The organism is Alphaproteobacteria bacterium, from assembly GCA_025800285.1.
Classification (GTDB): Bacteria; Pseudomonadota; Alphaproteobacteria; order JAOXRX01; family JAOXRX01; genus JAOXRX01.
In genome coordinates, this window is record JAOXRX010000063.1 from 1 (window position 1) to 53968 (window position 53968).

Consider the following 53968-nt stretch of genomic DNA (forward strand, 5'->3'; position numbering starts at 1 on the left):
ACGTCGTTTTCTTAACAGGTTTTGCCCTCTCAGGGTTCGAGTCCCTTGCTTCATTAAACAAAAAAGCACCCACAAGGGGTGCTTTTTTATTTAATGGCGCGAGAGACGGGACTCGAACCCGCGACCTCCTGCGTGACAGGGCGATTTTAGGTTATCAACCACAATCAATAATAAGTAATTACAATTATAAATTCAATGACTTAGCAAAAAAGCTATATTTGTCAATAATTGCGATTTATTGTCATTTTTCAATCTCACTGCACCATATTTGCACCATGAGATTTTATTAGTTTTTGTTTGCTTTATATAAAGAACCAACATTATTATTAGTATAATAATCTTTAAGTTCTTTTTTTGTATATTCATACTTTATTTTAGAGAGATATCTCCCCAAAACTTTTAGAATAAAATTAAACCTTTTGTCCATATCCCTTAATTGTCTTTTAGTATCTTTTACAAAATCATCACTTCTATCTTCTTCTTTTTGCCTAACTATCATAAATACTTTTTCTAAAACAGATTCTTCTATATATAACATTGATATATGATAAGATATAGGAGACCCTAAATACAACGCTATATCATCACTATTATATTCTTTTCTCATTGTCAATAAAATATCTTTATACTCTTCAAAACTACTCACTTCTAAAGCAAACTTCATTAAAGAGTCTCCTTTTTTATTTAAAGCTTTCCTTATATTTAAATAATTATAATATAACTTTTTAATATCAGGCTCTAATTCAAATGCTAATTCCATCTGTTTTTTACCTATATGCTCCTTTTTCCATGTATCTAATGCTTTATAAGCTATATATAAAAGAGCAACAGTAGCTACAGATATTATACCATTAAAAAACAAATCAAAAAATATATTAAAATCTATTCCAAATAACTTCATATTATATTAACTCTCCTTATTTATTGCTAAAAGTTTTAAATAATTTCATCTTACAAACCATTAGCTTTTTTAATGCCTTTGATTATTGCAGAAAAATCTTTTTTTAGATTTAAATGTTTTTCAAGATTTTTTACATTATAACTCTTCATTTTTATTATTTTTTTAGCAAAGTCTGTTTTGTTAAAGGTTTTAACCTTTTTCTGCTTTTTATATATCTCTTCAAATCTTTCATATTGACCTAATTTAACTTTGTCACTATTGAAAAATTCTTGAATTACAACATCTGGTATATAGTTCTCTACCTCTCTACCTCTAGTTATAAAATGATGTATTTTTTTATCTTGCAGATTATCTAATTCAGATTTTATTCTTCGAACATTTGTTTTTAATCTTTTCCTTGAAGAGTCTTTATCACTATCCATAAAAACACAGAAATTTTTATTTATCTTTAATATATCAATAAAATTATCTAAAGTATTCTTATCTAAATCGTTTATACCTAATGATGACAAACAAGATCCTGCTGTATACAAAAATTGATAATGTATATTCTCTCTCAGTTTTTTATCTTCTTCTTTTCTCGAATTAAATAACTCTATCCACTTGTTGATATAGATTCTATCTGAAGGTCCTTCACACCATATAATATAATTAGACTGCAATATATCACTAGCTTTAACACCCATATCGTCAAGCAAATTTACTCTTTTGTCCCAAGTATCAACTTTTTTAACTGTTGAAAACCCATTTTTATTTTCTACATTTAAAATTTGACTATCTTCATCATCTTTAAAAATATCTATTGGATAATGAGAGTGTGTAGTCAAAAACACATGACAACCATTTTCTTTAACGAAGTTTTTTATATGATTTAATAATCTTTTTTCTATTGCTGGATGTAAATTATTCTCTAATTCCTCAAAACAATAAATATATTGCCATACTGGTTGATTTTCTAACATAGGTATTAAATGCAAATTTGCCAATACTAAAAATATAGTTTTGAGACCAGAGCCACTATCAGATAAAGATATAGGTTTATCTTTACCATCTTCTTGTAGAAAAATTTGCACTCCTCCATTTTTCTTACCATCGGGTAAAAGGTGCTGTCCTTCTTTAATTTTTATTTTATTAAACTTTATATCTGGACCGACTATGTCATTAAGAGTATTCAAAAAATCATTTTCTAAAAACCTTTCTTTATCCGTATGACCTGTATTTCTCAATAAAGAATCTATAAGAGTCGTAAAATCTTTTCCATTAGATTGGAAATTAACCTTTGTTGAATTTGCTCCACTATTTTCAACGCCAATATCTCTTTCAGCTGTAACCTCCCTTATATGGTATTTGCTGAGTAAGTAAGGGTTTTTAATCTTAGATACAGCATATTGTTGAACTTTTTCTATTTTCAAATCATTAGAAACATGAATGGGAATACTTAAATTATTAGGTCTATCAATTAAGTTTTTTGATACAAGAAACCATTTACCTAATATGTATTGCCATAATAAATTATAATCACTCTGTTGACTAGTAGCACCTCTAATACCTTTAGATTGAGCGATTCTATTACTATTTTTAGTATTAGATAATATGTGTGAGGCACTAAGGACGAAGCCTATTTGAAAATCGAATTCAAATTTATCAAAAGTTATATCAGGTTTTAATTTTCTGTATTCTTTAATAATCTCAATTAACCTAGATTTTCCACTGTTGTTTTTCCCGATAATAATGTTTATGGGTTTAATGTTTTCAAACCCCTGATAATCTTGCTCCTTTACAAAGCACTTATACCCCTTAACTTTTAAATAACTTAATGGGAATTCAGGGATAGCTTCTTTTTTCTCTTCACTCATAATTTAACCTCTTATTATAATTTATCTTTCCAATTTCCAGATCTCATCCATAGGAAGAGATTCTGCTTCTGACCACTTAGTATTTTCAGGCAAATCAGAAGGTATTTTTGAAAACACAACATCATTAAGAGAGTAAACCTTTTTTATATTTATCTCTTTCTTCTTTATCTCTCCATTCACAACTTCCTTTTTATATTCAGTCAAAATAGTTATAACATCATCCTTATTACTATTTCTTAGTGGAGCATTACCTGTTAAAAATTTATTTTTAAAGTCATCATCTTTTAATAAAGCTTTAATCCCCTCTTTTGTAACAATATCTTCCAACTCCCAAACAAGATCTTTATTTACATCAACAGGCTTTATAATCACAGCTTTTCTTATTATATATTCAGGATCCAAGCCTTTAATCTGATCTTCAGATATATGTTTTACAAAATCATCTCTAGATATTTTCTTATTTGTTTTTGTTTCATATTCTATAGAATCTAGGTTAGAATTTTTAAGCTCATTTAAGTAAAAATTAGATTTTAATTTGATAATTTTATCCATAACACCTACATTATTATCTATTCTTAACAAATCCCCATTCTCTTTTGTAAACACGCTAAACCAGAGATCGTTTAATAACTCTCCTATTTTCTCTCCTGCAATATAGCTGCTTAGTTCAATTCCTGTTAAACCTTTTACAAATCCTTTAGAAAAATCTACTATTTCTCCTTGCAAGACCCCCAATACAAAGGCAGAACCCACCAACATCTTTATTTTATGGCAGCCCACCTCAGTTGGACAAACTAACAACTCATATTCTAACTTGTTTTTAAAAATTCTTTTATTTATTTCATTTAAAATTAAATTTGATGCCTTTATAGCACTTACATGATCTAAAGCATTTAAATCATTACTATCATCTTTCAAATTAAAATGTATATATATGTATTGTAAATCCTCTAAATTACCATTTGTCATTCATGTTTCCCCTCTTTAATGAAACCTCATAAGTATTTATATAATATAAAAAAAATATATTCAAGAAATAACTTGAAATAATATCAATAATGTGGAATAATCTTTTTGAGCTTTAAAAGGTGTTTAGAGCTTGGTGTTTTTGCGGATACCTCTACAACCAATTAGTTATAATCCCTATTATAGCTATTTGTAATGATTTACTAGGGACTGGAATGTAATGAACATGTCCAGTCTATTTATAGATAAAAACATTACGGCTGTGTTGTAGCAGTGTCGCAAAATTCCAGTCCACCTTTTAAAAAGGTGGCTGATTTTTTATAAACACTGGTAATAAAATGAATGATGAAAAAATAATAAAAGAGCAATTAAGGCAAGATTTTGATATAACTCTTAAAAAGTTAAAAGAGTGCGATATAAGTAATGAAGAACAATTATATTTAGAAGAGTGTATATCTAAATTTATAGAGAAATTCATTGATAACTTAAAAGATTCTAAGAAAAGAAAAAGAATATATAAAAACTATAAGGTTAGTTCTAGGAAATATATAATACACAATCCAAAGGCTTATCAGCAAATATGCTTTGGATTTAATGTCGCCTACTATCACATAAACAAATTTTTAAATAAAAATCATGAAGATGAGTGTATAGAAAATCCAAATTTAAAAAGAAGTGAGGATATTATGGAAAATGTTAATTTTATAGAAACAGTTAGAGAAAGAGATATGGACTTGTTAATTATGGAGGAGATATTCTCTTCCGAAGAGTTTAGGACATTTCTCTTATCAAAATTTGATTTATCATCTGACAATGTAAATTTCTGGGGTTGCTGGCACTCTGTTATGGATAATGAACTTGGGGAAACTGATGTTTTAGTCGGATTTAAGACTTTAGAGAGCAAAAGAATAGTTATAATGCTAGAAAACAAGATAGATGTATCATTCCAACCAATGCAACCAGAGAGATATGTATTCAGAGGAGAAAAAGGCATTAAAGATGGTTTATGGGATGAATTTCATTTATGTATAACTGCTCCAGATTTATATATTCAAAATGTAGATAGAACAAAATTTCCAATATCTTTATCTTATGAAGAAATTATAGATACTCTAAAAGGATATTCAGCGAATGATGATAGAATTTCATTCAAAATCAATATGCTTGAAACTGCTATTGATAAGAAGAAGAGAGGATACTCATTTATAACAAATACTACAGTAAGCGAATTTTGGCAAAGATACTATGATTTGATTGAAGAAGAATATCCAAAACTAGCAAATAAAAGACCTGCAAATAAGCCGACTCAATCTGATTGGTATTATTTCAGAAAGCCAATTATGGAGCTTCCTTTTGCTATTGTTCATAAATGGGAGTTCGGGTTCATAGATTTGCAAATCAGAGGATATGCTGATAAATTTAAAGCCGTTGAAGAGATTGTAACTTTACCTAATGATGCAATGCTAGTTAAAACGGGTAAGTCTTTAAACATTCGAAAGAGATGCTCTAGCATTAACAAGCTAGAATCTTTTGATGAACAGAAAGATTTAGTTAAAGAAGCATTAGATAAGGTTGAAGAGCTAGTTCTAATATACAAAGAATATAGAGATTGCATATTAGCGGTATAGACCCAATAACTTAAAAGCTCCCATTTAATTTGGGAGCTATTTTAAAGAACAGCCGCCATAAAAGAAGAAACAGGATCATCTTTAAGTTTTTTCTCTTGCAATTTGTATGCCACCTTATAAACATCCATCAACTCAGAAGCTTCTTCAATAGAAAGTTCTCCTCTTTTTACAGCCTTTAAAATTTCACCAATCTCTGTTATTACATTACTTCTTTCTACAATCTCTCCGTTAAAATAAATCTGAGATTCTGCATTTCTTTTTTCAATATCAAGTAACATCTTAAATCCTTTTATATCTTTTTTAGCCTCTAACTCCTCAAAGAATATATCAGCAATATCATCAACAACCCTAACTTCTTTACCGTTTTCTCCAATATAAGTTTTAGACAATCTCTGCAAAATAACATCCTCCAAACCATCTTTAAGTTTTTTCTTAACCCATCCCTTCTTCTTACTATCTGAAGAGGGTTGATTTTCTGATGAAAACCTAGTGTTTTTCCCTCTCTCTGCTATTGTTTTTTCCTCACCGTTTTCAACCGTTTTTGTCATTTTTAAATTCCCTTCTTTTTTCTAAAATAATTTTTTTATAAAAATTTCTCTTTGTTCTTTCTTTGTTAATTTTCTTTTTAGCTAAATAAATCACTAAAAGTCATTATATTTTCTGATCTAATTTTTTCACCATAAATACCAAGTTCTTTCATACAATACTCTATTGCACCTTCTTTATTATAAACCTTAGAAACAACTATATCTTTATTGTAATTACGATTATCAAATCTTGCTTTAAATTGACCATATTTTTTAGTCCCTATATCGCATTTAATATATCTAGAGACACCTCGAAAGACTGTAACAATTTGTTGATAAGAATAATCCACAGCATTAAACAATATATGAAAGTGCAAAGCCCCAGTTTTACCTTGCTCAATGACACCAAAGATATCTACTTCTTTTCTTGCAAATCTTTTCTGCCAGTGCCTGCCCATCAAACTTCTAAAAAACCTTTTCAATATATTATCAGCTTCTTTTGCCATAGAGATTCTATCCTTTGTCACATAGTGAGGTTTGATAGTTATAAACATAATCTCTCCATTACTATTAAGCTTATCACTTAACCAATTAAATACAACTGCAAAATCTTTATTAGAACTTGCCGTTAACCTATTGTATTTATTGGATTTATTTAAAGATTTAGCCATTTGGTTGCACCATCTTTCTGTTTAAAATTTTAATCTTACTGTAGAGAATCCAACCACTGAAAAAAGCAATTTTCTTCAATGTATACTCTTTTGCCTAATTTCTTAATTACACCCATTTTTTGCATGCCATTTTCTTCGGCATAGAAAACCTTGTTTCTAAGTGCACTTTCAGATATAAAAGTGTGTTTCTTAGAGAAATCCTTAATAGTCATAAGGACGGGTGTCTGATTTACTGTTTGTTGTTCCATTAACCAACCTCCTTGTTTTTGTTATTTATGATTCTACAAACACAAGCCTCTTTTTGACCTGTTGAGGTTAGTTATATGATATATTTAAGAAAGAGTATGTATAGATTATAATGTTTTTATATACAGATAAATCTATACTTTATTTTTAATGTAATCCTGAAGAGCCGATTTAATAGTTCCATCGGAATATATAGCCACATCCTCATCTTCGGGAAAGTATAAGCTCAAAAAGGAATTAGTTATTTCTGCTATATCTTTATAATGAGGCTTATTAAGGCTATCAATAAAGAAATCATACATTATTTTAGATATAAACAAAGGTATTGCATTATCAGAACTTATCTTTTGACTGTATTTACTATCTACAAAAGCTTTTTCATTAGCTACTTGCTCAATATATGACAATACTTCTTCTAAATCTGATATACCATCATTTATTTTTTCTAATGATGAATTTTGTAAATTAAATACTTCTCTATCTATATCTCTGCTTTGTGTTAAAGATATAGTCCTTTTGGATATATCCCTAAATTTTGTTTTAAAATTCACAGCCATTTTTTTCAACTTCTTATAGCCCTCTTTATATTCTAGCTTAGACTGAGAATTATAATAACTACTTCCAATGCTTTCATAAGCACTTAATAGTTTTTTTATTAACACCTCTTTTTTAATCTGATCTATATCTTGATTTTTAAAAATAGAGTTATACAACTCTTCATTCTTATTAAAAACCTGAAGAACAAAATATAAATGTTTGAGGTTTTCCAAAGCCCCTTTTTTAAACTCTTTGTGATCGATAAAATTATAAGAAGCCTTAATTTGCCTTTTTACCTCGCTAACTACATATTCTTTTATATATTTTGGGAATATAGATGTTGTTTTAAACGCAGATAACTTCCTATCTAAAGCTTTAAACTCTGGAGAGATTCTTAAAAGATGTGACTTTTCTGTATTAACCATACCTAATCTCCTCTAAATATCTTTTTATTCATATTTTCAACTTCAAGTTTTCTTTTCTGATCACACAAGTGAGCATATCTCTTTACCATCTGCAAAGTCTTATGCCCTAAAATTTCTGCTAACTGCCCTAAAGTAACACCATTATTAAGTAAATAGCTTGCTGCAGTGTGCCTTAAATCGTGAAAACGGAAATTAGTTATCCCAGATTCTTTGATAGCTTTTCTCCAACTTCTAGTTATATCAAATGGCTTAGAATCATCTTGACTCGGGAAAATCCACTTATCACTTGTTCTGTTCTCATATAATTCTCTCATTACTTCTTCTGACTTATAAACAATAGGAATACTCCTCACTTCTCCGTTCTTGGTATTATACAAAATAGCTCTATTATTACCTAAATCTAAATCATCCCATTTAAGAGAAAGTATTTCCATCTTCCTCGCCCCAGTTGATAAAGCCACAACAACAGCAGGATATAAATATGGGTTTTTAGCTTTTTTACAAGCATCTAAAAGACTTTTTCTTTCATTATCATCAAGAAATCTTATTCTTGGAGGAGCCTCTTTCATTTTTTTCACCCTCAACATAGGGTTGACCTCTAGCCATTCCCATTCATTAACAGCATAGCCATAAGCAGAGCTAAGAGCCGTTAAAAACTTATTTACTGTAGAACCTGATCTTAAAGTTCCTTTTCTTGTTTTAACCTTAGCTATTTTATCTCTCATTTCAACCAATACAGAAAGAGTAGCTTCATGTAAAGTATACATACCGATAAGACCTTTAATTTCATTGAGATAAAAAGTCCAATCATATTGAACTTTAGGCTTGTTAGGCAATACATTTTCAATATACCTGTCTATCATTTCTGCAACAGTATGTTCTTTAGCTTTAATCTGAGAAAGATACTTACCATCCCTAATTTCATTTTCTACCTTAGAAGCCCATGTTTTAGCCTTTGTAAGCGAAGATAATGTAGCAGATTGCGTAGGGAAGTTTTTTACCCTTACAAGCACTCTATAGGAGACCTTACCTGATTTTGATGTTCTTTTAGTTATGTTTGGCATATTTATTTCTTTACTGGCGCAACTGGTTGTTTTTTGGGTGCTGGCGTTGATTTTGGAGAAGGTTTGATTGCAGTCTTTGGCGCAACTGGTTGTTTTTTTGGCTCGTGATTTTTTATAGATGTTGTATAATGTTTTACTTCTTTATTCATTTTTCTTTCCTTTTTTATTGTTATTTATTTCTTATAAAATAGTTGTTTTTTATCTGAGAGATATAAACTTCTCCCTGCTGTCTAGGCATTTTTTTATTTAATGGATTATTTAAACACACAAATATAATAAATAAGATTATAGATAATATAGTAGATATTATTGTAATATAATTAAAAATAACCCTTACTATTTTTAAACTCTTTGGTTCTTCTATATCAAAAGGATTCCTTGTCTCTTTATACTTTCGATCCATTGCTTCCACTAAATGCTTATGCGTATATTCCGATAGTAGATAAGACAACATTAAGAACAATATAGATAAAACAAAACCAGACCAAGATAGATACATCCAAATAGGCTCATTATATTCAACTGGAATCAACTTTATAAAGGCTATCGATAGAGTCAGCCCCCCTAAAGACAATGTCGATATTAATTTATTAAAACTCTCTCTAGATCTAACCCTTCCTTCATCCCAATCATCTCTCATTTTTAGATATTCATCTCTATAATCTTCATTCTTAGACATTATTAACCTCCCATTTATTCATATTTTATATCCCAGTTCTTTTCTTAAGTTATCTATCTCTATGTCTATCTCTTTATGAACAGCTTCATAATACAAAGTAACTCTATCATAAGAAGCAATCATAATTTGAGTATTAGTTATAGCCATGTTATAAAACGTTCTATTAAGTTCTTCCTCTGACATATTAGGGTTCAGTTGTTTAACCACAAGCATTTCAGAATTATTACCATAAGCTACATAGGCATCTAATAGAGCCTTTGCTGAATTATATAAAAGAAATATATTCTGCAAAAAATTATCTTTATTTTGTAAATTTACTAAAGACTTATTATTACTATCGTAAAATATAAAGTAATTATTATGTGGTTTAGCCATAGACAACCTAAAAGCATCTTGTTCTCCTCTTCTAATTTTTTCCACCTCTGGCAAAAATTGTTCTTCAAAATTTTTATATAAAGCTGATATTTCTATTTTAATACCCACTAAGGTATTTAAAAGCTCTTCTCTTTTATTTCTTTCACTTCTTCTAGTGTTTATATCCAAAACATATAAAGCTACAACGACAGCCAACAAAGTTCCTATACTAGAAATAGCAGACCAAAGTGTAGTCCACTCCCAACAAAAACAACACCTAAGCCCGATACCCAACAAAAACAGCACAACAAAACTGCTTAAAGATAACTTAATCCACTTATTCATAATACACCTTCTTTCTGTTATTCTCACATAATAAAAACACTATACAATAGATAAAAAGAAATGTCAACAAGCTATTTAAGCAGGAATACACAATACAAATAAACCAACATAATCAACAGCTTAAGCTTATGGCAAAACACCCATGGTGCAATTATGGAGCACTTATGGTGCAAAATGGTTCAAAAAAGCCTTATTTTAACAAGGTTTAAAAAATTACTTCTTAATTGTTATTGTTTCTGAATAATTGCTGTTTTTTATTCTGAATGCACCATAACTGCACCATTTGAGCTACTGCACCACCGAATTTCAGATATAAAAAAATCCCTGAAAGCTAAGCTGACTGGGATTTTTATAATGGCGCGAGAGACGGGACTCGAACCCGCGACCTCCTGCGTGACAGGCAGGCATTCTAAACCAACTGAACTACTCCCGCGCGGAGTAAACGATTAAAATGGTGGGCAATGAGAGACTCGAACTCCCGACCCTCTCGGTGTAAACGAGATGCTCTAGCCAACTGAGCTAATTGCCCTCGAACCACTAATCGGTTTAGGATTGAAGTTATAACCCGATTTTTTAAAATTGTCAACACCTTTTTTATATTTTTTTAATTTTTTTTATAAATTTAAAAAATAATCAAAAATTTCATCACTTTTTTCCGTTATTCCGGATGCCTCTGGGTGCCACTGAACACCAATACAAAAAATTTTTGTTTTATCTTCAATAGCTTCTACAAAACCATCTTTAGATAAAGCGACCGCATCCAAGCCAGTTCCTATTATATCTACAGCTTGAGTATGAGATGTATTAACATTAATATTTGAGGATTTTACAATATCATATAATAGGCTATCTTTTTTTATATTTATAACATGAGAGCAGTCATAAACATTTTCTTTATGATTTTTCACATCGCTTTTTATAGAGCCTCCATAAACTAGATTTATTAACTGCTCTCCGAAACATATGCCAAGCACAGGCAAATCCACTTCAAGAGCTTTTTTTATCAATTTATATTCAAAATAAGTTCTGTACTCCACAACATCATTAGAATCTTTATATCTTTCTATATCTTTTATACTAGATTCTTTGATAATACCTCCACCAGATATAATTAATCCATCTATCAATTCTATATACTCATCTATTCTATCTGGAGCATTTGGTATAATGATAGGGATAGCCCCTCTTTTTAAAATAGCATCAGTATAGCGACATCTTAATTCATGCCTAAAACTCTTATCTTGTGTTAAATCAATATCTGCTGTAATTCCAATTAATTTCATATTTATCCTTATTTTTTATTTATATAAAATGTTTATTTTTGTATCTGAAGTAATATATGGCAATATTCTCAACATATCGTTTTTATCTATTGCGACACAACCTTCTGTAGATTTAATACTACCATTATTATTATATTTTGCAACATGAAAAAAGATAGCACTTCCCTTATCAGGTATTGATGGAAAAGAGTTATGCGAAGTTATAATGACTAAATCATAAGCATCATCATCTCGCCATAATTTTTCAAAAGAGCCACCAAAAGGTAATTTAACATATTTATTATAGCTCATATTAGAATCATCGCTCCAACCACATTTTTTTGTAATAATTCTTTTAGGTAAACCACAAACAACTTCCCCAACTTTATCTTTACGATAATACAATTCAAGCAAATTATAGCTACCTATAGGGGTTGACATATCCCCCTCTCTCTTATTGCTTTCAGAAACCAAACCATTCTCTCCTATAGCACAAACAAACTCCTCTTCAAAACCATCGTTAAAAATGACTTTCAGCTTACTATTAAGAACTTTTATTTCCACAATTCGGACAACTTCCATATTATTATTTCCCACAAACACCAATAATTAAAAACATTACTTGCTACTTTCAACTAGACTTTTATCAAAAAACATGATATTATCTGGTCAAAGAAACAAAGGATTTTTTATGATAACAAATTTATCGCAACATGACAAACAATTAATGATAGAAAAAGAATATTGGACAGAAAACCATCCTTTAAAATTAACAAGGTTCAAAAAAATTCAAGTGCCATATTGGGATTTTAAAAATAGATCTCATCAAAATGGTCAAATAATCATGCTAGATGTAGTAAGCGAAAGTGTTGAAAGAGCATTTAATGAGTTATATCATCATAAGTTTCCTATAAAACAAATAAAACCTCATCATGAATTTAATATTTCTGATACAACAGGAAAATTAAATAGCACTAATGGATTACAAAGATTTAGAAAAGTTGTAAGTGATGACCCTTCAAAAAACATAGTATCTCTACATTCTTTTGGATTAGCTTTAGATATAAATTATTTTCAAAACCCATTTATAGGGAAATCAAGCAACCCTAAAAATATAAGTGCTCAAACTACAGAAAGTATAGTTTGGCCCAAGGAATCTATAAAATATCTAAACCCTGATAGAATAGCTTATATAGAAGATAACAACAGTAAATTTAGTAAATGCCATTTGTTTTGGCCTAAAAGCAAAGCAGAAAATCTTCAAATATATAAAAAAAATATAATGGGACAAGTAACACCTTTAGTTAGAAACATTCTGTATAACAATGGCTTTATAATAAATGGGGCATATGATTGGCATTTCCCTATTGATTTACATCACTTTCAAGCTGGAAGCAGACCTTTTTGTGAAAAGCTAGCATCTGTTGATAAACAAACTGGACAAGAAATGTGGGCAAATCATTTAAGAAGTATACGAAAAGAAAGATCTCAAGTTTTAACTATTTAATCTCAACAGTAGTTAGATTTCTGTATTTACCAAACTCATATTTTATATTTGGGTTATTTGCTTCAAACTCTCTATATGAGTGATAATTATTATCTGTATATGTATCAATATCAGAGACACTTATATCAGTCACCTCTGATTTTTTTAATTCATTTACACAAAAAGATTTTAAATCAAATAAATATTTTATTTCATTTTTTCTTTCAAAAAAAACTGAGTTTTTCTTATCAGCTTCTAAAAAAGAATTCATCATATCTTTTTCACACTCAAAAGATTCTTTTCCCAAACAAGGACCTATATAAGCTTTAATAGAGCTAGAATCTGCTCCTAACCTTACCATTTCTTTTATAGTTTTAGTGATTATACCTTTGCAAGCACTCTTCCAACCAGCGTGAACCGCTGATATTATATTATTATCCCTATCTACCAGAATAATAGGAGCACAATCTGCTGTTGATATACAAAGGATAACCCCCCTTTCTTTTGTAATAGTAGCATCAACTTCAACACTATAAGCATCTATATTTTTTGCTTCTTCTAAAGAATTAATTATTAATATTTTTGATCCGTGAACTTGTTTAGGAAACACATAATTATCTGAAAGTTTTCTATAATCTAGTACAAATGACTTATCTCCAAAATTATATTTTATCATAAAATTAAACCTCCTTAGAAATATTCAAAAATTCATCTAAACTAAGATTTTCTGCTCGTTTTGTTACATCTATACCTAATTTTTCTAAAATAGGTAAAAAACTCTTACAAGACTGTCTTAACATTTTTCTTCTTTGGTTAAATGCTTGCTTTACAACATTTTCTAAAACAGAAAACCTTACATCTTCCCTATCAGCTTTAGGCTTAAAGTGAACCACAGCTGAAGAAACTTTTGGAGGTGGAGTAAATGCTTGCGGAGGTAAATTAACTACAATTTTAGTGTTACATAACCAATTAGAGATAACAGCTAGCCTACCATAAGCTTTATCTCCAACACTAGCCACAATACGATTAGCAACTTCTTTCTGAAACATTAGAGTCAGACTGTCAAACTTATCTATTTGCTTTAACCAACCTATAAGAAGAGGAGTTGCAATGTTATATGGAAGATTTGCTATAATTGCTTTTTTACCAGGAGCAATTTCATTGTAATCTATTTTCATAGCATCACCTTGGATGATTTTAAGTCTATCACCAACTACAGGTAAAACTAAATCCTGTAATGCATGAACACATCTTTCATCTTTTTCAATAACCACCACTGGATTATTTGGATAAACTTCTAAAATAGCTCTTGTAAGCCCCGCAGGACCACAACCAATCTCTATAATAGTTGTTCCTTCTTCTATCTGCCCTAATCTTGCTATTTTTCTCGTTAAATTTAAATCTAACAAGAAATTTTGCCCTAAAGATTTTTTAGCCGATAATTGATACTTCTTTATAACTTCTTTTAATGGTGGTAAATCTTCTAATCTCATGTTTATTATAATTGCACCTCTATAAAAGCACTATCCCTCAAGTCTCTTATTTTTCTTTCTTGTAACAAGTTTATTTTTTTCATAAATAAAATTTGTTTTATTTTATCCTTATTTAACTCATCAGCTTCTTCTGAATTTTTACTTATATAATCTTCAATCTCTTTATCTAAAACATTAACCCTAGGAGCTATAGTTTTACTCACATATTTATTCCATAAAACATCAGATTTAAGCTTTTCAATAAAACTATCTTTCATATTGTTATTTTGAAACACTTTTGACTTAAAGTCTTCTTCTGACATATTGTTGCTCTTAGCTATACTCAATATAGCATTATCAACTTCTTCTTCTGATATTGACAGATTAGAATTAAAAGCTGCTTGTTTCTTCAATGTCTCTAGTATTAGCTCATTAATAACAACAGGAGATAGTTTCTTTATATTTTCTTCATTATTCTCTAAAGAGTAGTTAACTAAAGACAAGCTAATTCTATTTGAGAAATCATAAGAGCTAATTATATCATCGTTAACAAAAGCAATTACTCTCATAGAGTTTGCATATGAGCTGCAAACCACTGAAATTAGAAAAAATATAGCAAGTAAAGTTTTTTTCATTTAATATTATCCTCTTGTTATTTTCGCAAATACTAACAGTTATTTGAGAATAATGCAAACAAAATCAAAAGATATTACACAAAAACTGGCAATACATAAGCCGTAAATAATCCTACAAACCATAAGAATATTGATATGAACAGCATCATTTTATTTACTTTATTAGCGGCACTACAATACTTACCCAACTCTTTATCTATTGGGCAAGATCTCCCTGGTCTAAAAACAGACCACAAAGCTAGAGCTAATACTAGACCAGATACTATAAATATCCATAATTTATGCATAGTAAGCCAAACAAGCCAAGGAGCATTAGATGCAACTGCAGCCATAGCAGCTCCCATACCTAAACTAACTAGTAATATTGGTAAAGCACAACACAATAGAGTTGAAGTAGTCGTAAAAAGCACTAACCACCCCAACTTATTGTACTTAATTTTATTTACCATAAAACTATATTTCCCTTGCTATAGTTTTACCATCTACATTTTTATAAATCATATATGGGGAAAACCCATGAGATTTAATCGCTTTAACAACTAAGTTTTCATCAAAAGCAAAACCTTCTTTGATTGCGATAGTTACAGTTTGTTTTTCTATATTAACCATAACATCTTCTACAAATGGTAATTCACTTAAGGCTTTTCTTGTCTTTTTACCACAAAGTTCACAAACGAAACCATTTACTTGCAAAACAACATATCCCTCTTCTACAACAACACTGGAGTCCATAGATAATGCCTCAGCTTCATGACTGTGCATATATCCAACATTTGAAGAGTAATCTTTGCTAAGTTTTGTTTGATCTTTGCTGACATTAGAAACAGCTACTGATATAACAGCCGCTATAACTAGCAACAAGAAGAACCATTTAAAAAAGTTCTTTTTCATAAAAACATCCTCCTTCCTATTAATAGTCTAGGAGCATTTTTCTACTATGTCAATATTTTTATCCATCTTCTTTTTTTAATAAAATCAATATACCAATAAATAGAGAGATAAGAGATGGAATACTAGCCGCTAAGTATGGAGATATCTTACCTCCAACACCTAAAGCCACAACAACTTCGTTTAAAAAGAAGACAGAAAAAGATATAAATATACCTATACCTATAATTTTTGCCACTCCGCCTTTTCTAGGTATGGTTAAGGAAAAACTAACTCCCAACAAAACCAATGCTAAGAACATAACTGGTTGCAATAGCAAAGAGAAGAAATTAGTTTGAATTTTATTTGAATCAAGGCCTGAATTCTTAACAATCCTTATATAATGAGGCATATTCCAAACAGATATTTGAGGATCATCAATCATAATCTCTTCTATATCTTTTGCTTTTATTTTAGATGGTATCACCTTTCTATATGAGAATTCTTTATCAAATCCTTGTTCATTAACCCATACACTTAGGAGTTCTAACCTCTTAGCTCCCAATATCGCTTTTTCAGCATCCAGCCTTTTAACAAAGTTGTAATTCTTGTCAAAATACATAACTTTTACATTATTTAAAGAATTATTCTCTATACTTTCAGCATTTACAATCCAATCATAATGATCATCCCCATCTTTAAACCAAAGCCCTGCTGAAGATATATTTATCTTCCCTTTTGATTTACCTAAATATTCAGTCTGCAATTGATTGTATCTCTTTAACATTGTAGATCCATAATGCTGGACAACACCTACTCTAAGCAAACCTACAATTAATGTAACCATTATAGCTGGTGATAATATTTGCCATATAGACATACCAAAAGATCTAGCTACTATAAGCTCATAGTTTCTGGTAAACCTCCAAAAAGTTACCATCGCTGCAAAGAGCATTGCAAATGAGAATAAAGTTTGTCCTACATCTGGCAATTTATATAAAGACATTTTAAAAATAATGCTCATAGGAACATCTGTTTCAATTTTACTAGCTTTTCTAATTAACTCTATAGTATCAAACATGTAAATTATTGCTAAAAGAGTAGCAAAAACAACTAAAAAATTAAGTAAGAATTTTTTAGCTATATATAATGACAAAGTTTGACTTTTTTTAAGCATTATCTAGCCTTCTTTCTGCAAATAAAATAAACACCTATTAAACCTGGAATAATAGCCCATAAATACATCAATGAGCAAGCCCATACATTAGTTCTTGAAAAATTGGACAAACCAATAGCTCCAGACTGTAAAACTAAAACTATCAAAAAGCAAGCTCCCATTCTTTTAGAGTAACCAGTTCTTCTAAAAACTCCACCGAGTATAAATGCTAATGCTATCAAGATGAAACTAATTGTTAAAAATGGAGCTGATAACTTATAGTGTAAAATACCTATAATACCTGTTCTCAAATCATCATCTTTTTCAACATTAACAGACTTAATAAGCTCTATAAGATTCCTTTCATCAGCATCTTTTTTTATAAATTTAAATATTTTATTTTTATTTGGCTTTTTATCTTTCAAATCTACAGTATATTGCTTAAACTCAAGCTTATCCAAGCCACCATCGCTCTCATTAAATATTTGAGTCATACCATCAACTAAAGTAAGAGAAATTGTTTTATCGTCATTTATAATTGCTCCCGATTTAGCAGTTACAAACATTTCATTACCTTTTTCTCTCGCATCTTTAATAAATACATTTGTTAAATTACCATTGTCTTGCTTTGCTTCGACATAAACACTCAAACCATTACCTAAGTCGTTAAATATTTTATCCTGCAATAAAACAGCTGTTTGATTTTCAACTATATCTACTTTTATCATATCAATCTTTTCTTTTGATGCAGGAGCAACCCAACCATCTAAAGCAAACACCAAAAGAGCAGTTATAACAGATAGAAAAACAGCAGCTCTAGATAAGTTAAAATTACTTACACCAGAAGACTTCATAATTACTATTTCATTATCTCCCATCATTTTAGAATATATAAACATTGTTACTATAAGCAATGATATCGGAAGTATAACAATAAAGAATTTAGGCAGGCTAAAAAAGATTAATTGAAGAAATGTTCCGAAAGAAGCTCCTTCATTAACCGTCATATCTATAAATTGTAAAGATTGAGATAGTAATATAGCTCCACAAAAAACAAGAGCCATCAACAATAAACTTAATAATAGCTGTTTAAAAATATACTTATCTATTGTTTTTATCATATAAATATTCCAATTTTGTTAATACCTTTATATTCCTTAACTTTAAAGCCTAGATATTTCTAATTTAATTCTTTTTTCGATTGTAAAAAAGATTATTAAGTGTTATACAATAAAAAATTAAAAATGTAAAATTTTAAATATAAAAAAATAAATAAAAGAATAAAACCATGAAGATATACGATGTAATTGTCCCTTTAGCTCTTAACTCCTCTTTTTCATACAAGAGTGAAGAAAGCTTGTTAGCGGGAGATCTTATAAATGTATCATTTGGCAGACAAAAAGTAACGGCTTTAGTTATTGGAGAAAGCACCTCAACTTATAATAAATTGAAGAATATATCTGTAAAACACAATTTAAACATTGGTGAATATAACTTAAAGTTCATAAAGTGGATATCAAACTATACCTTGTCGCCGATAGGATTGATATTTAAAAGCTTTATAAGCTCTGCGAGTTTGAATAAATCCAACAAAACAATTAACAAATACAGCTTATCTGATAATTGGAAAGAAGAATTTAAATCTATAACAAAAACACAATCTAGAGTAAAAACTATAGAGCTAATAAAAAGCAAAGAAAGATTAACTGCGAAAGAAATAATGGAGGAACTTTCAGTTGGAGACTCTGTTATAAAAGGGCTATTAAAAGCTAATGTATTAAAAGAAGAAAAACAAATTAGAGAATTAAATTTCCCTAAACCTGATTTAACAATATCGGGTAAAGACTTATCAGAGGATCAAAAAAAAGCAACAAGTAAACTACTAGATAACATAGGTGATAATTTCTCTGTTTCTTTGATTGATGGAATTACAGGATCTGGTAAAACGGAGGTTTATTTTGAGGCTATTTCTGAAGTCTTAGCAAAAGGCAAACAAGTATTAATCATGTTACCTGAGATTTCTCTATCAGGAGGTTTTATTGAAAGATTTGAGCACCGTTTTGGTATAAAACCTTATGTTTGGCATTCATCTATATCACCTGCTCAAAAAGGGAAAACCTGGAAAGGTATTATATCAGGGAAAGCTAAAGTTATTGTTGGAGCTCGCTCATCATTGTTACTTCCATATAAAAACTTAGGACTTATTGTTGTAGATGAAGAGCATGACAATTCATATAAGCAAGAAGATGTATTTATGTATAATGCTCGTGATATGGCCGTAGTTAGGGCTAACATAGGCAAGTTCCCTTGTGTATTGGTATCTGCAACTCCATCACTAGAGAGTGTTTATAACTGCGAACAAGAAAAATATTTTCACATAGAGTTAAAATCCAGATATGGAGAAGCTAAGCTTCCAGATATAAAACTTATAGATATGAAAGATGAAAAGACTGCTACTCAAGAATTTTTATCAGACACACTAAGAACCGCAATCAAAAACAATTTTGATCAACAAGAGCAGACATTATTATTTTTAAACCGTCGTGGTTATTCACCTTTAGTAATATGTAAAAAATGCGGAGAAAGATTATCCTGTCCTTATTGTACAAGTTGGTTAACATCTCATAAGAAGTTTAACAAACTTATGTGTCATCAATGTGGTTTTGAAAAAAAACTTCCTGAATCCTGCCCTTCTTGTAATGAGAAAGACTCTTTTGTAATGTGTGGCCCAGGAGTCGAAAAAATTTCTGAAGAAGTAAAATCCCTTATACCAGCCGCACGATTAATAACAGTTTCGAGTGATTTAACAAACAACAATTTGCAAAGTGTAATTAAGGAAATAGAACAACATAAATACGACATAATTGTAGGAACTCAAATGATATCAAAAGGACATAACTTCCCCAAACTTACTCTTGTTGGTATAGTTGATGGAGATATTGCCTCAGCAGATTTAAGAGCTGGAGAAAAAAACTTTCAATTAATTCAACAAGTATCTGGTCGTGCTGGTCGTCATGATCTCCCAGGTAGAGTCTTAATTCAAACTTATGAAGCAGATATAGTGCTTATGCAAGCTTTAGAAAACAACGACAAAGAAGCTTTTTTTGAAGAAGAAAAGGCTTTAAGAGCTGATAGAAACCTACCTCCTTATGGTAAACTTGCTTCTTTAATAGTATCTTGCAACGACGAAAATTTATTAAACCAAGCTTGCAGAGAACTATCCTCTCATATCCCAAAAACTGAAGGAATAATAATATTGGGTCCTGCTGAAGCTCCTATATATAGATTAAGAGGCAAGTATAGAAAAAGATATTTAATAAAAATAGATAAAAATAAAAATGCTCAAAAGACCATACAGTTTTGGATCAATTCATCAAACATAGATAAAAAAGTAAGAGTTCAAATTGATATAGACCCTTACTCTTTCTATTAAATACTTGCAATTAATTAATAACATCTCTATATTAAAATTATGTACATGGAAAGATTTATAGCAGGTCGATATTTAAAGGCCAAAAAAGATGGGTTTATATCTTTAATATCCACTTTTTCATTAATTGGAATAGCTTTAGGTGTTGCAACTTTAATAGTTGTGATGTCTGTAATGAATGGCTTTAGAGAACAACTATTTTCAAGAATCTTAGGAATAAACGGACATATATCTATTTACTCTAGTTACTCTGTAAATATAGATAATTATGAAAAAATAGTTAAAAAAGCTTTAGAGGCAAACAGTGTAAGAGATGTATTCCCTATAATTGACGGTCAAGCTTTAGTTACTCAACAAGATGGATCTGCTAAAGGAATAATGATTAGAGGAATGAAAAACTCTGATATTATGCGAAAAAAGACTCTAAGTAAAAGCATATCTTCTGAAGAGCTAGCTCGATTTAAAGATGATGGTGTGTTTATAGGTAAGAACCTTGCTGATAATTTAAACTTAGGTACTGGCGATAAACTACCTTTAATATCTCCTAAAGGAGCAAAAACTCCTTTCGGCATAATGCCTAGAATGAAAACATTCGAAATTGCGGGAATTTTTGATATAGGCATGTATGAATATGATGCAAACTTTGTATTTATACCTTTAGAGACTGCTCAAAGTTTTTTCAACATGAAAGACCATCAAGCTAAATATATAGAAGTAATGGTGGAAGATTATGAAAATCTTAGACCAACTATGATAGACCTAAGCTTAAAAATTGGGAACCATACTAGAATACTTTCTTGGAAAGATATCAATTCTAGTTATTTTAATGCTCTTAATGTAGAAAAAAATGTTATGTTCTTAATATTAACAATGATTATATTAATAGCAGCATTTAATGTTATATCCAGCATGATAATGCTAGTGAAAGATAAAAACAAAGGTATTGCTATCATGAAATCAATGGGAGCTACAAAATACTCAATCATGAAGATATTCTTTTTGACAGGATCCGCTATTGGAGTTTCAGGAACACTTATAGGGTTAGCTTTAGGCTTATTCATAACTGATAACATATCTAATATACAACAATTCCTAAACAAAATATCTGGTAAGGATTTATTCTCTGCAGAGGTGTATTATCTATCTCAATTACCAGCAAAGGTTAATTACAATGAAGTAATAGCCGTAGTTATAATAGCTCTGACATTATCTCTACTATCTACTTTATACCCAGCATGGAAAGCATCAAAAATAGATCCTGTGGAGGCATTGAGATATGAGTAAAATTATAGAAATTAGAAACATATTCCAAAGCTTTGGTAAAGGTAGAGCAAAAATTGATGTCTTAAACAATGTTAACTTTGAGATTAACAGTGGTGAAACAGTTGCACTAATGGCTCAAAGTGGAGCAGGTAAATCGACTCTACTGCACATAATAGGACTACTTGAAAAACAAAAATCTGGTGAGGTATTAATCGCTAACAAGAAAACATTCAAAAAAAGTGATGGCTATAAAACTAAAATCCGCAGAGAAAACATTGGTTTTGTTTATCAATTCCATCACTTACAAGGTGAGTTTACCGCTCTTGAAAATGTTATGATACCAATGATAATATCTAAAATGACTAAAAAAGAAGCAAAAGAAAAATCTTTAAAGCTTTTAAGCTCTGTAGGTTTAGCGGATAGAGTAAATCATAAACCAGCAGAATTATCTGGAGGAGAACAGCAAAGAGTTGCTATAGCTAGAGCTTTAGCAAATAAACCAAAAATTTTATTAGCTGATGAGCCTACAGGTAATCTAGATAAGAAGACTGCAAAAGAAATCTTTGATTTGTTATTAACTTTATGTAAAGAACAAAAAATGGCTTGCTTATTTGCTACTCACAATCAAGCCTTAGCTAAAAAAGCAGATAGAATATTAAAGCTTGATAAAGTACAAGAGTAATATATCATATTAATAGTATTATCTCAATGATTTTATTATAAAAAAATAAAACAATTAAACCTAGACAAAACAATGCTTATGTTATACAATATGCAATAACTAAAATAAGGAATAAGAATAGAAGAATCATGAAACAAGCAAGATCAAGAAACCAATTAAAACAAAAAGTTAAAACTGCCAGAGGTAGAAAAATATCATCTAAGCTTTGGTTAGAGAGACAACTTAATGACCCTTATGTAAAAAAAGCAAGAGAAATGGGAGTTCGTGGAAGAGCCTATTTTAAAATTGAAGAAATAGATAAAAAATTCAAAGTAATTAAAAAAGGCGGAACAGTTATTGATTTAGGTTGTGCCCCAGGGGGATGGTGTCAATATGCTGGAAAAAGGCATGCAAAGTTCGTTCTTGGAGTAGATATTTTGGAAACAAAGCCTATTGAAGGAGCTGTTTTAATACAACAAGATTTCATGAAGCCTGAAGCTATTGATTTAATTCTATCAAAAATGCCTAGAGGTCAAAAAGTTGACTGTGTTATAAGTGATATGGCCGCTAACACAACTGGGCACAAACAAACAGATCATTTAAAGACAACAGCTTTAGTAGAAAAAGCATATTTTTTTGCTAGACAAGTTCTAAATAAAGACGGAGCATTTGTCGCTAAATTATTTAGAGGTGGAGCAGAAAAAGAGCTTCTTGATCAATTAAAACATGATTTTGAAGTTATAAAACACTTTAAACCTGACTCAAGCAGAAAAGACTCTGTTGAGATATATATAGTTGCAACTGGCTTTAAAGGTGAATAAATGAGAGAATCTGCAAGAGCAAAAACAACATCTGATATTTTAAAAGATGCAAGAGTTAAACCTGCTGATAAAGTTATATCTGAATATTTTCGTGCAAACAAATACATAGGATCTAAAGATAAAAAAGCTATACTAAACAGGTTTTATAGAATTTTAAGAAATTGGTTTAAGATATTATGGCTTATGGAAAGATATTCTATACAGCCTAGCACATTTTATTTTGTATTATTTGATTCAGCATTACAACAAGAAGACTACAAAGAAATATTTGATGGTGGGCCATATTCTTTTTCTAGGTTAAATCCAGAAACAGAAAAGTTATATAAAAATTTAAAAAAACAATCTTTAACCTCAAAAGAGATACCTTTACAAGCAAAACTAGAGTGCTCTAATGAATATTGGGAATTATTTAAAGAAACATTCTCAAATGAAGAAGATTTAAATAATGAGCTTATGGCAATGCAAAAAGAAGCTCCTTTTGATTTAAGAGTCAATCTTATTAAAACAGATAGAAAAGATATATTAAACAAAATAAAAGAAGCATCACCTACTCCTCTATCTCCTGTAGGTATAAGAATGAAGAAAAGAATCAATATTAATGAGCTTTCTGAATTTAAAAATGGAGAAATTGAAGTTCAAGATGAAGGATCTCAATTGATAGCTCTGATTGTAGATGCAAAACCAGGGGAAAAGATTGTTGATTTCTGTGCTGGAGCTGGAGGCAAAACTTTAGCAATGGCTGCAACTATGAAAAACAAAGGGCGAATAACTGCTTGTGATATTTTTGAAGGAAAATTAAAAAGAGCAAAACAAAGGTTTAAAAGATCTGATGTTCAAAATACTTCTACAAAGCTATTAGATAAAACCTCTAAAAAATGGATACATAGGAACACAGAAAAAATGGACAAGGTCTTAGTAGATGCTCCTTGCTCTGGATCAGGAACTTGGAGAAGAAATCCTGATATGAAAATCAAACCAATAGATATAAAATCTATAACTAGCACTCAATTGGAAATACTAGAAAGAGCCTCTAAATTAGTAAAGAAAAATGGTTTCTTATACTATGCTACATGTTCATTATTCCAAGAAGAAAACCAAAATGTGGTCAATTTATTTTTAGAAAAACATTCAGATTTTGAATTAAGTGAAATTAAAAATGAATTTGTCGGAGAAAATCAAGGAACATTTCAAAGCTCTCCATATAGAACAAATACAGATGGTTTTTTTGTAGCAAAAATAAAGAAAAATTAGTTTTTTTTATTAACTATTTTGTGATACAATGCAATAATGAAAAATTTAATTAAAAAGAAAAAAATAAATCTAGCATTAGCAGCCTCGCTTTTAACAGGTTGCTCTTCTGTTTATAAGTATAGCAATGACGATATACTTATAGTTAGTACAAACAAAGGTCTTAATATTATGGAGGATATTAATGGCTTTATGGGAACTACTTCTGTCAATTAAAAATAAAAAAGAGGATAGTTATAAAAACATCCTCTTTTTTAATTAATTACTATCTAAAAAAATATTAAAGATTGTTTGCGACTATATGAGATTTACCCGCTCCCATAACAACAACAGTTGAAGCATTATCTTCTATTTGTTTAGAAACAATTTTTGCCACCTCTTCAGGTTCTTCATTTACAAAAAATGCATTGTCATGATTTATCATATCTAAAAACTTTTGCATATCTGGCAGAGCTTTTCCAGCTTCCCTACCTACAAAAACAGGAGTTACATAAATTTTATCTGCAATCTTTAATGCATCTGCATACTCTTGCATGTGATTATTTAACCTAGATATTTGATGAGCTTCAAAGACTGCAACCAGCTTTCTTTCATCACTCATTTCTCTTGCAGCTTTTAGAGCATTCTTAACTTGAGTATGATGATGAGCATAATCATTAATAATCACTGTACCATTATCATAATTCTTAATAACTTGCATTCTTCTATTAGCTGTTTCAAAATTTTCTATACCTTCAATTACTTTTGAAATATCAGCACCAATAACATCTGATGCCGCCAAAACAGCAACAGCATTGCTCACATTATAATCTCCAACCACATTCATATTAATTAGATTACCTTCTAGTTCAAAAGTTCTCTTACCTGAGTTATTAGCAATAATCAAACCATCATATACCTTTTCACAAGCATATTTACTTTCCCCAGTTATAGTAAAACCTCTAACTTCAATCTTGTTTTCTACTATATAATCCTGAACAGATTCTATTAACTTTAAACAACCAGAATCATCTAAATTAACTATAATTGTTCCGTTTTCTTTAACTGTTCTTAGAAAGTTTTCAAAGATAGCCATATATTCTTCTTCGCTATCAAAAATTTCAGGATGCTCCATCTCTGCATTGTTTAATATAACTACATCTGGAGCATATTTTATAAAGTTGCTATCATACTCATCTGCTTCAATAACAAAAATATCTGACTGCCCTACTCTAATAGTTTTATCCCATTTAGGGACAACCCCTCCAACAAAAACTGAAGGATCAACTCCTGCATTTTCTAAAGAAGTTCCTAACATTGAAGTTGTAGATGTCTTACCATGAGTTCCGCAAATAGCGATAACTTTTTTATCTTTCATTACAAAATCACCTAAGAAATGTTGCCACTTCATAAGTTTTCCATCTTTAAAAGCATAATCAACTTCTTCTATACCTTTTCCTAAAACAGCTGGCGAACAAGCAACTATATCTGCATCTTTAACATGAGATAAATCATGCCCTTCAAATAATTCAATTTCACCAGTATCTTTAACTTGATCTAAATATGAAGAGTTTAAATCTATACCACAACCAGAAACCTCATAGCCAGCATTAAGAGCCATCATTGCACACCCAGCACAACCTGACCCACCTACACCTATAAAATGAACTTTTTTCATAAAAAATTATTCTCCTATTTTTATATTTATATTATCTTAACTAAATCATGTCAAGTAAATAAAAAATCCCAGATAATCTGGGATTCTTATTTAGTATAAACGAAAAAATTATTATTTTTCTTCTTTCTTAGCAGCTGCTTTTTTAGCTGGAGCTTTTTTAGCAACACCTAAAGATTTAACTCTTTTTGATAATCTTGAGATTTTTCTTGAAGCTGTTTTCTTATGCATAACACCTTTTGTAGCACCTCTAGAGATTTCAACTTGAGCAACTTTTAAAGCTTCACTTGCTTGAGCTTTATCTTTAGCTTCTACAGCAGCAAGAACTTTCTTGATAGCTGTTTTGATTTTAGAATTTCTATCTTTATTGATAACTCTTCTTTTTTCGTTTCTTTTAATTCTTGTTTTAGCTGACTTATGATGAGCCATATTATTTGTTTCCTTTTTCTTTAATTACTTACCAATTTTATAAGCGCTAAAAAATTAGTAAATCTATTACTTAAACTCTTTGAGACACGAGCTTGGAGAAATTTATATCAATAAAACAAAAAAAAGTCAAGTTTTTTTTAATCAAAAAAAGCTAGACATTAACTTTCTAATTTGCTAAATATTATAATGAAACAAAATAAAAATATATAGGTAAGATAACATGACAAAATTCAAAAACATGAAACAGTCTCATAAGATAGCTGTTATAGTTGCAGTAATAACAACACTATGGATGCTCAGCGGAGCATTATCCAACAAAGAAAGCATTGATTCAAGATCAATAGCTCAAAAGGAAGCTGAAAGCGGAGACAAACTCCAAACAGTTAGAGTTATGGACATCACTTCTGAACAAATGATTCAAAATGTATCTATTGCAGGGAAAACAAAATCTCATAGAACTGTAACAATAAAATCTGAGACATCTGGTAGAGTCGAATCAATAGACTTCAACAAAGGAGCTTTTGCTAAAGAAGGCACATCTTTAATTAGTTTAGCTGTTGATGAAAGAAAAAGCACTTATGAAAAAGCTATGTCAAACTTACAAGCTAAAAAAATAAATTATAAAGCTCGCTTAAAATTACAAGAAAAAAAGCTAACCTCAAACTCTGCTGTAGCTTTAGCAAAAAGTGAATTAGAACAAGCTACTGCTGATGTTGAAAGTGCTAAATTAGATTTGGAACACACAAAGATCAAAAGTCCTTTTAATGGCATCATAGAGGATAGATTTGTTGAAGTGGGCGACTATGTTGGAGTTGGCACAGATTTAGCTAAAATAGTAGATTTAAACCCTATTAAAGCTGTAGGATACCTTTCAGAAAACATTAGAGAAAATGTAAAAGTTGGAAGCAATGCAACTGTAATACTATCTAATAAAACTGTTCAAGGTAAAATAACTTACATTGCATCCTCTGCAGACGAAGCTACTAGAACATATAAATTTGAAGTTGCTATACCTAACGAAGATAATAAAATTACTGAAGGGCTTACCTGTACAATTAGAGTAGATGTTGTAACTTTAAATGCTCATAGCATTTCTCCTGCTCTTATCGTTTTAAATGATGTTGGAGAAATCGGAGTAATGACTGTAACAGAAGATAATATTGTTAAATTTATCCCTGCAAACTTCCTAACAGATGAAAATGAAAGATTATGGTTAAACGGACTACCTGACAACTTCACAATAATCACCGTTGGTCATGAGTATGTAAAAGATGGAACAAAAGTTATAACAACTTATGAAAACAAAGGGAATAAATAAAAATGCACGGCTTTATCCAAAATGCAATAAATAGATCAAGAACAGTACTGTTAATGCTAGTACTAATATTAACTATAGGGTCTTACTCTTACTCAACTATATCTAAAGAATCTTTTCCTGATATAAATATTCCATATGTAACAGTGAGTATGCACCATGAGGGAATCTCCCCTGAAGATGCTGAAAGAATTCTTCTTAGAAACATGGAAAAAGAGTTAAAAACTATTGAAGGAGTAAAAGAAATAACATCTAAAGCATATCAGGGTGGAGCAAGCATTACTCTAGAGTTTATTGCAGGATTTGATGCCGATGAAGCTAAAGATGAAGTACAAACAGTTGTAGATGAGAACAAATCCGATTTACCAGAAGAAACAGATGAACCTATAGTTCAAGAAAGAACTTTTGAAGACTTCCCCGTTATTGTTGCTACATTATCTGGCTCTGTTCCTGAAAGGATACTAACAAAAAAAGCTAGAATCTTAAGGGATGAAATTGAAAAGAACCTTTCTGTACTTGAAGTTAATATAACTGGTGATAGAGAAGAAATAGTTGAAGTAATACTAGACCCAGAAAGACTAGAGAACTACAATTTAGACACTGCAGAAGTTCTTCAAATTATAGCAAATTCCAACCAACTTGTTGCTGCTGGTAATCTTGATACTGGCTCAGGGAGTTTTGCAATAAAAGTACCAGGATTATTTGAAACGATTAAAGACATATTATTAATGCCTATAAAAACAAATGGCGATGCTGTAGTTAGAGTCATGGATATAGCAAAAGTAAGAAGACACTTTAAAGACCCTCAATCTTTTGCAAGAATGAATGGTAATAATGCTATAGCACTTGAGATAACAAAAAGAAGTGGCGAGAATCTAATCGAAACAGTAGAAAGTGCAAAGAAAGCAATTGAAAAAATTCAAAACTCAAAAGATTGGCCTAAAGCTATAAAAATAACATATACTTCCGATCAGTCAATTGGTATTAGAGATATGCTTACAGAACTGCAAAACAATGTTCTTAGTGCTATTATATTAGTTATGATAGTTTGTGTTGCTGCTCTAGGATGGAGAAGTGGACTTCTTGTAGGAATCTCTGTTCCAGGAAGCTTTCTCGCAGGTATTATGATAATACATTTATCAGGATTAACTGTTAATATGGTTGTTCTATTTGGACTTATATTGTCAGTAGGTATCTTAGTTGATGGAGCAATAGTTGTAACAGAGTATGCTGATAGAAAAATGTCAGAAGGAATAGACAAAAAAGTAGCTTATGCCGAGGCCTCTAAAAGAATGGCTTGGCCAATTATCAGTTCAACAGCAACAACATTAGCCGCATTTTTCCCTCTATTATTCTGGCCAGGCATGACAGGAGAATTTATGAAATATCTCCCTATTACTGTTTTAGCTGTTTTAATTTCATCTTTATTTATGGCATTAATTTTCGTACCAACTCTTGGAGGAATATGGGGAGCACCAGGTGCAACATCTGAAGAAGAGCATGAAGCTCTTGTTTTGGCTGAAAATGGAGATCTTAATAAAATTAAAGGATTCACAGGTAAGTATATCAAGTTTTTAGAAAAAGCTTTATCTCATTATAAAAGAGTTTTATGGATGGCTGTAGGATCTTTATTTTTAGCTGTGTTCTTATATGGAGCATTTGGTAAAGGTATTGAGTTCTTTCCATCATCAGAACCAGATGAAGCACAAGTGATTGTTCATGCTAGAGGTAACATGTCTATTTATGAAAAAGATAGACTTGTAAGAGAGGTTGAAGAAATTGTTTTGCAAGAACATGGTATGGATAGTGTTTATACTAGTGTTCTTCATTCAAATGGAGGCTCTCAAAATGCAGAAGATATAATTGGGACAATATCTCTAGATTTAATGGATTGGGATACAAGAGATACTGCTGACGAAATATTAGCAAGAATTAAAAGCAAAGCAGATAAACTTGGTGGAATTGTTATAGAAACAAAGAAAAATGAAGGTGGTCCTGGTGGAGATAAACCTATTGAACTTGAAATATCTGGGACATCATTTAATGACTTAGCATCTGCAATTAAAACCATTGAGAAAGCAATGGAAGAGCTTGGTGGTTTCAGAAATATTGAAACAACTGCTCCACTTCCAGGAATACAATGGGAAGTAGATGTAGATCGAGCTCAAGCTGCTAAGTTTGGCTTAAGCCTATCTAGTGTTGGTAGTAATGTTAGATTAATAACAAACGGGATGAAAATTGGCTCATATAGACCTGATAATAGTGATGATGAAGTCGATATTTATTTAAGATACCCTAGAAACAATAGAACTATATTCCAAATAAAAGATTTAAGAATCAAAACTCCTAATGGTTGGGTTCCTATATCCAACTTTATAGAATTAGAGCCAAAACAAAAAACAAGCACTATCAACAAAACAGATACAGTTATTGTTATGTCTATTAAATCAGATATAACTTTAGGATCTCTAGCAAATGATAAGATGCTTGAAATATCTAATTGGATTACAGAAAACCCTGACAAATTTCCAAAAGGAATAAAAATAAAAGAGAGAGGTGAAAATGAAGATCAGGCTGAAGCAGCTGAGTTCTTGAAAAAAGCCTTTTCTATTGCTCTTTTTATTATGTTAATAATTCTAGTTACTCAATTTAACTGTTTCTTCAGCGCAGGACTAATCCTTTCAGCCGTTGTGCTATCAACCATTGGTGTTTTAGTTGGATTAATCATTACAGGCTCACCTTTTGGAATAGTTATGAGCGGTATTGGTGTAATTGCTCTAGCAGGTATTGTTGTTAACAATAATATCGTGTTAGTTGATACCTTTTCTGGTTTAGAAAACAGGTATTCAGATGGCAAAGAAGTAATATTAAGAACCTGTGCTCAAAGATTGAGACCTGTGTTATTAACAACTATAACAACTGCTTTAGGATTATTACCTATGGCGACAACATTTACAGTTGATTTTATCGCAAGAGAAGTTTCTTATGGTGCTCCATCAACATCAATGTGGCAAAGCTTAGCAATTACAATTGTTTTCGGATTAATGTTTGCTACAGCTTTAACTTTAGTTGTTACTCCATGTGCTCTTATGCTTAAGGTTAAAATGGCCAAAGGAAAGAAAAAAGATATTACAGAAGATAAAACACTTCTTGCATAATATCAAACTTGCTGTTAAATAATATAAAAAAGAATAGGATAAAATATGATAGCTAGATTAACAGGAACTGTTTATAAAAATGATTTAAACTCTATTATAATAAATGTAAATGGAGTTGGTTATTTAGTAAATTGCTCAAATAAAACCATGGAAAAAGTTAGTGACGGAGAGAGTATCTCTATGGATATTGAAACCATAGTGAGAGAAGACTCTATAAAACTTTTTGGCTTTTCTTCAACAAAAGAAAAGTACTGGTTTAACACTCTAGCAACTGTTCAAGGAGTTGGTTTTAAAGTTTGCATATCTATACTTAATGTATTATCTCCTGATGATTTAACTGCAGCTATAATGTCTGGAGATAAAGCTCTTATAACTAGAGCCGATGGTGTTGGACCTAAATTAGCAGGCAGAATAATATTAGAACTCAAAGACAAAGTTTCAGATTTATCAATTTCTCCAACTATTGCAAATAGCATAGTTACAGAATCGGAGACAAATAAATCAGCAGATGTAAATGATGCTATATCAGCTCTAATTAATCTAGGTTATAATAGAGCAAAAGCATTTATGGCTGTTAAAGCTATAAAAGAATACAGTGATCTAAACGATTTAATTAAGAAATCATTAAAAGAATTGACATCTTAGAACTACAAATGAGATAAAATTAAAATTTAATTACTATATTTTTTCTATAAAAAGCAATTTTAGCTTGTTTTAAATCTATTTTTATGATATAATTAATCTAGAAATAAACACAAAAGAGGTATACTTATGAAAGCAAGTACAAAAAACGACTTAAAAAATACAGGTGTAGGGATATTATCTTCATTTATAATATCCGCAGCTATTTTCGGTTATCAAAATGCTGAAACATTAAAAAAGATACATAATTCATTAAATAATGAAGATAAAAAGCCTCAAGTATCTAAAACTGAAAAGAAAAAAGATTCTAAAAGAACTGTTGTGAAAGCAGAAGATGTTAGAGTTGAGACTAAAGTTGAAAAAGAAGCTAAAGCAAAAGCTGCAGAAAAATCTAAAGCAAAAGCTCTAGAAACAAAAAAAATCCAAGAAGAAGTTGCGGTAAAAGTTAAAGAAGAAACAAAGCTTCTTTCAGTAGCTGAAACCAACTACAATGAATTAAAGAAACTTGAAGCACAATCTTTAGGGAATTATAAAAAAGCAAAAGAAAATTATAATAAAATCTCTAATATGTTAGAACAAGCAAAAAATCACCTTGCAAAAGCTGATGACAATGAGGATGCTGTAGATAGAAATTGGTTTGAAGTTATAACATTTCAAGATAAATCTCCTGAAGAAATATCTATTGAAGGAGATAAGAAAATAATCAGTAAAGGTATAAAAAAACTATCAGAAGCACAAAACACAGCCGAAGATAGAATGGATACTGCTGAAGAAATTTACGAAGATTATAGAGAAAAAACAGCTGAAGCTAAAACAAAAGTCGCAGAGACTAAAGCTAATCTTAAAGTAGCTAGTCAAAAAGCAATTAAGTTTATAAAAGCAAAATATGCCTCTGCAGGTTATGCTAAAGCATCAGCAGATCTAGCAGAAAGCGGTATCAAGATTAATAACAAAAACAATCAAGATATGCAAGAACAAGCAAAAAAAACTGCAAAGACTTTTACTCCTTAAATTAACGTAAAACACAGTTGACAAACCACTTTTGATTATATATACTCAAAAGTGGTTTTAATTTTTAAAGTGTTGAAAAAACATTAAGTTAGAGAGGAAAATATTATGACTTGTGAACACGTAACAAAAGATAACTTCAAAGATTTAACAGCAAAAGGTCTTGTAATTGTAGATTTTTGGGCTGAATGGTGTGGACCTTGCCGTATGCTAGGGCCTGTTTTAGACGAACTAAATAGTGAGCTAGATAATGTAACAATTGTTAAAGCAAATGTTGAAGAAGCAGAAGAGCTTGCAGTTGAATACGGAATACAAAACCTACCTACTCTGATCGCTTTCAAAGATGGTGAAAAAGTAGATATGAAAGTTGGTTCTGACAGTAAACTAAATCTAATTGAATGGTTTGAAAAACTTAGTTAAAAGTATTAACCATTAAACTAATAACAAGCCCTCTTTATAGTGGGCTTGTTTTTTTTATTTTATAACTTGTTTTTTATTTTATAACATGATACAATATATTACTATAACAATAAGTAAGGGGAATTATATTATGTTTTTGAAAAAAATTATATTAAGCACATCAACATTAGGTCTTCTAGCATTTGGTGTTAACAAACTACCAGAACTAGTAGAAACAAACAAAATCACTGAAATTAACGGTATAAAAAAGCAGACTAAAGCTGAACAAACACCTTTTAGTGAATATGAACATGATAGTTATGCAAAGAATAGCAATAAAATTTTTTCTAAGGCTAGTTTATTATTAGATGAAAAAGAAAAAACTAAAAAATTAACAGAGTTAGAAAAAGAAAAATTGCTAAAGAAAAAGCTTGCTAGATTACAAAAACAGTATGACAGCACAACCTCTAGAGTTGTAACACCTGAAACCGCTCCCAACATTGCTGATGAAGCAAAACAATTTGGTGAAGATACTAAAAACATTGCCGTAGAAATAGTTAATGAGGCATATAAGAATTCAAAAGGTAAAACCGAAGGGGAAAAATCAATAGATATCTTAAAAAGTATCTTAAATAATTACGGTGGGAATTCTTATCGAAATAAAGATAACAAACCCCAAAACCCAACTCCTTAAAAAGTTTTAAAAAACAGTTAAAAAGCATTGTTTATTCTTGTAAAATCACGCATTTTATGATATAATATTTTATACAAAACAAAATAGAAAGATTATAAAAAATATGTCAATTGCTACTCATTACAGAAATTCAATATCTCCAGATTTTTGGGGATTATATTTAGGAGATATGAAGAACCATACAACTGATAGTTACACAATAGCAAAAATACATGGTAGAAATATCGGTTCAAATTTAGATATAACTAACGAATCTTTAGTTATGGTTAGTAATATTATGCATGAAGAAGATGTTATCAATAAATTAACTAAACTTTATGAAAAACATAAGCATAATCAACCATCTCTTGTAGCGATAGCATCTCCTTTTACAGAAGATACTATGCCAAACCCTATACCTTTAACTACAGCAATGATGATGAGTGCATTCTTAAAAGGTAAAGCAAGAAAAGAAGGAATTTTAAAACCAGAAGGGTTTTCTTATAAAAGAATAATCCAATATAACAAAAAATACAAAAAAACGGGAGAAGATTTCTGTAAAAGAGCTATAGCATACTCTTATTTTAGAGAGTGTAGCGAAAGTGATTTAAATAGAGACCAAGAAGCAATTATAGTTGATGACCACATATCTGTTGGAGGAACAATAGCTGATGCCTATTGCTTCTTAGAGAACAATGGTATAAAGCCTATTGGCTGTATTTCAACAACAGGAAGCAAAGAGGGAGTTGAAATTGCAATAACTGACGAAACCTTTAAACAAACATGTGAAGCTTTTAATGTTAAAAGAAGATCTTTAATTAGAAACAATGTTCGTGAAAGTGAAAGACAAAAATTAAACAAAGATGCTTTAGATAGTGTAATTAGAAAAATCTTTAATATTAGAGATTATAACTCTGGCACTCATGCCTTAAAACTATTAACAAATAAAGAGGCCGCTGGAATAACAAATATGTTTAATGAATATCGTCAAAAAGAAGGAATTAAAAAAAATCAAGCTTCAGAAAATGATATAAAAACATTTGGAGAAGATGTTAAAACAAAAATAGAAAAAGCGAGAAGAACAGCTTTACGAGTCAAAGAAATATCTAAAAAACAAGTAAAAAACAGCCTTTCTCAAATAAGAATTCAAGACACCATATAGAAGAAAAAGGTAGTAATATGAAAGAAGATTTAATAATAGAAAAAATTAAAGAAGAAAGCAAAGTAATTACGGAAGAATCTTTAAAAGAATTTGAAGAAAAAACTCTGAAAATTGAAGAAAAAATTAAAAACTTCATAAAAGAAAATTCTCAATAAAAAAATATTAAGAAAAAACTAAAAAAACAAGCTTTTTTGCTTGTTTTTTTTTATTCAAAATGCTAAAAATTATATATTATACAATAAGAAAAAGGATGCAATATTTATGAGTGATGAAATGGAAAAAGAAATAATCTCAGAAAACAAAGAATTATCAGACATATCAAAGATTTCTATTGAAGATGAAATGAAGCAATCTTACTTAGATTATGCTATGTCAGTTATTGTTTCTCGTGCATTACCAGATGTAAGAGATGGATTTAAACCTGTTCACAGAAGAATCTTATTTGCAATGCATGAAGGTGGATATACTAGCTCTAAACCGTTCAAGAAGTCTGCTCGTATTGTCGGTGATGTTATGGGTAGTTATCACCCTCACGGTGATAGTGCTATTTATGAATCTATGGTTCGTATGGCTCAAGACTTCTCATTAAGAGTTCCTCTGGTTCAAGGGCAAGGTAACTTTGGATCTATGGATGGAGACAAAGCTGCTGCTATGAGATATACAGAAGCAAGATTAGCGAAGGTTTCAGAAAGCCTTCTTACAGATATAGAGAAAAACACTGTAGATTTTAATCCTAACTACGATGGATCAATATTTGAACCATCTGTTTTACCTGCTAGATTCCCTAACCTATTAGTTAACGGAACAGGTGGTATTGCTGTTGGTATGGCAACAAACATCCCTCCTCATAATTTAGGAGAAATATTATATGGAACTCTTGCTTTAGTCGATAATAGAGATTTATCTGCTGAAGAGCTTATGGAATATGTTCCAGCTCCTGATTTCCCAACTGGTGGAATAATTTTAGGAAGAAAAGGAAGTCATTCAGCTCTAACTACAGGTAGAGGCTCTGTTGTAATGAGAGCTAAGTGTGAAATAGAAGAAATTCGTAAAGATAGATGGGCTATAATTGTTACAGAAATACCTTATCAAGTAAATAAAGCTAGACTTATTGAAAAAATAGCTGAAATAGTAAATAGCAAACAAGTTGAAGGAATCTCAGACATTCGTGATGAATCTGATAGATCTGGTGTTCGTGTTGTTATTGAACTTAAAAGAGATGCTGTTGGAGAAGTTGTTTTAAATCAACTTTATCAATATACTCAATTACAAACTTCTTTTGGTGCTAACATGCTAGCAATCAATAAAGGAATACCTCAGCAAATGAATTTAAGAGAAATCCTAACTGCATTTATTGAATTTAGAGAAGAAGTAATTACAAGAAGAACGATATTTGATCTAAACAAATCTAGAAATAAAGCTCATACATTAGTTGGTCTAGCTGTTGCTGTAGCAAATATCGATGATGTAATAGCTCTAATTCGTGGGGCAAAAGATCCTGCAACTGCTAGAGCATTATTATTAGAAAAAGATTGGCCTGCACTAGATGTAGCTCCTCTGATTGAGCTAATAGCAGAGCCAGGTAGAGAAGTTGTTAACGGTTGCTATAAAATGTCAGAAGCTCAAGTTAAAGCTATATTAGCTCTACAATTACATAGATTAACAGGTCTAGAAAGAGATAAAATAGACGGAGAATTAAAAGGTGTTTGTGATTTAATAAAGAATTATTTAGAAATATTATCAAATCAAGATAAATTAATTCAAATCCTTAAAAATGAGCTTATTGAAGTAAAAGAAAAATATGCTACTCCAAGAAAAACTGAAATATCAGACATAGAGTTTTCTACAGATATTGAAAGCCTAATCCAAAGAGAGGATATGGTTATTACTGTTTCTCACCAAGGATATATCAAAAGAGTTCCTTTAGATACTTACAAAGCTCAAAACCGTGGTGGTAAAGGAAGAACTGGTATGAATACTAAAGACGAAGACTTTGTGAAAGAGTTATTTGTTGCTAACACTCATACTCCTCTAATATTCTTTACAACAAAAGGTATTGCTTACTCTATGAAAGCATATAAACTACCTCTTTGCACTCCTCAATCAAAAGGTAAGGCTATGGTAAACATACTGCCTCTAGAAAATGGAGAGTCTTTATCTGCAATCCTTGCTTTACCAGAAGATAAAGAAGAATGGAAAGATAAATACCTAATGTTCGCTACTGCAAAAGGTGGAGTAAGAAGAAATACTCTTGAATCATTTAGCAAAATCAGATCAAACGGTCTAATTGCTATGAAATTAGAAGAAAAAGATGATGAATTAATTTCTGTAAGAGTTTGTGATGAAAATCAAGATATCTTACTTGCATCAAACAATGGTAGAGCAATCAGATTTAAGGTTACTGATATTCGTTGTTTCAGTTCTAGAAATTCTACAGGTGTTAGAGGATTCAGAATTGGAGAACAAGATAAAGTTATATCTATGTCTGTTCTAAATCATGTAGATGCTACTTCGGAAGAAAGAAGAGATTATATCAAGTTCCAAAATGCAATTAAGAGAGGTGAAAACCCTAATGTTGCAGAATTTGAGCACATCTCAGAAGAAAAAGTTGAATATTTATCAGAAACAGATCAACAATTATTAGTAATCAGCTCTAAAGGTTATGGAATGAAAGCATCTATTCATGATTATCGTTTAACAAACCGTGGCGGTAAAGGTATTGGTAACATGGAAGTTAACGAAAGAAATGGAGACATTGTTGCTTCATTCATAGTAGATGATAATTCTCAAATTATGCTTGTAACAGATGCTGGTCAAATGATTAGAACAAAAGTTGATTCTGTAAGACAAACAAGCAGAAACTCAAAAGGTGTTAAAGTATTTACAGTTAAAGATAAAGAAAATGTTATCTCTGTAGCTCACATACCTTGCAATGAGGAAACTGACGAATGTTGTTCATGCGGATGTATTCCCGAAGAATGCGATTGCGATCCAGAGTGTGACTGTGGATGCAACTCTACAGAAGATAACACCACTTCAACAACTGAAGCATAATCTTCTTAAAAAAGCTCCTGTAAAACAGGAGCTTTTTTTATATTTAATTAAACATATATATTTATTATTTAGTTAATAACGGACCATATTTCTTTGCATTTCTAACAAGCAATTCTGGCTTTAAAATCTCTGGAAAGACAAGTTTATTATTAAATCCTCTGTTTGATTTATTAAATTTCATAGGAACCACAATAGAGTTACCATTATCATCCAAAGTACTCATAAGATAAGATACATTACCATTAGCTAAACAACTCATTACATTAGAGTCATAATGAGTAATTTCATGGAAATATTTGAATGTCTTATTATTTTTATCCCAAAGAGCATAAACCTTATCAGTTTTTGCCTGTTGCTCCATTTTTTCTTTCATAGCTTTATTTTCTGCCATTAATTCAGACAAAGAACTAGTTAATTCTTGATTTTTTTGTCTTTCAATTTTTAACTGTTTCTCTTCTTCACTATCAGAAAAAATAAATTCTGTAATTTTTTCTCCTCCTGCAGTAAGAATACCAGTTAAAACAGCAGTAGTTGAGAAGCCTATAAGACTCCATTTTTTCAACTTACTTGTTTTTTTGCCTTTTTGTTGTTTTGCTTTTTTATTTTTTGTCATAGCAAACCCCTTTCAGTTGTAATATAAAGATTATATCACAAAAAGAAGCATAAATCAAAAAAAATACATAAGTTTTTTATTTAGTTAGTATACTAACCTATTGTTTAAACTATGAAACCGCCACCTAGTAGCCTACCATCTTCCCCATAAAAAACACATGCTTGTCCAGGAGCTACTGCATAATCTGGCTCTTCTAAAAGCACACTACTATCAGAAAAGTCAATACTTGCTTTTCTCAATGGTTGAGCATATCTTAGTTTTACAAAAACCTCTTCTTGCTTTTCTTTTCCAAGCCAATTAATCTCTGATAAATAAACTTTTGTTTTAGCCAATTCATTCCTATTACCAACAGTTACCTGATTCTTATCTGCATCAATCTTAACTACATATTGAGGTTCTTTTAATCCCCCTATATCAAGCCCTTTTCTTTGACCTATTGTATAATGAATAATACTCTTATGTTTTTTAATAAGATCTCCTTTTGTATCTATTAAATCAACCGGAGTTAGCTCTTCACTTCTTTCTTTTATAAACTCTGCATATTTACCATCTTCAACAAAACATATATCTTGACTTTCTCCACCTGAAGGTCTTACACCATGCTTTTCCGCTATTTTTATTATCTCTGGTTTTGTGTATTCTCCTAAAGGAAACTCACAGAAATCTATTTGCTCTTGAGTTATATTAAATAAGAAATATGTTTGATCTTTTCTACCATCTGTGGCTCTATATATAGCTCCATCTTTTTTAATAACATAATGACCTGTAGCCATTTTTTCACAACCTAGCTCTCTAGCTTTATCAGCTAATAGACCAAATTTAATAAATCTATTGCACATAACACAAGGAGTAGGAGTTTTACCCTCTTTATAAGTTTTTACAAAATAATCTATTATTTTTTCTTCAAAAACCTTAGATATATCAATTGCATGATGCTCTATGTTCATTTTCTTAGCTAATTTTTTAGCTTCAACAAAAACTTTTCCATCACCTATCATATCTAGAGTTATTCCAATAACTTCATATCCTTGCTCTTTTAATAGCACCACCGCGACTGTTGAGTCGACTCCTCCTGACATAGCTACTGCAATTTTTTTCATAATTATTATCCTTTATTATAAACACCTAATATTTTTATATTTTTTGTAAAAAATTCTACTTCTTCTAAAGCTAACTTTACATTTTCCTCTTCAATATTGCCTTCAATAGTAATTAAGAAATCTGCATCATTAACATTAGCATAGCTCTCTATACTTAATAAATTAACTCCGTGAGTAGCAAAGCCACCCAATACTTTATATAAAGAAGCTACAATATTTTTTGTAGTCAGTAATAAAGTAGTAACATTTTTTTCACTAACCATTGGAATATCTAACTCTTTTTGCACCACCCAAAATGTAGTTCTATTATTGTTTTTATCTTGTAAATTTTCTTTTAATATTTTTAAACCATATATTTCAGCAGAAAGTTTTGAAGATATAGCTGCTTTAGTTTTATCTCCCAATTCTGCAACATATTTTGAAGCGGATGCTGTATTAGCATATGAGTTTTGTTTTATTCCTAACTCAATACAGTTATCAGAGCATTGCATTAAAGCCTGAGGATGAGAATAAACCTCTTTTAAATCAGATAATTTGCTATTTGGAATACCTAATAGACAGTGATTTACATTATGTACATACTCTTTAACTATATGCAAATCCATTTTAGGTAACAAATTATGAACATTAGCAACTCTATATGCAGAAGAGTTAGCGACAGGAAGCATACCTAAATCAACATCTCCACATTGAACTTTTTTAATAATATCTTCAAAAGAATGACACTCAATAGTTTCACAATTAGGGTAAACATTTTTGCAAGCCTCATATGAATATGATCCAGTTATTCCTAAATAAGCTATTTTTTTCATTAGAAAAAACCTCCTTCATAATTTGGGATTTCATTTTTTGCATAAAAATCTTCTCTTGTTAATTTATAATCATTTCTTAAATCTCCATTATAGTGCTGACTTTCATAAGTTTCACTACATTTAACAAATCCCATTTTTGTTAATACATTAAAAGATTTTTTATTTGTTGGCTTAGTAGTAGCATTTATATAATCATAATCAAAAAATTTAAAAAAACTATCAATCACAGCAAGAGTTGCTTCTCGAGCATAACCAAAACCTCTATGTTTTGGATCTAAAAAATAACCTACATCTCCTAAAGTTCCATCCTCTTCTGGTATAACATAAATATCTGAATAACCTATTATCTCATTTTCTTTTTTAACAGACATTCTGAACCCATTTCTAGGGTTCTCTTTAGTTTGCATTTTTATCGCTTTTCTTACTAATCTTTCAGCAGATTCGGGATTAGAGTCCAAAGCAGCAAATTTAATCTTTCCTTCTTTTTCATCTATATCTTTATCCATAGCTTTCCCTATTTCTTCAAAAACAGGGATGTCATCAATAGAAATTTCTTCTATTGTAATTCTATCTGTTTTTATATTTAAAGATGAGGCTTGTTTCATAGCTTACTTCCTTACTTCTTCATGATAAAGAGTTTTTAATTTTTGTAATACTCCATTCTCTACATCATATTTATAATCATCCCAAACAGTTGCAACTGGAGTAACTTCTGCTGCAGTCCCACAAGTAAACATCGCCACAAAATCTCCTAGTTCGTCTGGAGATATTTTTCTTTCAGAAATAGATATACCTTCTCTTTTAGCAATTTCTATTACTGTTTGTCTTGTGATTCCATTTAGGAAACCTTCAGCTGTAGGAGTATGTAAAGCCCCTTCTTTATCAACAAAGAAAACATTTGAAACAGTACATTCTGCAATATTACCTTCTACATCTAACATAAGCATATCATCATAACCTAATTCTTTAGCTCTGTTATTGTTAATTCCTGCTGCCAAATACATACCAGATGCTTTTGCTTGCACAGGAACAGTCCTTGGATCTGGCTTTCTCCATTCTGTTTTCCCTAAGTTTAAACCTTTGCTTCCATAATAACTTCCCCAAGCCCAAGCAGCAATAATTACATCAACTCCTATATCAGAGCTTTGCACTCCAAGCCCATCGTCATTTTTATATGCTAGAGGTCTAATATAACAATCTGTCAGATTATTCTTTTCCATAATTTCATAAGTAGCTTTTATTAGCTCTTGCACACTATAATCTATATTTACATGAGCTAGTTCACCAGATTTTAAGAATCTTTCATAATGCTCTTCAGCTTTAAAAATTTTACCTTCATAAGCTCTTATACCTTCAAAAACTCCACTACCATAATGCAAACCATGTGTTAAAACATGAGTTTGACTATCTCTCCAGTTTTCAAATTTACCATTTTTCCAAATAACACCATCTTTATTTGATATCTTTTCCATTGTATTCTCCTTATTAATTCGTTCCAGGAGAATAACATAGAGTAAATAATTATTCAAGAGTTATTAAAAATAATCTTGACACTAATTGTATATAAATTATAATAATAAAAAATTAATAAGGAGAAAATATGAATAAGAAAATCAAGTTTTACAAAATGCATGGATTAGGTAATGATTACATTTATTTTGATTGTATATCTGAAAAACTACCTATAGAAAAAATAATTCAATCAACCATACAAGTCTCTAAAAGACATACAGGAATTGGATCTGATGGTATTGTTCTAATATTGCCTAGCGATAAAGCTGATATAAAAATGAGAATGTTCAACAGCATTGATGGTAAAGAAGCAGAAATGTGTGGTAATGCTGTAAGGTGTGTTTCCTATTTAGCTAATAAATTAAATATTACAAAAGAGGCAATGACTGTAGAAACAATACCAGGTATAATAAGTTCTGAAATTATAGAAGAAAATGTTAAAGTTAAAATGTTTTATCCACCAAAAGTACAAGACCAAGAAATGCCTATTTCTTCTTGTGATAAAAATTTTGATTTTAATTATGTTGATGTTGGTAATCCTCATGCAGTTATAAGAGCAGAAAACATAGATAAATTAGAAATAGAAAAATATGGCAAACCAATAGAAAACAATACGAACACTTTTCCTAATAAAACTAATGTAGAATTTTATGAAGAAATATCCAAAGGAATACTAAAAATGCGCGTTTGGGAAAGAGGCTCTGGAGAAACTATGGCTTGTGGAACTGGAGCTTGTGCGACAGCAGGAGCATACAGATTAAAGAACAAAGAATGTAATGAAATAACTGTAAAAATGCTTGGCGGAGATTTACAATTATTGTGGCAAGACAATAATTTTTATATGATTGGACCAGCAAAATTTGTTTTTGCAGGAGAAATTTATTTAGAAAACTTATAAAAAAGGGAAATTAAAATGGAAATAAAATATTCAGACAAAATTAGCGGAGCATCAAAATATGCTTTTGCGGAAATTGACAAAAAAGTTATTCAACTAAAAGAACAAGGAGTAAAAGTAATAGACTTTGGTGTTGGCGACCCGACTACTCCTACTCCGAATTTCATAACATCAAAAATGAAGAAGCTAGTTAAAAAACATAATACATCTGGCTACCCTAGCTATATTGGTAGCAAAGATTATCGTGAAGCTTGTGCTAAATACATGAAAAAAGAATTTTCTATAGAGTTAAATCCAGAAACAGAAATTTGCTCTACAATTGGTTCAAAAGAAGCTGTCTTTCACTTCCCTCTAGGATTTATAAACCCAAGAGATTTAGTAATATGCCCTACTCCTGGATATCCTCCTTATAGAACTGGGACTCAATTTGCAGGAGGCATTGTTTATAACACCCCTCTTTTAGAAGAAAATAATTTCCTAATAGATTATGAAAAAATCCCAGCTGACATAGCAGAAAAAGCTAAAATAATTTGGATAAATTATCCTAACTCTCCAACTGGAGTATCTGCTCCAGATGAATGGACAAAAGGATTAATCGAATGGGCTGCAAAAAATAACATAATAATAGCCTCAGATGAAGGTTGCTATATAGATATATTTTTCAAAGAAAAACAAAACAGTATTTTAAAATTTAAAAAAGAAGGTATCATAACTTTTTATTCTTTATCAAAAAGAAATAATATGACTGGATACAGAGTTGGCTTCGTTGCTGGAGATGAAAAAATCATATCTGGATTTAAAAAAGTTAAAACAAATATAGATTCTGGAACTCCTGATTTTGTTCAAGAGGCAGCAATAATTGCTTTACAAGATAATAAACATGCTGAAATAATGAGAAAAGAATATGAAGAAAAAAGAAATTTAATCATAGAAGCTCTATCTTCAAAAGGTTTAGAAGCTCCTAAAGGAGATGCTACTTTTTATTTATGGCAAAAAGCTCCTAATGGCATGACTGGGATAGAATTAGCTGAAAAACTAATAGAAATTGGCATAGTGGTTACACCAGGTAGCGCTATATCTTCAAAGACAGTTGATGATATAGATCCAGGAGAAAGGTTTGTTCGTTTTGCTTTAGTGCCTAAAATGGAAGAGGTTAAAGAAGCTGTTAGAAGAATTAAATCTAACTTAGAGATATAAAAAAATTGCATTATTTACTAACTCGTGGCATGAAAATTCCACAGGGAATAGATGAGTAAATTTTGCTATAGAGTGAGATTTCAATCATATATTCTCCTTAGAATAGCTAAAAGCAACCAATAACAACTCTTATATATTTTTGTTGCAATAAATAACTATATAGTCTATACATATGGAACATTTTAAAGTAAATAAAGAAAGGATTTTTACATGGATGCTATCGAAATGTTAAAAGAAAGAAGAAGTATTCGTAAATTTACAGACGAAAAAGTAAGTAAAGAAACAATGAAAGAAATCATAGAGATAAGTAGATTCGCCCCATCTTGGGCAAATTTTCAAGTAGCTAGATACACTCTTATTGAAAACGAAGAAACAATCAAACAACTTGCTCATGACGGTGTTAAAGGATTCGTTTATAACATCGGCACACTAGAAAAAGCAAAAGGAGTTGCTGTATTAAGTTATGTAAAAGGTAAAAGTGGCAGTATTGAAAAATACGGCATTAAAAATGACTCTGAAGAAAACCCTTGGGAAATATTTGATGCAGGAATTGCTTGTCAAACATTTTGTTTAGCGGCTCATGCTAAAGGAGTTGGGACTGTAGTTTTAGGAGTTATTGATGACAAAAAAATTGCAGACATAGTAAAACTACCTGAGAATGAAAATGTAGCGGCTCTTATTGTTTATGGATATCCTAAAGGAGATCATCCAAAAGCGACTCCAAGAAAAGCAGCTGAAGAAATAATGAGATATTTGGATTAATCTAATTAAAAACATAGGGAGCAGAAATCGCTCCCTTTTTTTACAAAAGTTTAAGTTAAAAATAAATCTTGCTTTTTTTGCAAAACTAAAGTATATTGCTTGAAACAAGGCACCCATAGCTCAACTGGATAGAGCGTCTGACTACGGATCAGAAGGTTGAGGGTTCGAATCCTTCTGGGTGTGCCATATAAAAAGATGTCCCTTTTGGGACATCTTTTTGTATAATATATCTAGAAGATTTGAACCTGACAAAGAGATTTAATAATAAATAAATTTGATTATTTCTATTACACTCAAATATATTTATATATAATTTTGTCATTACATTTCACAAATCTTTTTTTCATCATGCCAAATCCAATTATATTTTTGACAGTTTTCTTGATTTATAGTAATTAAACCGTATTCTGTATTTAATTCTAACCCTTCTTTACAATATCCAGAGTCAAGACAAGAATCTATATTTAACCAATTCCAAATTAAAAAAGATAATATAACTATTATTAAAGGGATAAAAATTTCTTTTCTATTATTTATTAAGATATTCACAAATCTGTTTTTCTTCATTCCAAATACCATTCCTATCTATACAAGAGTAATTATCATCAAATAAAGCTTCACTAACAGCCCAATTTATAAAAAATAAAATAGTACCAACAAAACCTATAATTATAAAAATATATTGAATGGTTCTTATCATAATTTAGCTTCCTGATAATGTATATGTTATTAAAGATATTATTATCATAGAATAAAAAACTCCTAAAATAAAAAATAGCCATTTAAATATAAATTTAATCATAATGGTATGATATGGATAAATAAAAGCTTTGTCAATTATTTATTTCCATAAAACTTCTCTTCTTCCTTTTGTATTAGCTTTAAAATCTTCCTTTGCATCTTTATAAACTTCTTTTATTGATTTTCCTTTATTTATGACTTGATCTAACCCTTCTGATACTTCTCTGTATAAACTTAATATATGAGACATAACATATCCATCAAAACCTCTTTCAGTTGCTTGATGATTAGCTCTTGTATGATAAAATTTATCATTCTGTCTTTTCTCTTTTAACTCTAACATATTTCTCATAAAATCCCCCATAGCATTATCCCATGTTGCGATTTCTTTGTTAAAATCTTCCATAAGCTGATTAAAAATAATCCTAAAATCTTTTTTAATTCCATCTTCATATATTTTTATCATATCTATACCTCCAAGTTCTCTAATTCTTTTTTCAATTGCTCTATCTTGTTTTTCATATCCATTACAGCAGCACCTAAATCTTCTAAAGTTGCAATATCATGTTCACAGTTTTCGCATATTTCATGGTCAACTGGTTCAAGCCAACAATCACAATTAGGATGTATAGGTAAATCAGGAGCTTCTTTTAAAGTTTTAAATTCTTTCCCATTATGAGCCATGCATTTATCACAGATGTTATCTCCTTCTGCATGATATATCCACTTTTTAATTTTATTTTCTTTTTCATTATTTGACATTTATAAAGACTCCTTATGATTTAAATTTTTAGATATTTCTTTAATTTCTTTTTCTGGATTTACTCTTTTATCTCTACATGATTTAGCATAAGCATTATTAAAAGCTCCTGTTCGGATTGATTTTTTAATTATATACAAAGAATAAGATTTACAAATTCTTCTTAAAGTGGCTTTTGTTATGCCACCGAAAACACCATCTTCCTTAATCTTATTTTTTTCTTTGATAGAACTATCTTTAGAATACTTATTTAAAATATTTAAACCTCTTTGAAAATCTTTTATACATTGTTCTTTACCAACCCTCTTTGAGTGAGATTGTAAAAATTCATTTAAATCAGAAATCTTCTCTTCTAGTGATAATTCTTGATTAAACTCAAAATTAGTTGTTTTATCTTTTTTTATTTCCGGTTTTTTAATTTCTTTTGGTTTTATTTTAGGTTTTTCTTCAATTCCATATTGTTTTTTCAAAAAAGCCTTAACCTCTTGCTCAAAAAGGTGCTTTTTATAAGCCTTTTTGATATTTTCATAATTAAAAGTTATCATTGTGTTTTACTCCATAAAAAAAGCCCGAGCTTTCGCTCGAGCATAGTTATTCGTTTTTCTATTTATTTTTATAGGATAAAATTCCTTTAAAGTCAAGTTTTTTCGCAAAAAAATTTCCACCATGGGAGCTTTTTACCTAATGATTCGTATGACAGCAAATATTATATCTAATATATAGAATAACCCTAAACTAAGTAAAAAGAACTACTCTTTCCAGCCGACCTTTTCTAAAAAGTCTGCATAACTACCATTGAAAACTGTTACTTTATTGTCATCAAAAACTATCAATTTTGTTGCTAAATGATGTAAAAACATCTCATTATGAGTAATTATCACAACACCACCTCTAAAGCTATCAATTGCCGCAATAAGAGAATCACATGAATCCGCATCAAGATGATTTGTAGGTTCATCGAGCATTAATAAATTAGTTTTATTTAATAAGATTTTACCCAATGAGACCCTACTCTTTTCACCACCAGATAAAACAGAGATTTTTTTCTTAGCTAATTCTCCAGAGAATAACATTGCTCCTGCAGTATTATATGCTTCTGTATTAGTAATTCCTCCTCGAGCTGTTAATAGCTCCTCTATTATATCATTTTGAGGATTTAATCTCTGAACATTAGTTTGTCCAAAATAGCTAAGTTTGCATTTATCGTGATAAGATACTTCTCCTGATATAGGAGTTAGCTCTCCAACCAGCAACCTCATAAGAGTTGACTTACCTTTACCATTTTTCCCAACGATACAAACTCTATCTTCTTTAGATATATGCAGAGATAAGTTCTTTATTAGCAATTCCTCTTCCGAGTATCCAAATGTCAAATCTTTAAACTTCATAAGATTTCTTGCAGGAAATTCCTCTTCATTAAAAGAGAATCCTATTGTTTTTATTAATTGTAACTCTTCTTTTTTTCCCATTTTATCAAGCATTTTGATTCTTGACTGAACTCGAGAAGCAAGCTTTGCTTTTGATCTAAATCGATTAATAAACTTCTCTATTTCTTCTCGTTTTTTAGCTTCATTTTTTGCCTGTCTTTGATATACTTCTTCTTCAAGAGCTATTTGCTCGTAAAGTTTAATTGTATCACCTTTGCATTTGACAATATTACTTCTATGTATCGCCATAGAGTGAGTTGTTATACTGTTCATAATATTTCTATCATGAGTAATTATTATTAACTCATTTGGCCATTTTTTCAAGAATGAGACCAGCCACCTAACCGAGATAATATCCAAATAGTTTGTTGGCTCATCTAGAAGTAATAAGTCTGGTTCTCCTGCTAAAACCTTAGCTAAATTAAGTCTAACTTGAAAACCTCCGGAGAATTCTTTAGGATCTCTTTGAAAGTCTTCTATAGAAAAACCTAGACCAGATAATATTTTTTCAACTTTCCACTCATTCCACCATTCTTCTTCTGGCAGGCCTAAACATGCCTCCTCTAAAACCGTATCTTTGGTGAAATTTAAATGTTGCTCTAGATAACCAATCTTATAACCAGATGAAATACTTATATCTCCATCATGATTATCTATCTTTTCAGTTAATATCTTAAAAAGAGTAGATTTCCCCGAGCCATTAAGCCCTGCTAATCCAATTCTTTCTTTAGGATTTATCTCAAAAGAGGCATTATCAAAAATACATTGATCTCCAAATTTCAAGTCTAAATTTTTAACTCTAATCATATTGCTTCGCTTTCTTTGTTTTATAGACTATATAAACCATAACTATGCATTTTGCAAGAGCTCCGAGGACAATAATGCAAATTAAAACTTGACAAAATAGGAAAAATATCCTTCTTATAATTTAAAAATAATAAATTGATTAAATACTTAAACCATCTTGTTTTTTTGTAGCCATACTTGTTAAAACTCTAGGGTTATTGTGTCCAAAAATTCTATCCGCCTCTAGTGTTAGCCCCTTACCAACACTTCCAAACAAATCAGCATCTATTATTTTAGAGTTTGGAAACTCTTTAATTACAATATTTCTTAAAGCTGGTATAGAAGAAGACCCCCCCGTGAATAAAATGGCATCAATTTCTTCCGCATCTAAGTTTGAATCTTGTAATGTATATAAAACTTCTTGTTTAATTTTATTAAGATCTTTTAAAATATTTTTTTCAAAATCCTCTCTTTTAACATTGACTTTTAATTTTTTTTCAACAAAACCTAAATCAATATTAGTGATTTCATTTGAAGATAAAGATATCTTAGCTTTATCAGCCTTCATGAATATTTGGTATCCTTGTTCTTTATCTATAATCTTATAAAACCTTTCAATTTTTTCAGGTTCTAAAGCCAAATAAGTCATTCTACCAAAATTATCTTCATGACCATGAGCCTCCCCTATAGTAGACCATTTTGATAAATTAATAAATGGAGCAGTAGGAATTGAACTCTTTTCTTTTTTAGTTGGATATTTATAACATTCTGTATTATATCCAAATAAAGGAGCTATTGAATTTAAGTTTAAGGAAGCTGTAAAGTCGACTCCACCTAACCTGAACCCTCTATTAGCTAAAACATCTCCTCTCCTATCTTCTTTTAAAAATCCATTTGGAGAAACTTTTACTACAGAAAAATCAGATGTTCCACCACCTATATCAACTATTAACACATTTTCATTACATTTAACACTTCTTTCATAATTTAAAGCAGCAGCTATAGGCTCATACTGAAATGCTATTTGATCAAAACCGATAGATTCTAAAATTTCTTTTAAATCATTTTCCGTTTTTTTATCTTTTTCTAAACTTTTATCGTTGAAATGTACAGGTCTACCAACTACAACACTAGTTAACTTATTACCAATTGATTTTTCAGCATTTTCTTTCATGTTTTCTAAAAATAATTTAATTACATATTTTAAAGAAAGAGAATTATATCCTATCATAGTCCTCACATCTAAAATATCATCGCTTAATATTCTTTTTATATATCTCATAAGCCTTCCGGTTGGATCCTTAACAAATTCATCTATAGCATCCTGTCCAAATAATCTTTCATTTTTTTTAAACAATATAGCACTAGGTATTATAGATGATGTATTTTGTAAATTAGGGAAATAAGCCTTCCCATCTTTAATTACTCCTAAAGTAGAATTAGATGTACCAAAATCTAACCCACAAACATTTTTACTCATAACCCAACCTCATTTTAATTTCACACAGATTGATTCTAACATAACTTCCTAAATCTGTCAATTTACACAAAAATATCATAAAACCTTTTTTATATTATATAATATTAATTCAGATTACATCTAGGAAACACTTCTCTATTTTTACTTTTAAAATTATTTAAATCCTCTGCTGATGCAATTTGCTCAATAAAACAAGAAGCTTTATTAACAATCTCTTTTATATTTCCCCTAGAGATAACTAAAACTGACTTTCTTTTACAAAAAGAAAAAGATTTTAAATCATCTTTTATTCTTTTATTTATTTCAACTTCTTTATCACCTCTTAATTTTAATCTTTTAATTAACTCTTCTACAGGAGGTTTTAGGTATATATAATGTATATTATCTAAATTAGAATCCTCCAATTCCTTAGCTCCATTATCATCTAAAATTAAAATTTTATTTTTCATACATTGTTTACTAACACCATATTTTTTTTCACCTATATTTTTCTTTAAGAATAAATTAGGGTTCTTATTAAAATCTTCAGCTGATATAAACTTATAATCCACGCCATCAACTTCTCCTTTTCTAGGAGATCTAGTAGTATAACCTAAGCATTTAGATAAAAATAAATGCTCTTTTAATAAAGAATTTCTTAAAGTTGTTTTACCACTTCCTGTTAATCCCTGGATAACTAATATCATTTAAAATCCGTCCTCATAAAAAAATTCTTTATTTTCTGTATTTTTAATAGCTTTTAATATATAGGGGACTGTATTATTAGGCAAATTATTTAAATCTAACCATTGTAAATCGCTACATTTATCAAGTTCCATATTTTTGATTTCACCATTCCATTGTTCACAGTAGAAAAAAAATTGTAAGTATTCTACATTGTTTACATAACTGTGACAAATTGTTGCAAGTTTCAAATCTTCTTTATTTATATCAATCCCTATTTCTTCCTTAGCTTCTCTAATACATGCCTGAGAAGCTGTTTCTTTTCCATCTAAATGTCCCGCAACGACCCCCCAAAAGCCATTATAGCTTTTAGCCGACCTTAGTTGAAACAAAATTTTATCATCTTTTTTTAAAAATAAATGAGCTGCCATAGGGCACTTAAATCTTTCAGTCATCTTGTAATAAATTCCTTGCTTTTTAGTTATTGATATGCTACTTTTATATGGTTAGCATAATATATTTTATATTATTTTTCAATAAATAAATGAAAAAAGGGGATCATTATGTTAGATACACAATCAGAGAAGAAAATTAAACTTAAAAAGTTAACTGTAAAATTAAATTATGATAACGCAAAATGGAAAGAAGTTTATTCTGATTATCATAAAACAATGCTTTTATTTATAACTACATCATGTCAGTTAAATTGCCCTAAATGTTTTTGTTTACCTGAGCGAATTGCAATAAAAAAAGAAATATCATTAGAAACTATTGAAAAAATAATAAAAAACAATCCTATTGTTGATAAATATGATATAATGGGGGGAGAACCATCACTTCATTCTAATTTTTTAGATATTTTAAATTTGTTTGAAAAGAATAATAAGAAAATTGGATTATATACAAATGCTTTATTATTAAGTAAACTTCCAACTGATTATAAAAATTTAAAAATTAATATGGCTTTCCATTCTATAGAATCTTCAAATAGTGCTGATAAACCTATATCTAAAAGTATTGTAGATATAAATCATGTCATGAAATATTATCCTGTGAAAATAGTGTTTTTAATGAATGAGGATAATAAAAATAATTTATTTAAATTTGTTGATTATTGTGAAAAAAATATTCCGTTGTTATCAAAAATTACTATAGGAGCTATTCGAGATGAATCTGATTATTATAATGATGATATAAAAGGTATTATACCATTGCAAGAATATGCAAATATTATACAAGATTTTATAGATAATTATAAAGGCAATTTAAATGTTGATATATTCCCTGAAGGCATTCTTTATACAGATAACTTACCAGAAAACATGCCGAATCAAATAAATAGATTTAAATCAGTATTCCCTGAAAATGATAAAGGGGAAATGGTTTATGCAGATTGTTTATATGACATAGGTATAGATAATTTAGAAGTTTTACCTGAAACCTGCAAATTAGAGTATAAAGATTTTAAAACTTGTCCTAAAACAGGAAAAACTAGATGTATTACTGATAAAATCAAATTAGTTAATATAAATAACATTACCAAGAAATAATATTTTTAGATTTTGTATTTATAGTCACCTCTTTTTCTAAAGGTAATGCTATCTTATCATCACAATGACCAGCTGGGAAATTTAATATTATAGGGATATTATAATCTTTAAAAAAATCTGCGATCATATCACTCATAGAGCAATGGAAAGGTATGTGATACTGTGGTGTTTCATAAAAATTCCCCACAATTAAACCTTTTATATTATCTAACTTACCAGCATTTTTCAATTGATATAACATTCTTTCTACTTTGAATATGAATTCTTTTTTCTCTTCTATAAATAATATTTTATTATTAAGATCAAGTTCATATGGTGTCCCCATATTAGCCATTATAATAGTTAATGTTCCTCCAGATATATTTCCTTTGCATTTACCTTCTTTTAATATTTTAATGTTTTTAGAAATGATTTCATTTCTTAGTTTTTTATTGTTTTCTTGTTTAAGAAACTTTACTAAATATTTAAGAGTATCATGATTTTTATCACAATTTAAATATGCAATATCTATTAAGTTGGGCCCAAAAAATACATCAATATTAGGAGAGTATTTTGTTAATGCTATGTTAAGCATGCTTATATCACTATATCCTATAAAAATCTTTTTTTTATTTATAAGATTGTAGTCAATTTTATCAAGTAACCTAATGCTACCATATCCACCTTTTGCACATAATATTATATCTATATTATCGTCAATAAAAAATTCATGTAAATATTTTATTTTTTCTTCATCTGTACCAGCTAAATATCCATTTTGTTGAGAAACTTGAGGAGCAACAACAACATTAAAGTTATTATCCTTTAAAAAATTAGTTGCTGATTTCAAATAATCTTCTTTTATCCAACTTGCTGGAGCTATGATTCCTATAGTTTTTTTCATTTTCATACCACTTATTCATAAAAATATAAGAATATATTATCATATGAAAAAAACTTATGCAATCTTTTTTTATTTTTCCAAATCACTCTTCAAAAAACATTAAAATACACTCTCATAATATAATCAATATCACAGTTTATGAAAAGAGTTTATAAATTTGTTGAAATTCTTTTAATAATAATATATATAATTATATATGACTAATTATTGTGGCATAGATTTTGGTACATCCAACTCTACTCTAGGACTATATATAAACAATGAAGCATTTCTAGTTAATCTAGAACATAATCATAAAACAATTCCTTCGGCAGTTTTCTATGAAGAAGAAACTAATGAAATTATCTAAATTCTTTCCCCCAAGATTCAAAATCATGCCCTGAAAAAGAGAGAATTATTTCACCATCTCCTTTTAATAATTTAATTGCTTTTCTTAAAGCTTTTATTTTATCATCAATTGAAACAAATTCATTAATTACATTAAAAGAAAAAAGAACAGAATCAAATTTATTCTTAAAATCATATTTTAAGAAATCTCCATTAATTATTTCTTGTTTTGGATATTTTTTTTTGCGATATCAACCATATCCTTATTTAGCTCTATACCTGAATATGATTTAACTTTAGAAGAATCTCTAAATATAGAGATTAAACGACCAGTTCCACTTCCAACTTCTAACACATCACCTTTAACTAAATCTAAAAAAGCTTTTTTGTCATAAGATATATTTTTAGTTCTTATATCATACATCGTAGCAATATTAGGCATATATATTTTCCTTCTTATTATATA

Annotated in this window: 61 protein-coding genes and 3 tRNA genes; 24 read left to right on the forward strand and 40 right to left on the reverse strand. The window is 29.8% G+C overall.

The window, feature by feature from the left end; genetic code table 11:
* The coding region (locus OIF36_03830) for a hypothetical protein (GenBank protein MCV6599590.1) at positions 1 to 290 on the forward strand (290 nt) is incomplete at its 5' end.
* Here OIF36_03830 and OIF36_03835 read toward each other — a convergent pair.
* From OIF36_03835 to OIF36_03845, 3 genes are read right to left on the reverse strand one after another with little or no spacing between them, the layout of a single operon-like run.
* A complete protein-coding gene (locus OIF36_03835) occupies positions 287 to 901 on the reverse strand; it encodes a hypothetical protein (protein MCV6599591.1) in 615 nt (204 codons plus the stop codon). The two genes, OIF36_03830 and OIF36_03835, sit on opposite strands and share 4 nt — an antisense overlap.
* A gap of 50 nt (positions 902 to 951) precedes the next feature.
* Positions 952 to 2757 (reverse strand): ATP-binding protein, encoded by a 1806-nt coding sequence (locus OIF36_03840; protein ID MCV6599592.1) that lies wholly within the window; start codon positions 2755 to 2757, stop codon positions 952 to 954.
* A 21-nt stretch (positions 2758 to 2778) separates the two neighbouring features.
* Positions 2779 to 3726, reverse strand: a complete 948-nt coding sequence (locus OIF36_03845; protein ID MCV6599593.1) for a hypothetical protein — start codon at positions 3724 to 3726, stop codon at positions 2779 to 2781.
* Between the two features lie 335 nt (positions 3727 to 4061).
* On the opposite strand from OIF36_03845, the gene OIF36_03850 reads away from it, so the two are divergent.
* Positions 4062 to 5351: a hypothetical protein gene (locus OIF36_03850; GenBank protein MCV6599594.1), complete on the forward strand. Its 1290-nt coding sequence runs from the start codon at positions 4062 to 4064 to the stop codon at positions 5349 to 5351.
* A gap of 41 nt (positions 5352 to 5392) precedes the next feature.
* On the opposite strand, the gene OIF36_03855 is transcribed toward OIF36_03850, so the two are convergent.
* The 12 genes from OIF36_03855 to OIF36_03910 all read right to left on the reverse strand — a co-directional run bounded on the left by OIF36_03855 (position 5393) and on the right by OIF36_03910 (position 12043).
* On the reverse strand, positions 5393 to 5899 hold the full coding sequence (locus OIF36_03855) for a hypothetical protein (GenBank protein MCV6599595.1): 507 nt from the start codon (positions 5897 to 5899) through the stop codon (positions 5393 to 5395).
* Between the two features lie 77 nt (positions 5900 to 5976).
* On the reverse strand, positions 5977 to 6549 hold the full coding sequence (locus tag OIF36_03860; GenBank protein ID MCV6599596.1) for a hypothetical protein: 573 nt from the start codon (positions 6547 to 6549) through the stop codon (positions 5977 to 5979).
* A gap of 35 nt (positions 6550 to 6584) precedes the next feature.
* Positions 6585 to 6797, reverse strand: coding sequence for a DNA-binding protein (locus OIF36_03865; protein MCV6599597.1), 213 nt, complete (start codon positions 6795 to 6797; stop codon positions 6585 to 6587).
* 132 nt (positions 6798 to 6929) lie between these two features.
* On the reverse strand, positions 6930 to 7757 hold the full coding sequence (locus tag OIF36_03870; protein MCV6599598.1) for a hypothetical protein: 828 nt from the start codon (positions 7755 to 7757) through the stop codon (positions 6930 to 6932).
* A 2-nt stretch (positions 7758 to 7759) separates the two neighbouring features.
* Positions 7760 to 8821, reverse strand: coding sequence for a site-specific integrase (locus OIF36_03875; GenBank protein MCV6599599.1), 1062 nt, complete (start codon positions 8819 to 8821; stop codon positions 7760 to 7762).
* Between the two features lie 2 nt (positions 8822 to 8823).
* Entirely contained in the window at positions 8824 to 8970 is a 147-nt protein-coding gene (locus OIF36_03880) for a hypothetical protein (GenBank protein ID MCV6599600.1), read from the reverse strand.
* 20 nt (positions 8971 to 8990) lie between these two features.
* Positions 8991 to 9500, reverse strand: coding sequence for a hypothetical protein (locus OIF36_03885; protein MCV6599601.1), 510 nt, complete (start codon positions 9498 to 9500; stop codon positions 8991 to 8993).
* 18 nt (positions 9501 to 9518) lie between these two features.
* A complete protein-coding gene (locus OIF36_03890; GenBank protein ID MCV6599602.1) occupies positions 9519 to 10199 on the reverse strand; it encodes a hypothetical protein in 681 nt (226 codons plus the stop codon).
* A gap of 355 nt (positions 10200 to 10554) precedes the next feature.
* Positions 10555 to 10632, reverse strand: a tRNA-Asp gene (locus tag OIF36_03895).
* A gap of 19 nt (positions 10633 to 10651) precedes the next feature.
* Positions 10652 to 10728: transfer RNA gene (locus tag OIF36_03900), tRNA-Val, on the reverse strand.
* A gap of 85 nt (positions 10729 to 10813) precedes the next feature.
* On the reverse strand, positions 10814 to 11482 hold the full coding sequence (locus OIF36_03905) for a gamma-glutamyl-gamma-aminobutyrate hydrolase family protein (GenBank protein MCV6599603.1): 669 nt from the start codon (positions 11480 to 11482) through the stop codon (positions 10814 to 10816).
* A 15-nt stretch (positions 11483 to 11497) separates the two neighbouring features.
* Positions 11498 to 12043: a L,D-transpeptidase family protein gene (locus OIF36_03910; GenBank protein MCV6599604.1), complete on the reverse strand. Its 546-nt coding sequence runs from the start codon at positions 12041 to 12043 to the stop codon at positions 11498 to 11500.
* A gap of 109 nt (positions 12044 to 12152) precedes the next feature.
* On the opposite strand from OIF36_03910, the gene OIF36_03915 reads away from it, so the two are divergent.
* Entirely contained in the window at positions 12153 to 12968 is an 816-nt protein-coding gene (locus OIF36_03915; protein ID MCV6599605.1) for a M15 family metallopeptidase, read from the forward strand.
* Here OIF36_03915 and pgeF read toward each other — a convergent pair.
* From pgeF to OIF36_03950, 7 genes are all read right to left on the reverse strand, one after another.
* The gene (pgeF, locus tag OIF36_03920) at positions 12961 to 13623 is read right to left on the reverse strand and encodes a peptidoglycan editing factor PgeF (GenBank protein MCV6599606.1); all 663 of its coding nucleotides are present in this window, start codon (positions 13621 to 13623) and stop codon (positions 12961 to 12963) included. The genes OIF36_03915 and pgeF overlap by 8 nt on opposite strands.
* A 4-nt stretch (positions 13624 to 13627) precedes the next feature.
* The gene (gene rsmA, locus OIF36_03925) at positions 13628 to 14440 is read right to left on the reverse strand and encodes a 16S rRNA (adenine(1518)-N(6)/adenine(1519)-N(6))-dimethyltransferase RsmA (protein MCV6599607.1); all 813 of its coding nucleotides are present in this window, start codon (positions 14438 to 14440) and stop codon (positions 13628 to 13630) included.
* Positions 14441 to 14445: 5 nt separating this feature from the next.
* Positions 14446 to 15054 (reverse strand): SurA N-terminal domain-containing protein, encoded by a 609-nt coding sequence (locus OIF36_03930; protein ID MCV6599608.1) that lies wholly within the window; start codon positions 15052 to 15054, stop codon positions 14446 to 14448.
* Between the two features lie 74 nt (positions 15055 to 15128).
* Positions 15129 to 15503, reverse strand: a complete 375-nt coding sequence (locus tag OIF36_03935) for a hypothetical protein (protein ID MCV6599609.1) — start codon at positions 15501 to 15503, stop codon at positions 15129 to 15131.
* Positions 15504 to 15507: 4 nt separating this feature from the next.
* On the reverse strand, positions 15508 to 15945 hold the full coding sequence (locus tag OIF36_03940) for a heavy-metal-associated domain-containing protein (protein ID MCV6599610.1): 438 nt from the start codon (positions 15943 to 15945) through the stop codon (positions 15508 to 15510).
* A gap of 58 nt (positions 15946 to 16003) precedes the next feature.
* Positions 16004 to 17098: an LptF/LptG family permease gene (locus OIF36_03945; protein MCV6599611.1), complete on the reverse strand. Its 1095-nt coding sequence runs from the start codon at positions 17096 to 17098 to the stop codon at positions 16004 to 16006.
* The gene (locus OIF36_03950; protein MCV6599612.1) at positions 17098 to 18198 is read right to left on the reverse strand and encodes an LptF/LptG family permease; all 1101 of its coding nucleotides are present in this window, start codon (positions 18196 to 18198) and stop codon (positions 17098 to 17100) included. The genes OIF36_03945 and OIF36_03950 overlap by 1 nt, the downstream gene beginning before the upstream one ends.
* 167 nt (positions 18199 to 18365) lie before the next feature.
* On the opposite strand from OIF36_03950, the gene priA reads away from it, so the two are divergent.
* The 6 genes from priA (at position 18366) to OIF36_03980 (ending at position 24716) form a co-directional block, all read left to right on the forward strand.
* Complete coding sequence (priA, locus tag OIF36_03955) at positions 18366 to 20510, forward strand: primosomal protein N' (protein ID MCV6599613.1); 2145 nt, start codon at positions 18366 to 18368, stop codon at positions 20508 to 20510.
* 45 nt (positions 20511 to 20555) lie between these two features.
* Positions 20556 to 21791 (forward strand): lipoprotein-releasing ABC transporter permease subunit, encoded by a 1236-nt coding sequence (locus tag OIF36_03960; GenBank protein MCV6599614.1) that lies wholly within the window; start codon positions 20556 to 20558, stop codon positions 21789 to 21791.
* Positions 21784 to 22452, forward strand: a complete 669-nt coding sequence (locus OIF36_03965) for an ABC transporter ATP-binding protein (GenBank protein MCV6599615.1) — start codon at positions 21784 to 21786, stop codon at positions 22450 to 22452. The genes OIF36_03960 and OIF36_03965 overlap by 8 nt, the downstream gene beginning before the upstream one ends.
* A gap of 128 nt (positions 22453 to 22580) precedes the next feature.
* The gene (locus OIF36_03970; protein MCV6599616.1) at positions 22581 to 23252 is read left to right on the forward strand and encodes an RlmE family RNA methyltransferase; all 672 of its coding nucleotides are present in this window, start codon (positions 22581 to 22583) and stop codon (positions 23250 to 23252) included.
* Positions 23253 to 24503, forward strand: coding sequence for an RsmB/NOP family class I SAM-dependent RNA methyltransferase (locus OIF36_03975; protein ID MCV6599617.1), 1251 nt, complete (start codon positions 23253 to 23255; stop codon positions 24501 to 24503).
* Positions 24504 to 24539: 36 nt separating this feature from the next.
* The gene (locus OIF36_03980; protein ID MCV6599618.1) at positions 24540 to 24716 is read left to right on the forward strand and encodes a hypothetical protein; all 177 of its coding nucleotides are present in this window, start codon (positions 24540 to 24542) and stop codon (positions 24714 to 24716) included.
* A gap of 64 nt (positions 24717 to 24780) precedes the next feature.
* Here OIF36_03980 and OIF36_03985 read toward each other — a convergent pair whose 3' ends face one another.
* Together OIF36_03985 and rpsT are read right to left on the reverse strand one after the other, a co-directional pair.
* Positions 24781 to 26157: a Mur ligase family protein gene (locus OIF36_03985; GenBank protein ID MCV6599619.1), complete on the reverse strand. Its 1377-nt coding sequence runs from the start codon at positions 26155 to 26157 to the stop codon at positions 24781 to 24783.
* 111 nt (positions 26158 to 26268) lie between these two features.
* Complete coding sequence (rpsT, locus tag OIF36_03990) at positions 26269 to 26583, reverse strand: 30S ribosomal protein S20 (GenBank protein ID MCV6599620.1); 315 nt, start codon at positions 26581 to 26583, stop codon at positions 26269 to 26271.
* A 220-nt stretch (positions 26584 to 26803) separates the two neighbouring features.
* Here rpsT and OIF36_03995 point away from each other — a divergent pair, with 220 nt between their 5' ends.
* The 9 genes from OIF36_03995 to gyrA all read left to right on the forward strand — a co-directional run bounded on the left by OIF36_03995 (position 26804) and on the right by gyrA (position 37994).
* Positions 26804 to 27901: an efflux RND transporter periplasmic adaptor subunit gene (locus OIF36_03995; GenBank protein ID MCV6599621.1), complete on the forward strand. Its 1098-nt coding sequence runs from the start codon at positions 26804 to 26806 to the stop codon at positions 27899 to 27901.
* A gap of 2 nt (positions 27902 to 27903) precedes the next feature.
* A complete protein-coding gene (locus OIF36_04000) occupies positions 27904 to 31056 on the forward strand; it encodes an efflux RND transporter permease subunit (GenBank protein MCV6599622.1) in 3153 nt (1050 codons plus the stop codon).
* A 45-nt stretch (positions 31057 to 31101) separates the two neighbouring features.
* Positions 31102 to 31701, forward strand: a complete 600-nt coding sequence (gene ruvA, locus OIF36_04005) for a Holliday junction branch migration protein RuvA (protein MCV6599623.1) — start codon at positions 31102 to 31104, stop codon at positions 31699 to 31701.
* Positions 31702 to 31827: 126 nt separating this feature from the next.
* The gene (locus OIF36_04010; protein ID MCV6599624.1) at positions 31828 to 32709 is read left to right on the forward strand and encodes a hypothetical protein; all 882 of its coding nucleotides are present in this window, start codon (positions 31828 to 31830) and stop codon (positions 32707 to 32709) included.
* Positions 32710 to 32814: 105 nt separating this feature from the next.
* Positions 32815 to 33126 carry a thioredoxin gene (gene trxA, locus OIF36_04015; protein MCV6599625.1) on the forward strand — a complete coding sequence of 104 codons (312 nt, stop codon included), beginning with the start codon at positions 32815 to 32817 and terminating at the stop codon, positions 33124 to 33126.
* A gap of 130 nt (positions 33127 to 33256) precedes the next feature.
* A complete protein-coding gene (locus OIF36_04020) occupies positions 33257 to 33799 on the forward strand; it encodes a hypothetical protein (protein ID MCV6599626.1) in 543 nt (180 codons plus the stop codon).
* Positions 33800 to 33902: 103 nt separating this feature from the next.
* Complete coding sequence (locus tag OIF36_04025; GenBank protein ID MCV6599627.1) at positions 33903 to 34940, forward strand: hypothetical protein; 1038 nt, start codon at positions 33903 to 33905, stop codon at positions 34938 to 34940.
* Positions 34941 to 34957: 17 nt separating this feature from the next.
* Positions 34958 to 35095, forward strand: a complete 138-nt coding sequence (locus OIF36_04030; GenBank protein MCV6599628.1) for a hypothetical protein — start codon at positions 34958 to 34960, stop codon at positions 35093 to 35095.
* Positions 35096 to 35201: 106 nt separating this feature from the next.
* Positions 35202 to 37994, forward strand: coding sequence for a DNA gyrase subunit A (gene gyrA, locus OIF36_04035; GenBank protein ID MCV6599629.1), 2793 nt, complete (start codon positions 35202 to 35204; stop codon positions 37992 to 37994).
* A 64-nt stretch (positions 37995 to 38058) separates the two neighbouring features.
* Here gyrA and OIF36_04040 read toward each other — a convergent pair whose 3' ends face one another.
* The 5 genes from OIF36_04040 to OIF36_04060 all read right to left on the reverse strand — a co-directional run bounded on the left by OIF36_04040 (position 38059) and on the right by OIF36_04060 (position 41991).
* Positions 38059 to 38607, reverse strand: a complete 549-nt coding sequence (locus tag OIF36_04040; protein MCV6599630.1) for a hypothetical protein — start codon at positions 38605 to 38607, stop codon at positions 38059 to 38061.
* Positions 38608 to 38711: 104 nt separating this feature from the next.
* A complete protein-coding gene (gene mnmA, locus OIF36_04045) occupies positions 38712 to 39707 on the reverse strand; it encodes a tRNA 2-thiouridine(34) synthase MnmA (protein ID MCV6599631.1) in 996 nt (331 codons plus the stop codon).
* Positions 39708 to 39712: 5 nt separating this feature from the next.
* Complete coding sequence (locus tag OIF36_04050) at positions 39713 to 40519, reverse strand: prephenate dehydratase (GenBank protein ID MCV6599632.1); 807 nt, start codon at positions 40517 to 40519, stop codon at positions 39713 to 39715.
* Positions 40519 to 41124, reverse strand: coding sequence for a GNAT family N-acetyltransferase (locus OIF36_04055; protein ID MCV6599633.1), 606 nt, complete (start codon positions 41122 to 41124; stop codon positions 40519 to 40521). The genes OIF36_04050 and OIF36_04055 overlap by 1 nt, the downstream gene beginning before the upstream one ends.
* A 3-nt stretch (positions 41125 to 41127) precedes the next feature.
* A complete protein-coding gene (locus OIF36_04060; GenBank protein MCV6599634.1) occupies positions 41128 to 41991 on the reverse strand; it encodes a branched-chain amino acid transaminase in 864 nt (287 codons plus the stop codon).
* A gap of 140 nt (positions 41992 to 42131) precedes the next feature.
* Here OIF36_04060 and dapF point away from each other — a divergent pair, with 140 nt between their 5' ends.
* From dapF to OIF36_04080, 4 genes are all read left to right on the forward strand, one after another.
* Complete coding sequence (gene dapF / locus OIF36_04065) at positions 42132 to 42929, forward strand: diaminopimelate epimerase (GenBank protein ID MCV6599635.1); 798 nt, start codon at positions 42132 to 42134, stop codon at positions 42927 to 42929.
* Positions 42930 to 42944: 15 nt separating this feature from the next.
* A complete protein-coding gene (locus OIF36_04070) occupies positions 42945 to 44123 on the forward strand; it encodes an aminotransferase class I/II-fold pyridoxal phosphate-dependent enzyme (protein ID MCV6599636.1) in 1179 nt (392 codons plus the stop codon).
* Between the two features lie 210 nt (positions 44124 to 44333).
* Positions 44334 to 44885 (forward strand): nitroreductase family protein, encoded by a 552-nt coding sequence (locus OIF36_04075; protein ID MCV6599637.1) that lies wholly within the window; start codon positions 44334 to 44336, stop codon positions 44883 to 44885.
* A 109-nt stretch (positions 44886 to 44994) separates the two neighbouring features.
* Positions 44995 to 45071: transfer RNA gene (locus OIF36_04080), tRNA-Arg, on the forward strand.
* Between the two features lie 135 nt (positions 45072 to 45206).
* On the opposite strand, the gene OIF36_04085 is transcribed toward OIF36_04080, so the two are convergent.
* The 9 genes from OIF36_04085 to OIF36_04125 all read right to left on the reverse strand — a co-directional run bounded on the left by OIF36_04085 (position 45207) and on the right by OIF36_04125 (position 51197).
* Positions 45207 to 45452, reverse strand: a complete 246-nt coding sequence (locus tag OIF36_04085) for a hypothetical protein (protein MCV6599638.1) — start codon at positions 45450 to 45452, stop codon at positions 45207 to 45209.
* Positions 45415 to 45585 carry a hypothetical protein gene (locus OIF36_04090; protein ID MCV6599639.1) on the reverse strand — a complete coding sequence of 57 codons (171 nt, stop codon included), beginning with the start codon at positions 45583 to 45585 and terminating at the stop codon, positions 45415 to 45417. The genes OIF36_04085 and OIF36_04090 overlap by 38 nt, the downstream gene beginning before the upstream one ends.
* 141 nt (positions 45586 to 45726) lie before the next feature.
* Positions 45727 to 46092: a hypothetical protein gene (locus tag OIF36_04095; GenBank protein MCV6599640.1), complete on the reverse strand. Its 366-nt coding sequence runs from the start codon at positions 46090 to 46092 to the stop codon at positions 45727 to 45729.
* Positions 46093 to 46094: 2 nt separating this feature from the next.
* Entirely contained in the window at positions 46095 to 46388 is a 294-nt protein-coding gene (locus OIF36_04100) for a phage head morphogenesis protein (protein MCV6599641.1), read from the reverse strand.
* On the reverse strand, positions 46389 to 46931 hold the full coding sequence (locus OIF36_04105) for a hypothetical protein (protein MCV6599642.1): 543 nt from the start codon (positions 46929 to 46931) through the stop codon (positions 46389 to 46391). It abuts the gene before it with no gap.
* 204 nt (positions 46932 to 47135) lie between these two features.
* Complete coding sequence (locus tag OIF36_04110; protein MCV6599643.1) at positions 47136 to 48620, reverse strand: ATP-binding cassette domain-containing protein; 1485 nt, start codon at positions 48618 to 48620, stop codon at positions 47136 to 47138.
* 139 nt (positions 48621 to 48759) lie between these two features.
* Positions 48760 to 50079 carry an Hsp70 family protein gene (locus tag OIF36_04115; protein ID MCV6599644.1) on the reverse strand — a complete coding sequence of 440 codons (1320 nt, stop codon included), beginning with the start codon at positions 50077 to 50079 and terminating at the stop codon, positions 48760 to 48762.
* Between the two features lie 104 nt (positions 50080 to 50183).
* Positions 50184 to 50765, reverse strand: coding sequence for an AAA family ATPase (locus tag OIF36_04120; GenBank protein ID MCV6599645.1), 582 nt, complete (start codon positions 50763 to 50765; stop codon positions 50184 to 50186).
* Positions 50766 to 51197 (reverse strand): NUDIX domain-containing protein, encoded by a 432-nt coding sequence (locus tag OIF36_04125; protein MCV6599646.1) that lies wholly within the window; start codon positions 51195 to 51197, stop codon positions 50766 to 50768.
* Positions 51198 to 51305: 108 nt separating this feature from the next.
* Between OIF36_04125 and OIF36_04130 the strand changes: the two genes are divergently transcribed.
* Entirely contained in the window at positions 51306 to 52292 is a 987-nt protein-coding gene (locus tag OIF36_04130) for a 4Fe-4S cluster-binding domain-containing protein (GenBank protein ID MCV6599647.1), read from the forward strand.
* Here the strand turns inward: OIF36_04130 and OIF36_04135 are convergent.
* The gene (locus tag OIF36_04135; protein ID MCV6599648.1) at positions 52279 to 53175 is read right to left on the reverse strand and encodes an LD-carboxypeptidase; all 897 of its coding nucleotides are present in this window, start codon (positions 53173 to 53175) and stop codon (positions 52279 to 52281) included. The genes OIF36_04130 and OIF36_04135 overlap by 14 nt on opposite strands.
* Positions 53176 to 53371: 196 nt before the next feature.
* On the opposite strand from OIF36_04135, the gene OIF36_04140 reads away from it, so the two are divergent.
* Positions 53372 to 53524, forward strand: coding sequence for a hypothetical protein (locus OIF36_04140; GenBank protein ID MCV6599649.1), 153 nt, complete (start codon positions 53372 to 53374; stop codon positions 53522 to 53524).
* Positions 53525 to 53719: 195 nt separating this feature from the next.
* Here the strand turns inward: OIF36_04140 and OIF36_04145 are convergent.
* Positions 53720 to 53968: class I SAM-dependent methyltransferase (locus OIF36_04145; GenBank protein MCV6599650.1), on the reverse strand; the 249-nt coding region annotated here is incomplete at its 5' end.

What these genes read in the sequence shown, in the direction of transcription:
- OIF36_03835 (MCV6599591.1), bottom strand. Translation starts at nt 901, where the DNA reads ATGAAGTTATTTGGAATAGATTTTAATATATTTTTTGATTTGTTTTTT.
- OIF36_03840 (MCV6599592.1), bottom strand. Translation starts at nt 2,757, where the DNA reads ATGAGTGAAGAGAAAAAAGAAGCTATCCCTGAATTCCCATTAAGTTAT.
- OIF36_03845 (MCV6599593.1), bottom strand. Translation starts at nt 3,726, where the DNA reads ATGACAAATGGTAATTTAGAGGATTTACAATACATATATATACATTTT.
- OIF36_03850 (MCV6599594.1), top strand. Translation starts at nt 4,062, where the DNA reads ATGAATGATGAAAAAATAATAAAAGAGCAATTAAGGCAAGATTTTGAT.
- OIF36_03855 (MCV6599595.1), bottom strand. Translation starts at nt 5,899, where the DNA reads ATGACAAAAACGGTTGAAAACGGTGAGGAAAAAACAATAGCAGAGAGA.
- OIF36_03860 (MCV6599596.1), bottom strand. Translation starts at nt 6,549, where the DNA reads ATGGCTAAATCTTTAAATAAATCCAATAAATACAATAGGTTAACGGCA.
- OIF36_03865 (MCV6599597.1), bottom strand. Translation starts at nt 6,797, where the DNA reads ATGGAACAACAAACAGTAAATCAGACACCCGTCCTTATGACTATTAAG.
- OIF36_03870 (MCV6599598.1), bottom strand. Translation starts at nt 7,757, where the DNA reads ATGGTTAATACAGAAAAGTCACATCTTTTAAGAATCTCTCCAGAGTTT.
- OIF36_03875 (MCV6599599.1), bottom strand. Translation starts at nt 8,821, where the DNA reads ATGCCAAACATAACTAAAAGAACATCAAAATCAGGTAAGGTCTCCTAT.
- OIF36_03880 (MCV6599600.1), bottom strand. Translation starts at nt 8,970, where the DNA reads ATGAATAAAGAAGTAAAACATTATACAACATCTATAAAAAATCACGAG.
- OIF36_03885 (MCV6599601.1), bottom strand. Translation starts at nt 9,500, where the DNA reads ATGTCTAAGAATGAAGATTATAGAGATGAATATCTAAAAATGAGAGAT.
- OIF36_03890 (MCV6599602.1), bottom strand. Translation starts at nt 10,199, where the DNA reads ATGAATAAGTGGATTAAGTTATCTTTAAGCAGTTTTGTTGTGCTGTTT.
- OIF36_03905 (MCV6599603.1), bottom strand. Translation starts at nt 11,482, where the DNA reads ATGAAATTAATTGGAATTACAGCAGATATTGATTTAACACAAGATAAG.
- OIF36_03910 (MCV6599604.1), bottom strand. Translation starts at nt 12,043, where the DNA reads ATGGAAGTTGTCCGAATTGTGGAAATAAAAGTTCTTAATAGTAAGCTG.
- OIF36_03915 (MCV6599605.1), top strand. Translation starts at nt 12,153, where the DNA reads ATGATAACAAATTTATCGCAACATGACAAACAATTAATGATAGAAAAA.
- pgeF (MCV6599606.1), bottom strand. Translation starts at nt 13,623, where the DNA reads ATGATAAAATATAATTTTGGAGATAAGTCATTTGTACTAGATTATAGA.
- rsmA (MCV6599607.1), bottom strand. Translation starts at nt 14,440, where the DNA reads ATGAGATTAGAAGATTTACCACCATTAAAAGAAGTTATAAAGAAGTAT.
- OIF36_03930 (MCV6599608.1), bottom strand. Translation starts at nt 15,054, where the DNA reads ATGAAAAAAACTTTACTTGCTATATTTTTTCTAATTTCAGTGGTTTGC.
- OIF36_03935 (MCV6599609.1), bottom strand. Translation starts at nt 15,503, where the DNA reads ATGGTAAATAAAATTAAGTACAATAAGTTGGGGTGGTTAGTGCTTTTT.
- OIF36_03940 (MCV6599610.1), bottom strand. Translation starts at nt 15,945, where the DNA reads ATGAAAAAGAACTTTTTTAAATGGTTCTTCTTGTTGCTAGTTATAGCG.
- OIF36_03945 (MCV6599611.1), bottom strand. Translation starts at nt 17,098, where the DNA reads ATGCTTAAAAAAAGTCAAACTTTGTCATTATATATAGCTAAAAAATTC.
- OIF36_03950 (MCV6599612.1), bottom strand. Translation starts at nt 18,198, where the DNA reads ATGATAAAAACAATAGATAAGTATATTTTTAAACAGCTATTATTAAGT.
- priA (MCV6599613.1), top strand. Translation starts at nt 18,366, where the DNA reads ATGAAGATATACGATGTAATTGTCCCTTTAGCTCTTAACTCCTCTTTT.
- OIF36_03960 (MCV6599614.1), top strand. Translation starts at nt 20,556, where the DNA reads ATGGAAAGATTTATAGCAGGTCGATATTTAAAGGCCAAAAAAGATGGG.
- OIF36_03965 (MCV6599615.1), top strand. Translation starts at nt 21,784, where the DNA reads ATGAGTAAAATTATAGAAATTAGAAACATATTCCAAAGCTTTGGTAAA.
- OIF36_03970 (MCV6599616.1), top strand. Translation starts at nt 22,581, where the DNA reads ATGAAACAAGCAAGATCAAGAAACCAATTAAAACAAAAAGTTAAAACT.
- OIF36_03975 (MCV6599617.1), top strand. Translation starts at nt 23,253, where the DNA reads ATGAGAGAATCTGCAAGAGCAAAAACAACATCTGATATTTTAAAAGAT.
- OIF36_03980 (MCV6599618.1), top strand. Translation starts at nt 24,540, where the DNA reads ATGAAAAATTTAATTAAAAAGAAAAAAATAAATCTAGCATTAGCAGCC.
- OIF36_03985 (MCV6599619.1), bottom strand. Translation starts at nt 26,157, where the DNA reads ATGAAAAAAGTTCATTTTATAGGTGTAGGTGGGTCAGGTTGTGCTGGG.
- rpsT (MCV6599620.1), bottom strand. Translation starts at nt 26,583, where the DNA reads ATGGCTCATCATAAGTCAGCTAAAACAAGAATTAAAAGAAACGAAAAA.
- OIF36_03995 (MCV6599621.1), top strand. Translation starts at nt 26,804, where the DNA reads ATGACAAAATTCAAAAACATGAAACAGTCTCATAAGATAGCTGTTATA.
- OIF36_04000 (MCV6599622.1), top strand. Translation starts at nt 27,904, where the DNA reads ATGCACGGCTTTATCCAAAATGCAATAAATAGATCAAGAACAGTACTG.
- ruvA (MCV6599623.1), top strand. Translation starts at nt 31,102, where the DNA reads ATGATAGCTAGATTAACAGGAACTGTTTATAAAAATGATTTAAACTCT.
- OIF36_04010 (MCV6599624.1), top strand. Translation starts at nt 31,828, where the DNA reads ATGAAAGCAAGTACAAAAAACGACTTAAAAAATACAGGTGTAGGGATA.
- trxA (MCV6599625.1), top strand. Translation starts at nt 32,815, where the DNA reads ATGACTTGTGAACACGTAACAAAAGATAACTTCAAAGATTTAACAGCA.
- OIF36_04020 (MCV6599626.1), top strand. Translation starts at nt 33,257, where the DNA reads ATGTTTTTGAAAAAAATTATATTAAGCACATCAACATTAGGTCTTCTA.
- OIF36_04025 (MCV6599627.1), top strand. Translation starts at nt 33,903, where the DNA reads ATGTCAATTGCTACTCATTACAGAAATTCAATATCTCCAGATTTTTGG.
- OIF36_04030 (MCV6599628.1), top strand. Translation starts at nt 34,958, where the DNA reads ATGAAAGAAGATTTAATAATAGAAAAAATTAAAGAAGAAAGCAAAGTA.
- gyrA (MCV6599629.1), top strand. Translation starts at nt 35,202, where the DNA reads ATGAGTGATGAAATGGAAAAAGAAATAATCTCAGAAAACAAAGAATTA.
- OIF36_04040 (MCV6599630.1), bottom strand. Translation starts at nt 38,607, where the DNA reads ATGACAAAAAATAAAAAAGCAAAACAACAAAAAGGCAAAAAAACAAGT.
- mnmA (MCV6599631.1), bottom strand. Translation starts at nt 39,707, where the DNA reads ATGAAAAAAATTGCAGTAGCTATGTCAGGAGGAGTCGACTCAACAGTC.
- OIF36_04050 (MCV6599632.1), bottom strand. Translation starts at nt 40,519, where the DNA reads ATGAAAAAAATAGCTTATTTAGGAATAACTGGATCATATTCATATGAG.
- OIF36_04055 (MCV6599633.1), bottom strand. Translation starts at nt 41,124, where the DNA reads ATGAAACAAGCCTCATCTTTAAATATAAAAACAGATAGAATTACAATA.
- OIF36_04060 (MCV6599634.1), bottom strand. Translation starts at nt 41,991, where the DNA reads ATGGAAAAGATATCAAATAAAGATGGTGTTATTTGGAAAAATGGTAAA.
- OIF36_04070 (MCV6599636.1), top strand. Translation starts at nt 42,945, where the DNA reads ATGGAAATAAAATATTCAGACAAAATTAGCGGAGCATCAAAATATGCT.
- OIF36_04075 (MCV6599637.1), top strand. Translation starts at nt 44,334, where the DNA reads ATGGATGCTATCGAAATGTTAAAAGAAAGAAGAAGTATTCGTAAATTT.
- OIF36_04085 (MCV6599638.1), bottom strand. Translation starts at nt 45,452, where the DNA reads ATGAAGAAAAACAGATTTGTGAATATCTTAATAAATAATAGAAAAGAA.
- OIF36_04090 (MCV6599639.1), bottom strand. Translation starts at nt 45,585, where the DNA reads ATGATAAGAACCATTCAATATATTTTTATAATTATAGGTTTTGTTGGT.
- OIF36_04095 (MCV6599640.1), bottom strand. Translation starts at nt 46,092, where the DNA reads ATGATAAAAATATATGAAGATGGAATTAAAAAAGATTTTAGGATTATT.
- OIF36_04100 (MCV6599641.1), bottom strand. Translation starts at nt 46,388, where the DNA reads ATGTCAAATAATGAAAAAGAAAATAAAATTAAAAAGTGGATATATCAT.
- OIF36_04105 (MCV6599642.1), bottom strand. Translation starts at nt 46,931, where the DNA reads ATGATAACTTTTAATTATGAAAATATCAAAAAGGCTTATAAAAAGCAC.
- OIF36_04110 (MCV6599643.1), bottom strand. Translation starts at nt 48,620, where the DNA reads ATGATTAGAGTTAAAAATTTAGACTTGAAATTTGGAGATCAATGTATT.
- OIF36_04115 (MCV6599644.1), bottom strand. Translation starts at nt 50,079, where the DNA reads ATGAGTAAAAATGTTTGTGGGTTAGATTTTGGTACATCTAATTCTACT.
- OIF36_04120 (MCV6599645.1), bottom strand. Translation starts at nt 50,765, where the DNA reads ATGATATTAGTTATCCAGGGATTAACAGGAAGTGGTAAAACAACTTTA.
- OIF36_04125 (MCV6599646.1), bottom strand. Translation starts at nt 51,197, where the DNA reads ATGACTGAAAGATTTAAGTGCCCTATGGCAGCTCATTTATTTTTAAAA.
- OIF36_04130 (MCV6599647.1), top strand. Translation starts at nt 51,306, where the DNA reads ATGTTAGATACACAATCAGAGAAGAAAATTAAACTTAAAAAGTTAACT.
- OIF36_04135 (MCV6599648.1), bottom strand. Translation starts at nt 53,175, where the DNA reads ATGAAAAAAACTATAGGAATCATAGCTCCAGCAAGTTGGATAAAAGAA.
- OIF36_04140 (MCV6599649.1), top strand. Translation starts at nt 53,372, where the DNA reads ATGACTAATTATTGTGGCATAGATTTTGGTACATCCAACTCTACTCTA.